At 37.3% G+C, this 57,671-nt stretch carries 51 protein-coding genes and 1 other annotated feature (1 of these 52 running past the window's edge); of the genes, 39 read left to right on the top strand and 12 right to left on the bottom strand.

The genetic code is table 11. The annotated features are described in order from the left end of the window. From ftsX to FG383_RS04650, 6 genes are all read left to right on the top strand, one after another. Positions 1–653: the 3' portion of a permease-like cell division protein FtsX gene (gene ftsX / locus FG383_RS04675; protein ID WP_142605694.1), read on the top strand. The gene continues 235 nt to the left of window position 1, outside the view; the window shows 653 of its 888 coding nt (coding positions 236–888); the start codon falls outside the window, past its left edge; the stop codon is at positions 651–653. A gap of 39 nt (positions 654–692) precedes the next feature. After that, the gene (locus tag FG383_RS04670; RefSeq protein ID WP_142605693.1) at positions 693–2,000 is read left to right on the top strand and encodes a murein hydrolase activator EnvC family protein; all 1,308 of its coding nucleotides are present in this window, start codon (positions 693–695) and stop codon (positions 1,998–2,000) included. Positions 2,001–2,139: 139 nt separating this feature from the next. After that, complete coding sequence (locus FG383_RS04665; protein WP_142605692.1) at positions 2,140–2,715, top strand: redoxin domain-containing protein; 576 nt, start codon at positions 2,140–2,142, stop codon at positions 2,713–2,715. Between the two features lie 71 nt (positions 2,716–2,786). Continuing rightward, positions 2,787–4,205 carry a S41 family peptidase gene (locus tag FG383_RS04660; RefSeq protein ID WP_142605691.1) on the top strand — a complete coding sequence of 473 codons (1,419 nt, stop codon included), beginning with the start codon at positions 2,787–2,789 and terminating at the stop codon, positions 4,203–4,205. Positions 4,206–4,287: 82 nt separating this feature from the next. After that, positions 4,288–5,457, top strand: a complete 1,170-nt coding sequence (locus FG383_RS04655; protein ID WP_142605690.1) for a PDZ domain-containing protein — start codon at positions 4,288–4,290, stop codon at positions 5,455–5,457. An 8-nt stretch (positions 5,458–5,465) separates the two neighbouring features. Next, positions 5,466–5,717, top strand: coding sequence for a CsbA family protein (locus tag FG383_RS04650; protein WP_142605689.1), 252 nt, complete (start codon positions 5,466–5,468; stop codon positions 5,715–5,717). A 419-nt stretch (positions 5,718–6,136) separates the two neighbouring features. On the opposite strand, the gene FG383_RS04645 is transcribed toward FG383_RS04650, so the two are convergent. Continuing rightward, complete coding sequence (locus tag FG383_RS04645) at positions 6,137–6,445, bottom strand: AzlD domain-containing protein (protein WP_142605688.1); 309 nt, start codon at positions 6,443–6,445, stop codon at positions 6,137–6,139. Between the two features lie 4 nt (positions 6,446–6,449). Further along, on the bottom strand, positions 6,450–7,172 hold the full coding sequence (locus FG383_RS04640) for an AzlC family ABC transporter permease (protein WP_142605746.1): 723 nt from the start codon (positions 7,170–7,172) through the stop codon (positions 6,450–6,452). A gap of 112 nt (positions 7,173–7,284) precedes the next feature. Between FG383_RS04640 and FG383_RS04635 the strand changes: the two genes are divergently transcribed. The 9 genes from FG383_RS04635 (at position 7,285) to FG383_RS04600 (ending at position 20,062) form a co-directional block, all read left to right on the top strand. Beyond that, positions 7,285–7,920, top strand: a complete 636-nt coding sequence (locus FG383_RS04635) for a TVP38/TMEM64 family protein (RefSeq protein WP_142605687.1) — start codon at positions 7,285–7,287, stop codon at positions 7,918–7,920. Between the two features lie 2 nt (positions 7,921–7,922). Continuing rightward, positions 7,923–8,474: a signal peptidase I gene (lepB, locus tag FG383_RS04630; protein ID WP_142605686.1), complete on the top strand. Its 552-nt coding sequence runs from the start codon at positions 7,923–7,925 to the stop codon at positions 8,472–8,474. Between the two features lie 78 nt (positions 8,475–8,552). Next, positions 8,553–12,047: a helicase-exonuclease AddAB subunit AddB gene (gene addB / locus FG383_RS04625; RefSeq protein WP_142605685.1), complete on the top strand. Its 3,495-nt coding sequence runs from the start codon at positions 8,553–8,555 to the stop codon at positions 12,045–12,047. Continuing rightward, positions 12,034–15,741 carry a helicase-exonuclease AddAB subunit AddA gene (addA, locus tag FG383_RS04620; RefSeq protein ID WP_142605684.1) on the top strand — a complete coding sequence of 1,236 codons (3,708 nt, stop codon included), beginning with the start codon at positions 12,034–12,036 and terminating at the stop codon, positions 15,739–15,741. Before addB ends, addA begins: the two co-directional genes overlap by 14 nt. A 12-nt stretch (positions 15,742–15,753) precedes the next feature. Continuing rightward, positions 15,754–16,950, top strand: coding sequence for a DUF418 domain-containing protein (locus FG383_RS04615; RefSeq protein WP_142605683.1), 1,197 nt, complete (start codon positions 15,754–15,756; stop codon positions 16,948–16,950). A gap of 46 nt (positions 16,951–16,996) precedes the next feature. After that, a complete protein-coding gene (locus FG383_RS04610; protein WP_142605682.1) occupies positions 16,997–17,893 on the top strand; it encodes a fumarylacetoacetate hydrolase family protein in 897 nt (298 codons plus the stop codon). Between the two features lie 55 nt (positions 17,894–17,948). Further along, on the top strand, positions 17,949–18,311 hold the full coding sequence (locus FG383_RS04605) for a YisL family protein (protein ID WP_142605681.1): 363 nt from the start codon (positions 17,949–17,951) through the stop codon (positions 18,309–18,311). A gap of 7 nt (positions 18,312–18,318) precedes the next feature. Then, on the top strand, positions 18,319–18,465 hold the full coding sequence (locus tag FG383_RS20825; protein WP_185907846.1) for a hypothetical protein: 147 nt from the start codon (positions 18,319–18,321) through the stop codon (positions 18,463–18,465). 163 nt (positions 18,466–18,628) lie between these two features. Beyond that, positions 18,629–20,062 (top strand): alpha-amylase family glycosyl hydrolase, encoded by a 1,434-nt coding sequence (locus tag FG383_RS04600; protein WP_142605680.1) that lies wholly within the window; start codon positions 18,629–18,631, stop codon positions 20,060–20,062. Positions 20,063–20,128: 66 nt separating this feature from the next. Here the strand turns inward: FG383_RS04600 and FG383_RS04595 are convergent, their stop codons facing one another. Then, positions 20,129–20,980: a DegV family protein gene (locus tag FG383_RS04595; RefSeq protein WP_142605679.1), complete on the bottom strand. Its 852-nt coding sequence runs from the start codon at positions 20,978–20,980 to the stop codon at positions 20,129–20,131. Between the two features lie 2 nt (positions 20,981–20,982). Further along, entirely contained in the window at positions 20,983–21,813 is an 831-nt protein-coding gene (locus FG383_RS04590; RefSeq protein ID WP_142605678.1) for a Cof-type HAD-IIB family hydrolase, read from the bottom strand. 137 nt (positions 21,814–21,950) lie between these two features. Here FG383_RS04590 and FG383_RS04585 point away from each other — a divergent pair, with 137 nt between their 5' ends. Both FG383_RS04585 and FG383_RS04580 read left to right on the top strand, forming a co-directional pair. Continuing rightward, positions 21,951–22,709 (top strand): prolyl oligopeptidase family serine peptidase, encoded by a 759-nt coding sequence (locus FG383_RS04585; protein ID WP_142605677.1) that lies wholly within the window; start codon positions 21,951–21,953, stop codon positions 22,707–22,709. Between the two features lie 49 nt (positions 22,710–22,758). After that, the gene (locus FG383_RS04580) at positions 22,759–23,067 is read left to right on the top strand and encodes a metal-sulfur cluster assembly factor (RefSeq protein ID WP_142605676.1); all 309 of its coding nucleotides are present in this window, start codon (positions 22,759–22,761) and stop codon (positions 23,065–23,067) included. Positions 23,068–23,953: 886 nt separating this feature from the next. Here FG383_RS04580 and FG383_RS04575 read toward each other — a convergent pair. Then, on the bottom strand, positions 23,954–24,649 hold the full coding sequence (locus FG383_RS04575) for a Crp/Fnr family transcriptional regulator (protein WP_142605675.1): 696 nt from the start codon (positions 24,647–24,649) through the stop codon (positions 23,954–23,956). Positions 24,650–24,803: 154 nt separating this feature from the next. On the opposite strand from FG383_RS04575, the gene FG383_RS04570 reads away from it, so the two are divergent. Next, positions 24,804–26,930: an ATP-dependent Clp protease ATP-binding subunit gene (locus FG383_RS04570; RefSeq protein WP_142605674.1), complete on the top strand. Its 2,127-nt coding sequence runs from the start codon at positions 24,804–24,806 to the stop codon at positions 26,928–26,930. Between the two features lie 118 nt (positions 26,931–27,048). Here the strand turns inward: FG383_RS04570 and FG383_RS04565 are convergent, their stop codons facing one another. Continuing rightward, positions 27,049–27,237: a YjzD family protein gene (locus FG383_RS04565; protein ID WP_142605673.1), complete on the bottom strand. Its 189-nt coding sequence runs from the start codon at positions 27,235–27,237 to the stop codon at positions 27,049–27,051. Positions 27,238–27,403: 166 nt separating this feature from the next. On the opposite strand from FG383_RS04565, the gene FG383_RS04560 reads away from it, so the two are divergent. The 7 genes from FG383_RS04560 (at position 27,404) to FG383_RS04530 (ending at position 36,300) form a co-directional block, all read left to right on the top strand. Further along, a complete protein-coding gene (locus tag FG383_RS04560; protein WP_142605672.1) occupies positions 27,404–28,339 on the top strand; it encodes a beta-ketoacyl-ACP synthase III in 936 nt (311 codons plus the stop codon). A gap of 28 nt (positions 28,340–28,367) precedes the next feature. Further along, entirely contained in the window at positions 28,368–29,603 is a 1,236-nt protein-coding gene (gene fabF / locus FG383_RS04555) for a beta-ketoacyl-ACP synthase II (RefSeq protein ID WP_142605671.1), read from the top strand. A gap of 897 nt (positions 29,604–30,500) precedes the next feature. Continuing rightward, on the top strand, positions 30,501–31,514 hold the full coding sequence (locus FG383_RS04550; RefSeq protein WP_142605670.1) for an ABC transporter ATP-binding protein: 1,014 nt from the start codon (positions 30,501–30,503) through the stop codon (positions 31,512–31,514). After that, positions 31,511–32,458: an ABC transporter ATP-binding protein gene (locus FG383_RS04545; RefSeq protein ID WP_142605669.1), complete on the top strand. Its 948-nt coding sequence runs from the start codon at positions 31,511–31,513 to the stop codon at positions 32,456–32,458. The genes FG383_RS04550 and FG383_RS04545 overlap by 4 nt, the downstream gene beginning before the upstream one ends. 1 nt (position 32,459) lies before the next feature. Continuing rightward, complete coding sequence (opp4B, locus tag FG383_RS04540) at positions 32,460–33,422, top strand: oligopeptide ABC transporter permease (RefSeq protein ID WP_142605668.1); 963 nt, start codon at positions 32,460–32,462, stop codon at positions 33,420–33,422. A 32-nt stretch (positions 33,423–33,454) separates the two neighbouring features. Then, on the top strand, positions 33,455–34,360 hold the full coding sequence (locus FG383_RS04535) for an ABC transporter permease (RefSeq protein ID WP_142605667.1): 906 nt from the start codon (positions 33,455–33,457) through the stop codon (positions 34,358–34,360). Between the two features lie 68 nt (positions 34,361–34,428). Further along, positions 34,429–36,300, top strand: a complete 1,872-nt coding sequence (locus FG383_RS04530; RefSeq protein WP_142605666.1) for an oligopeptide ABC transporter substrate-binding protein — start codon at positions 34,429–34,431, stop codon at positions 36,298–36,300. A gap of 245 nt (positions 36,301–36,545) precedes the next feature. Here FG383_RS04530 and trpS read toward each other — a convergent pair whose 3' ends face one another. Then, the gene (gene trpS, locus FG383_RS04525; protein WP_142605665.1) at positions 36,546–37,532 is read right to left on the bottom strand and encodes a tryptophan--tRNA ligase; all 987 of its coding nucleotides are present in this window, start codon (positions 37,530–37,532) and stop codon (positions 36,546–36,548) included. Between the two features lie 55 nt (positions 37,533–37,587). Next, positions 37,588–37,802, bottom strand: a binding site (T-box leader). 40 nt (positions 37,803–37,842) lie between these two features. Then, positions 37,843–38,187 (bottom strand): DUF3899 domain-containing protein, encoded by a 345-nt coding sequence (locus FG383_RS04520; protein ID WP_142605664.1) that lies wholly within the window; start codon positions 38,185–38,187, stop codon positions 37,843–37,845. A 236-nt stretch (positions 38,188–38,423) separates the two neighbouring features. Between FG383_RS04520 and FG383_RS04515 the strand changes: the two genes are divergently transcribed. The 10 genes from FG383_RS04515 (at position 38,424) to pepF (ending at position 51,358) form a co-directional block, all read left to right on the top strand. Further along, on the top strand, positions 38,424–40,130 hold the full coding sequence (locus FG383_RS04515) for a peptide ABC transporter substrate-binding protein (protein ID WP_142605663.1): 1,707 nt from the start codon (positions 38,424–38,426) through the stop codon (positions 40,128–40,130). Between the two features lie 198 nt (positions 40,131–40,328). Beyond that, positions 40,329–41,261 (top strand): oligopeptide ABC transporter permease, encoded by a 933-nt coding sequence (opp3b, locus tag FG383_RS04510; RefSeq protein WP_142605662.1) that lies wholly within the window; start codon positions 40,329–40,331, stop codon positions 41,259–41,261. Continuing rightward, positions 41,261–42,280: an oligopeptide ABC transporter permease gene (gene opp3C, locus FG383_RS04505; RefSeq protein ID WP_142605661.1), complete on the top strand. Its 1,020-nt coding sequence runs from the start codon at positions 41,261–41,263 to the stop codon at positions 42,278–42,280. The genes opp3b and opp3C overlap by 1 nt, the downstream gene beginning before the upstream one ends. A gap of 14 nt (positions 42,281–42,294) precedes the next feature. Continuing rightward, positions 42,295–43,359, top strand: a complete 1,065-nt coding sequence (locus FG383_RS04500) for an ABC transporter ATP-binding protein (RefSeq protein WP_142605660.1) — start codon at positions 42,295–42,297, stop codon at positions 43,357–43,359. After that, positions 43,359–44,297 carry an ABC transporter ATP-binding protein gene (locus FG383_RS04495; RefSeq protein WP_142605659.1) on the top strand — a complete coding sequence of 313 codons (939 nt, stop codon included), beginning with the start codon at positions 43,359–43,361 and terminating at the stop codon, positions 44,295–44,297. The genes FG383_RS04500 and FG383_RS04495 overlap by 1 nt, the downstream gene beginning before the upstream one ends. Positions 44,298–44,637: 340 nt before the next feature. Then, a complete protein-coding gene (locus tag FG383_RS04490; RefSeq protein WP_246096859.1) occupies positions 44,638–45,846 on the top strand; it encodes a putative glycoside hydrolase in 1,209 nt (402 codons plus the stop codon). Between the two features lie 386 nt (positions 45,847–46,232). After that, positions 46,233–46,628 carry a transcriptional regulator SpxA gene (gene spxA, locus FG383_RS04485; RefSeq protein WP_185907849.1) on the top strand — a complete coding sequence of 132 codons (396 nt, stop codon included), beginning with the start codon at positions 46,233–46,235 and terminating at the stop codon, positions 46,626–46,628. Positions 46,629–46,842: 214 nt separating this feature from the next. Beyond that, complete coding sequence (gene mecA / locus FG383_RS04480; RefSeq protein ID WP_142605657.1) at positions 46,843–47,508, top strand: adaptor protein MecA; 666 nt, start codon at positions 46,843–46,845, stop codon at positions 47,506–47,508. Between the two features lie 815 nt (positions 47,509–48,323). Further along, positions 48,324–49,475: a competence protein CoiA gene (locus FG383_RS04475; RefSeq protein WP_142605656.1), complete on the top strand. Its 1,152-nt coding sequence runs from the start codon at positions 48,324–48,326 to the stop codon at positions 49,473–49,475. Positions 49,476–49,537: 62 nt separating this feature from the next. Next, on the top strand, positions 49,538–51,358 hold the full coding sequence (gene pepF, locus FG383_RS04470) for an oligoendopeptidase F (protein WP_142605655.1): 1,821 nt from the start codon (positions 49,538–49,540) through the stop codon (positions 51,356–51,358). 416 nt (positions 51,359–51,774) lie between these two features. On the opposite strand, the gene FG383_RS04465 is transcribed toward pepF, so the two are convergent. From FG383_RS04465 to FG383_RS04450, 4 genes are all read right to left on the bottom strand, one after another. After that, positions 51,775–52,596 (bottom strand): ClpXP adapter SpxH family protein, encoded by an 822-nt coding sequence (locus FG383_RS04465; RefSeq protein WP_246096857.1) that lies wholly within the window; start codon positions 52,594–52,596, stop codon positions 51,775–51,777. Beyond that, entirely contained in the window at positions 52,593–52,991 is a 399-nt protein-coding gene (locus tag FG383_RS04460; protein WP_142605654.1) for a globin domain-containing protein, read from the bottom strand. The genes FG383_RS04465 and FG383_RS04460 overlap by 4 nt, the downstream gene beginning before the upstream one ends. 111 nt (positions 52,992–53,102) lie before the next feature. Next, complete coding sequence (locus FG383_RS04455) at positions 53,103–53,753, bottom strand: lytic transglycosylase domain-containing protein (protein WP_142605653.1); 651 nt, start codon at positions 53,751–53,753, stop codon at positions 53,103–53,105. 6 nt (positions 53,754–53,759) lie between these two features. Beyond that, positions 53,760–54,335 carry a CYTH domain-containing protein gene (locus FG383_RS04450; protein WP_185907845.1) on the bottom strand — a complete coding sequence of 192 codons (576 nt, stop codon included), beginning with the start codon at positions 54,333–54,335 and terminating at the stop codon, positions 53,760–53,762. Positions 54,336–54,434: 99 nt separating this feature from the next. Here FG383_RS04450 and FG383_RS04445 point away from each other — a divergent pair, with 99 nt between their 5' ends. The 4 genes from FG383_RS04445 to FG383_RS04430 are packed head-to-tail and all read left to right on the top strand — an operon-like array spanning position 54,435 to position 57,244. Continuing rightward, positions 54,435–54,818, top strand: a complete 384-nt coding sequence (locus FG383_RS04445) for a UPF0738 family protein (RefSeq protein WP_142605651.1) — start codon at positions 54,435–54,437, stop codon at positions 54,816–54,818. 31 nt (positions 54,819–54,849) lie between these two features. Next, positions 54,850–55,530 (top strand): GTP diphosphokinase, encoded by a 681-nt coding sequence (gene yjbM / locus FG383_RS04440; RefSeq protein WP_142605650.1) that lies wholly within the window; start codon positions 54,850–54,852, stop codon positions 55,528–55,530. After that, a complete protein-coding gene (locus tag FG383_RS04435; RefSeq protein ID WP_142605649.1) occupies positions 55,527–56,333 on the top strand; it encodes an NAD kinase in 807 nt (268 codons plus the stop codon). Before yjbM ends, FG383_RS04435 begins: the two co-directional genes overlap by 4 nt. Further along, a complete protein-coding gene (locus FG383_RS04430; RefSeq protein ID WP_142605648.1) occupies positions 56,330–57,244 on the top strand; it encodes an RluA family pseudouridine synthase in 915 nt (304 codons plus the stop codon). Before FG383_RS04435 ends, FG383_RS04430 begins: the two co-directional genes overlap by 4 nt. Positions 57,245–57,671 lie beyond the last annotated feature (427 nt).

The raw sequence follows: 57,671 nt of genomic DNA, 5'->3' as shown, positions 1-57,671 counted from the left end.
AAGAAATTAAAAATACACCAGGTGTAGCAGAAGTACAGTATTCGCCAAAAGAAGATGAATTAAATAAATTAGTAATGGATTTCGGGGAAGATTTGCGTTTATTTGAGCAACAAAACCCTTTACATAATGTATTTTATGCAAAAGCAGCAAATCCGCAAGAAACAGAACAGGTAGCTAAGAAAATCGATCGTTTAGATAACACATTCGAAGTGAAATATGGAGAAGGAAAAATTGAAAGACTATTTTCTTTCTTGAACACTAGTAGAAATGTAGGGTTAGTACTCATACTAGCGCTATTATTTACAGCGATGTTCTTAATATCTAATACGATTCGCATTACGATTGTTGCAAGACGAAGAGATATTGAAATTATGAAACTTGTTGGAGCGACAAATTGGTTTATACGTATTCCTTTCATACTAGAAGGAATGTGGCTAGGAATTCTAGGTGCAATTATTCCAATCACGCTCGTAACAACACTCTACTACAATATTCATAAAGTAGTAGCACCGAAACTTGCACAAGGAAACTTATTTGAACTGCTCGACTTTTCACCATTCATCTATCAAGTGAATGCGTTGATTTTATTGATGGGCGTACTGATAGGTGTCTGGGGAAGTTTCATGTCAGTAAGAAAGTTTTTGCGTGTATAAAAAAGAATGATGAAGGTAATTTGAAAGGAGCAAGAAGTTTTGAGAAAACAGTCTAAATGGGTGCTACGCGTCTTTGCGTTAGCTACTACTTGCGCGCTTTTATTCACAGGACCAAGTGCCCTTGCTAATTCATTGAACGATTTAAAAGATCAACAAAAAGAACTCGAACAAAAGAAAAATTCGATAAACTCAAGCATCAAAGAAACAGAAGGTAAGATAAACGAAAACGTCTCTAAAATCGAACAGATAATGGCTCAAATTCAAGCGCTAGACACGGAAATCATTACGACAGAAGATAAAATCTCCAAAGTGTTAAAAGAAATAGAGTTAACAACGACAGAAATTGAAAATTTACATGCCTCTATTGCAGAGTTAGAACGCAAAATTGAAGAACGTGATGAGCTATTAAAAGAACGAATCCGTGCAGTACAAGTTAGCGGAGGTTCCGTCAGTTATTTAGACGTTTTACTAGGGGCAAATAGTTTCATCGATTTTATCGATCGCTTCTCCGCTGTAAATACATTAATGGAAGCCGATCGTACGATTTTGAAAGAACAAGCAGATGATAAAAAGCAACTAGAAGAACAAAAGGCAAGCTTAGAGGAAAAATTACAACAACAAGAAGCAAGTAAAACTGAGCTATTAAATTTAAAAGCTTCTTTAGACAATCAAAAAGCATCTAAAGGAAATTTAGTTGATCAATTAGAAGCAGAGCAACAAAAATTACAAGCTGATAAAGAAGTAATGGAAACAGAGTATGATGAAGTATTAAATTTAAGTGAAGAAGTGACAAGTAAAATTGTTGCAGAACAAAAACGCCAAGCAGAAATTGCACGAAAACTAGCAGAAGAGAAAAAACGTAAACAAGCGGAAGAAAGAAAACGTCAACAATCTGCAAGTGGATCTTCTACAGCAATTCCAGCAGTATCTTCTGGAGATTGGACAAGACCTACAGGAGGCAGACTTACTTCCGGTTATGGATATCGAATGCACCCTATTTATGGAAAAGGGAAAATGCATTACGGAATCGACTTTGGAGCTCCGACTGGAACTCCAGTAGTTTCAGCGGCTGATGGTGTCGTTTCTTATGCTTCTCCACTTAGTACATATGGAAATGTGATTATGGTAACCCATTCAATCGATGGCCAAACGTTCACTTCTTTATATGCACATTTAAGTAGTATTAAAGTAAGTGTAGGACAAGCAGTATCAAAAGGCGATACAATTGGTGCTGTTGGGAATACAGGGAATTCTACTGGACCACATTTACACTTTGAGATTCATATTGGAACATGGAGTGGTATGTCGAATAACTCGGTAAATCCATTACGATATATTTCTTTATAATTTCATACTAAGACGCCTATCCAATCTTTGGAGGGCGTCTTTCTTTTGTCGCAATCAATAAATTAGTATACAACTGTGCATTCAGTTTATAATAAGAGCGATGACGTATTGAAAAATGTGTTGATGGAGGCACGCTGTGATGAAAAAAATAATAGGCTTATTAATTGTAGGTTGCTTAGTCGCAATTGCTACAATTTCCTTTGTAAGAAACAATATAGACGAAACAGAAGCATTTGCAGGAGAACAAATGGGAACCGATATGGCAGCAAACCCTGCAAACGAAGGAATTGGTCACGGGGATCGTGCTCCAAACTTTACGCTTACAACGCTTGATGGAGAAGAAGTGACACTTTCCGACTATCAAGGAAAAAAAGTGGTGCTAAACTTTTGGGCAACTTGGTGTCCTCCTTGTAAAGCCGAAATGCCTCATATGCAAAACTATTATGAAGATATGGCAGAACAAGAAAATGTGGAAATTTTAGCTGTTAACTTAACGAGCTCAGATGTTGGCATCGAGAAAGTAGAACTCTTTAAAGAAGATTATGGACTTAGTTTTCCTATTCCTTTAGATGAAGAAGGAGATGTTGGAAAAACGTATCAAGCAATTACGATTCCAACAACTTACATGATTGATACTACCGGGACGATTCAAAATAAAATAGTTGGACCTATGGATGAACAGATGCTTACAGACTATGTAAGCAATTTAAAATAAGTACCGATTTTTGGGCAAGTATTAAACTTCGCTTTTCACACATATATTAGTGGAAAAGTAGGAGGTTGAACTTGCGCAAAAGTCGGATTTTTTTATATGTGTTGTTATTTATTATTTTACTCGGATTCGTGTATTTTTGGTTTGGAAAATCTTCTAGCTCCGTTTCAACAGGGGTTAGTAATAGTCAAGTGATTGACGAAGCATTTCAATTAATCAAAAAAGAGGCGGTGTTTTCAAAAAATGAGAAGCTTTTAGTCGAGGGTGCTATTCGGGGAATGACCGAAGCGTTAGAAGATCCGCATAGTACGTATTTGACAAAGGAAGAAGCGGAGAACCAAGAAGCATCACTAGCAGAAGAACGTGTTGGGATTGGTGTAGAAATTATGCAATCAGCAGGGAAATTTATCGTCGTTGCACCGATAAAAGATTCCCCAGCTTATAAGGCAGGATTGAAGTCACAAGATGAAATTGTTAGGGTGAATGAGGAAAGAGTAGACGGAAAAACGATGGCTGAGCTTGTTCAATTATTAAGTGGAGACAAGGGAACGACGTTGAAAATGACGATTTATCGCGCAAGTGAAAATCGCCATGTAGAGTTACATATGAAAAGGGATATAATTGCAATGCACACGGTTTCAAGTGAAATATATGAAGTGGATGATCATTCCATCGGGATTGTTACTATTTCATTATTTGGCGAAAAAACCGGGGAAGAGTGGGGAAAGCAAACAAAATCCTTAGTAGAGCGTGGTATTGACGGACTAGTCATTGACGTCAGGGGAAATCCTGGTGGCTACTTATTTAGTGTTTCTTCTGTCATTGGTACGTTAATGAAAAATGGAACGACTTTTGCATATATGCAAAATGCCAAAGGTGTCTTAGAAATGTTAAACACAGAAAGTAATGAGGCCCCTTATTTAAATAAAGTACCTACTGTTCTATTGCAAAATGGTGGAAGTGCATCGGCGAGTGAAGTATTAGCAGGAGCACTTAAAGATAATAATCGAGCGCTAATCGTAGGAGAAACTAGTTTCGGTAAAGGGACGGTACAAGAGACACATCCATTATCAAATGGTGGCAAGCTGAAAATATCCACCCATAAATGGCTAACACCAAAACAAGAATGGATTCATCATAAAGGGATTGAAGCAGATTTAAAAGTAGAACAAGAAGAATTATTTGCAATGGACCAAAAATACTTAAGCGGAGAATTCCGAATGGGCGATTACGGGGAAGAGATTAAATATGTCCAACAAGTGTTAAGTGCGCTCGGCTATAATATCGGCAGAGAAGATGGCTATTTTGACGAAGGCACAGAAGATGCGATCGAAAATTATCGACAAGAAAGAAGTTTAGGTGAGGGGAGCGAAATAAACGGCGCTTTATTTCAATCTTTAACGGAAACAGTTTCGGAATATAAAGCTAAAAAAGAAAATGATAAGCAATTACAAGTGGGTATCGGCTATTTAATACATGATATAAAAAAATAAGACTATACGAAAATCCTATACGCAAAAGGCTCCTCGTTTGTTACAATAATAGGAAGGATATGTGCAAGCGAGGAGGATGCGTATGGTAGAGGAATTATTAATCGAAGTGGTTAAAGGAATCGGACGGTTTTTCCTTCATCCAGCAATATATATTACGGTCCTTTTCTCTATTTTAATCGGTTACTATCGTGTAAAACGAGAAAGAAGACAGTTGCGAACACGAATTTTATGGGGATGGACAGAAGCAAAGCGACTTGTGATTGATGGATACATATGGGCAATCATTTTATCAGTCATTAGTGTCGGAATTGGACTTGTAATGCCAACTCCATGGTTATACATATTTAGTGCGTGGATGGTTTTGATTGTTTTGTTGTTTATGTATCAAGTTGGTTCTGCCATTTTCGCAATTGCTTTAAGTGTAGCTACGTTGTATATAATTGATGTATATAACTGGTCGTTCAATATATTTTCATGGAAATTAACTGGACTTAATATAATGGATGAAGCAATTGTCCCAATCGCGATTTTAGCAGGATTGTTACTAATTGCAGAAGGGGCGCTCATTCAAAAGCACGGTGCAAGCCATGCTTCTCCGCGGTTAGCAGATACCGCTCGTGGCATTGAAGCGATGGAATATATAACGAAACGATTATGGTTATTACCGGTTTTACTCGTTATTCCAGGTGATGTGATTAGTTCGTATATTCCATATTGGCCTCAATTTACGTTAGGAGAATCTACTTTTTCCCTTGTGTTATTTCCATTCGTAATAGGATTCCAACAGAAAAGTAGACATACTCTACCGGCTCACTTTTTTCCTAGATATGGGAAAAAGGTTTGGCAGCTTGGAATTATCGTGACAATCATTGGGGCGGTTGGCTATGTAATGCCCCTCATTAGTGCAATTGCTATCGCACTCGCTGTATTAGCTAGACTACTCATTACTTATATTGAATATAAGAAAGAGACGTCTGGATCGTTTGCGGTGTCTCCACAGTCAAATGGTGTTATGATAGCAGCAGTACTTTCTGATTCCCCAGCAGAAAAAATGGGGCTTCTCATCGGAGAACGTATTGTGAAAGTGAATGGACAAAAAGTGACGAACGAGCAAGAATTATATGAAGCAGTACAAATAAATGCAGCGCATTGTCGCTTAGAAATATTGGATTTCAGCGGTGAGCTTCGTTTACGTCAACATATTTTGTTTAGACATGATCATTATCGACTAGGGCTGATCCTAGTAAGGTAGGAGAATTTATGGAAACATTATCTTTATCAACACAAATAATACTAGCCATTTTTGCACCTGCACTACTTGTTATTCTTTTTACACGCATCACGTTTAATCATTATGTGGCGCTAGTATTGACAGTCGCATTATTCGCAGCTTCCGTACAAGCTGGATATACGCACAGATGGTGGATTTATCTATTAGATGCAGCATCACTAACTGTAGGATTCTGGTATTCTACTAAAAGTAAGAAACCAAAGAAAAAATCCGTCTCTTGAGGCGGATTTTTTCTGTATGTGTGGAAATAGTGAGTGCAGCTAATCAAATCGCAAGATAAGGAGGCAGAATCGCAAGATAGACTTGGCAAATCGCAAAATAAGCCCTCCGAATCGCAAGATCCAGGTGAATCGCAAGATAGAGTCCCAGAATCGCAAAATAAGCCCTCCGAATCGCAAGATAGACCCGGCAAATCGCAAGATGCACCCTCGAAATCACAAGATCCAGGTGAATCGCAAGATAGAGTCCCAGAATCGCAAAATAAGCCCTCCGAATCGCAAGATAGACTCGGCAAATCGCAAGATGCACCCTCGAAATCACAAGATCCAGGTGAATCGCAAGATATAGACCTAGAATCGCAAAATAGACCTTGCAAATCGCAAGATCCACCCTCCAAATCACAAAATGATGTAATCAACAATCAAAATATCAAACTATATACGGCTAATACCCCAATTGTCCCTAAAACAACAACCATCACATTAGAAAAAAGAATAGCTAAAGTAAAGGCGACGACCGTTCCGATGAATCCGAACAAAAGATTCCCTTCTTGGACATATAAAATAGCAGGGAATATTAATGCTCCTAAAACTGCGAATGGGATATTGCGTAACACACCAGAAACAACTGGTGGTAATTCTTTTCCTTCTAAAAAAGTAAGCGGGATCGCCCGAGGAATATATGTAACTAGTGCCATGCCCAGTAATGTCCACCAATACCATGCTCCCATTTATTTAAGCTCCTTTCAGCTGCCCAGCAATACGCTTACGCTTTTCATGCTTAGCATAAATAATTTCTACAAAAATAGAGGATGCTAATGTTGCAACTAAAATGGACCATCCTGTTGATAAAACCCCGGTCCAAAAGAAAAATCCATTAATAGCAGCGGCAATCAGTGCAAGCATGACTACTTTTCGATTTCCGCGCATGGACGGTACGAGCAAACCTACAAACATCGCGTATAATGCAATGGACATCGCAGCTTGTAAAAATTGCGGTAGATTTGCGCCAATCACATGTCCAACAGCAGTGAATACAACCCAACTGCTATAAGCAATAAAGGCGACACCAAATGCAAAGGCTGTTCCAATCTTTGCCTCTTTTCTCGTCGCGAGTACAGAAAAAGATTCATCTGTAATGCCGAAAGCGTAAATTCCTTTAATCCATCTTTTTTCGCTCTGCATCTTTTCATTGAGTGCAGCCGTCATTAAGAAGTGACGTATATTAAGGACAAATGTATTTAAAACGATTAAAATAGGGTCAACCCCTTTTGAAATTAGCGTTAAAGACATGTATTGTGATGCTCCCGCATAAACGAAAATACTCATCGCAGTAGCTTCCCAAATGGACAGACCTGATGTTTTGGCAAGTAAGCCGAATGTTAATGCGACTGGGAAATATCCGATTGCAATACTTAACCCTGCTTTTAAACCTAAAACAAATGAATTATTATTCAACAATAGTCACCACCTAAAAAATCATAATAGACAAATTATACTATAACTGAATAGTTTTATGAATAAGAAATATGGGAATAGTATAAACATACATATGTTGGAGGAGAGTAACATGTTTGATTGGTTTTCAATGGATACGTTTACAAATTTAACGCAGGATTATCGTGCGCTAGGACCGATAATCGGTATCCTTTTACCCTTTTTAGAAGCTTTTTTGCCGTTTTTACCGTTAATTGTGTTTATCGTAGCCAATGTAACGGCCTATGGGTTACTCTTTGGATTTTTACTTTCTTGGGCGGGTTCCGTTCTAGGTGCATATACAGTCTTTTTAGTTATTCGAAAATATGGACGAGCACGTGTACTTGGCTTTGTAACAAGACATGAAAAGATTCAAAAATTAATATTATGGGTAGAGAGGAATGGATTTGGTCCACTTTTTTTACTTATATGTTTTCCATTTACTCCCTCTGCACTTGTGAATATTGTTGCTGGTCTTTCCAATATGAAGAAGAAGACGTATTTGTGGACGGTTACTTTGGGTAAGCTAATCATGATTTTCATCGTTAGTTTTATCGGTTCGGATATTAAAGCACTTATTACCCAGCCGATTCGAACAACGATTGTGGTCCTCATTATTATCATTCTATGGTTTGTCGGAAAAAGAGTAGAGAAGCGAATTGAAAAAAAGGTTGAGGCAGATTTACATAACTTTCCGAATGACAGAAAGATAATGAAAGAAAGGAGATAAATTTGAGTAAAACGAAAAAAGAAATAATAGAATGGCTTATAGCTTTAGCCATTGGATTTGTAGTCGTTTTGTTCGTTCGATCGTTTTTAGCAACAAATTATGAAGTTGTTGGAGAGTCAATGATGCCAACACTTCATGATCATAATCATGTTATCATTAGTAAAATAACAACGATTAAGCGAATGGATATTGTTATTTTTCATAGTGATGAAAAAGAGGATTATGTGAAACGTGTCATTGGATTGCCTGGCGATATCATTACTTATGAAAATGATGAATTATTCATAAACAATCAAAAAGTGGAAGAGCCATTTTTGAGGTCATATGAACCTTATATGAATACCGAAACAAATTTCACGGAGGATTTTGAGTTGCTAGAGCTAACTGGTAGTAAAACCGTCCCACCGGGCAAGTTATTTGTTTTAGGAGATAATCGAATTTCCAGTTTAGATAGTCGCTATTTTCATTTTGTTGATAAAAAAGAAGTCATTGGTGAAGTAAAACTAATTTACTGGCCAATTTCTGATTTTAAGGTGAATTTTCGTTCCGAATAATTTCCTTCCCTATTGGATGTTTTGTACAATAGAGTAAAGGGGTTATTCGGATTTTTTCTTGAAAGGAGTTTAGTTCATATGTCATTACGAATCATCAGTGGACGATCGGGAACAGGGAAGACCACATTGATGCAACAAGAAATTGTACATAAGTTAGAAAAAAGCCCGATTGGGGATCCGTTATTTTATATTGTGCCCGACCAAATGTCCTTCTCCAGTGAATACGATCTCGCGGCTGGAGCAGGTTTAAAAGGGTTAATACGTGCACAAGTGACGACATTTAAACGGTTAGCTTGGCGTGTACTACAAGAAACGGGTGGCATAGCAAAAGAAGAAATAAGTGGGTTCGGGTATCGCATGCTTATCCGAAGTTTACTAGAAGACCATAAAGAATCGTTTACATTATTTAATAGAACAGCAACAAAACGAGGCTTTACCGATCAAATAGAAGGACTCATGAAAGAATTTAGTCGCTACTGTTTAGACCATGCAACAATGGCAAATGCATTACATCAATTAGAAGCAGTCCAAGCACCTAAAACACTTCTCGATAAATCAGCTGACCTTATGCTAATGCTCGATTTGATGGAGCAAAAACTAGGGACAAGCTATATCGACGGGGAAGGGTATTTAACGCTGCTTGCCTTGAAAATAAAAGACTCCAGTTTGCTTGAAAAAACAGAACTTTACATCGATGGATTTACAACATTTACATCGAGAGAATTAGAAATTATCCAAGCATTAATGAAACAAGTAAAGCGTATTACAATCGCGCTTCCAATGGAGACACTTATTGATGCGCAAGACGAGCAATCGTTATTTTATCAGCCTGCAAATACTTGCGCCAGATTACTAGAAATGGCCCAAGCGGAACAGGTGGAAATAGAAGAAATTGTACATCAATTAGAACAAAAAAGATTTGTATCGAAAGAGCTTGCCCATATCGAGGCAAATTTTGATCAGTTACCACCGGCAGAGATGAAAATTGAAGGTAAGTTGCGAATAACGGAAGCGGCAAATAAACGAGCAGAAATTCATGCGATTGCAAGACAAATAAGGGAAATGATGCAACAAAAAGAAGTGCGTTATAACGAAATGGCCATTTTGCATCGAGATGCCGGAAGCTATGAAGGACTAATCGAAACAATTTTCCCGCAATATGATATTCCTGTGTTTATTAGTCAAAAAAAATCAATGTTGCATCATCCATTAATCGAGCTGAGTAGAACGGTTTTAGAAGTCATTCGAACTGGTTGGAAATATGAACCGATGTTCCGAGCGATTAAAACCGATTTATTTTTCCCATTAAACGCTTCTAAAAGTAAGTGGAGAGAACGGACTGATCGACTCGAAAATTTCGTTCTGTCATTCGGTATATACGGGGATAGATGGTTTGATACCAGACGATGGGTATATAAAAAATATCGTGGTTTAGAATTTTACTCGAAAGTGCAAACCGACGAGGAATTGAGCATGCAAGCAGATTTGCATGCAGCCCGTGATATAGTCGTCGGGCCTTTAAAAAACTTTGAGGACACCCTTGCACAAAGTAAAACAGGCTTGGAAATTGCAACCGCAATATTTACATTGATGGAGTCGCTCCAAGTATATGAGAAACTGCAAGTATTAAAGCAGGCAGAAGAAGAAAGCGGTCAATTACTACTTGCCACAGAACATGAACAAGCTTGGAATGAATGGGTGAATGTACTCGATCAATTCGTCTTAATGTTTGGTGAAAAAGAGATGACTGTAGAAGAAGCGGCGAAAATTTTAGACGAGGGTTACGATCAACTAGCATTTTCACGTATCCCACCAACAATTGATCAAGTAACCGTTGCAAATGTCGATATTGCACGTTTAACGAATATAAAAGCCATGTTTGTTATTGGGATGAACGATGGTGTATTCCCGAAACGAATGGATCATGAAGGTTTATTGTCCGATACAGAACGTGAATGGTTTTCGCAAGTAGGATTTGAGTTAGCGCCAACATCGAAAATGCGATTACTCGATGAAAATTATTTAGTATATAAAGCATTTGTCACAGCTTCCGATTATTTAGCGGTTTCGTATTCAATTGCAGATAGCGAAGGAAAAGCACTGCTCCCATCGATGTATATTAAAAAACTCCAACAAATGGTCACGGATGTAGAGATAGAGCTAGCTGTAATGGATCCAACTGATCACACGGATGTAGCATTCGATCTCCAATCGATTAGTCATCCAAGGACGACATTACCATATGTTGTCACGCAACTTCGAAAAGCACTAGAAACGGGGCAATTACCAGCAGTTTGGCAGTCGGTTTATCACTATTATTTGGACGATCCATATTGGTCTACCATTTTAAAGCGCGTTGTGAAACCTTTAATTCATGGCAATGAAACAGAAAGACTCCCGCAAGAAATTACATCCGCTTTATATGGAGAAACGATGATCTCCAGTGTTTCTCGTGTAGAACGATATTATAGCTGTCCATTTGCCCATTATGCGGCATATGGATTAAAGCTAGAAGAACGAGCGGAATATCGTCTAGAAGCCCCGGCGATAGGGGATCTATTCCATGCTGCCCTAAAATGGATTGCTGATGAAACATCAAGACTTGGTTTAACGTGGGCAGATCTTTCAAGAGAACAATGTAGCAAGCTTTCTAAACAAGCGGTCGATCAGATTGTGCCAGTATTCGTGCATCAATTGTTATTAAGTACAAATCGTTATCGATATATTCAGCGAAAACTAGAGCAAATAGTGGCATCCACCCTTTACGCACTGAGCAAACATTCCAAAGTATCGACTTTCGTACCAATCGCAATTGAAGCTGGTTTTGGTCCAGGAGAAGATTTACCTGCACTTGAAATACCTTTAAAGCGCGGACGAAAAATGCAATTACGTGGGCGAATTGACAGAGTAGATGCATCCAATGTAAATGGTAATCTGTTCGTTCGGATTGTCGATTATAAATCTTCTCGTAAAGGGATTGATTTGAACGAAGTGTATTACGGACTATCGCTTCAAATGCTCACTTACTTAGATGTAGCGATTGAAAATGCGGATATTTGGTTGCATGAAAAGGCAGAGCCAGCAGGGGTTTTATATGTGCATATGCATAATCCTTTTATTAAGACGCAAAAGGAAATGAATGACGCAGAGTTACAAGAAGAGATTTATAAATCCTATAAGATGAACGGATTACTGCTTGATGATCCAGATATAATTATGGAAATGGATGAACAAATCGAAGGATTTTCCAAAATCATTCCGGTACGTATGAACAAAGATGGAAACTTGTCTAAATCATCCTCAAAAGTAGTGGAGCCGGAGCAGATGAAACTTCTTCAATCGTTTGTCCGTAAAAGACATGAACAAGCTGGTAATGGGATGAATGCAGGAGATACACGTGTTTATCCGTATCGCTTGAAAGACAAAATGCCTTGTACGTACTGTGCGTATCGAAGTGTTTGCCAGTTTGACCCACAAGACCCGGCGCAACCTGTACGCAACTTAAAAATAGAACAACCAGATATGGTGACTGACAAAATTCGAAAGGAGATGGGTACAGATGAACATACCTGAAATGCCAGCCGAGTTAACATGGACACCTGCTCAGTGGAAAGCAATATGGGCAACCGGTTCAGACGTCCTAGTATCTGCAGCAGCGGGCTCGGGGAAAACGGCTGTCCTCATCGACCGACTCATCCAAAAAGTCATTGCGAAAGAAAATCCGATTAACGTCGATGAGTTATTAGTCGTAACATTTACTAATGCATCTGCTGCGGAAATGCGCCATCGAATGGGAGAAGCACTTGAAAAAGCAATTGCACTCGACCCAACGTCTACCCATTTACGCAAGCAGCTAAGTCTATTAAGTAAGGCACAAATATCCACACTGCACTCATTTTGCTTAAATATAGTAAAGCAATATTCGTATATGCTCACGATCGATCCCGGATTTCGTATTGCAAATGAAGCAGAGGCAGCACTTATACGGGACGATATATTAGCCGAAGTGTTAGAAGAAGCATATGAAGTAGAAAACCCAGAAGCGATGTACAAACTGTCAGACAGTTTCACATCGGATAGAGATGATCAGTCCATTGAGACGATGATTGAAAAGTTATATACATATGCACGAGTACATCCGGAACCCAAAAAATGGTTACTTGCGATACCTGAAGCATATACATTACGGGAAGATATAACGATAGATGAACTTTCTTTTATCGGACCTTTGAAACTCGCAATCATTTATCATTTGGAAGAAGCAATTGCCGTATTGGAAGAAATTCGAATGTTAGCGAATATGCCGAATGGTCCCGCTCCACTTGCGGATACTGCTGTAAAAGATCAGGAGATGATTGGAGAAGCCATCCGCCTCATGAAAATGAGTTCTTGGCAAGATGTATTCCATTATTTTGGGAGTATGTCATGGGTGAAAGCAGCATCTATCAAAAAAGATTCATGTGACGAAGCATTGAAAAAACAAGCAACAGCTAAACGAACGAAAGTGAAGAAAATAATAAATGATTTAAAAGACAATTATTTCACGAGAACACCCGTCCGTTTACTTGAAGAAATGAGACTGATGGCACCGCAATTACAAACTTTAGTCGATCTTGCCATTACATATGGGGAAAGATATACCGCTGCCAAAAATGATAAAGGATTAGTCGATTTTTCCGACTTGGAGCATTATGCGCTAGACATATTAACCGAACACGATGAAAATGGGCAACTCGTACCGTCAGAAATCGCAAAGGAATATCAGGTACGATTCAAAGAAGTACTGACAGATGAGTACCAAGATGTCAATTTACTACAAGAAACAATTTTACAATTAGTGAAAAGTGGCGATGAACGTACAGGTAATATGTTCATGGTTGGGGACGTAAAACAATCCATCTACCGATTCCGCTTAGCAGAGCCGATGCTATTTCTAGGAAAATACCTTGCATTTAGCGACATGCCGAAAGGTTCTGGCGTGAAAATCGATTTGAATGCAAACTTCCGAAGCCGCAAAGAAGTACTACACGCGACGAACTATATTTTCCAGCAAATTATGGGGGAAAAAGTAGGGGAAATAAATTACGACGATGATGCTTCTTTAAAGCCGCAAGCACCGTACAATGAAGCGATCGCTCCAGTCGAGTTAGCACTTTTATATGAAGTAGAAGATGGAAGCATAGAATCGTTAGAAGAAGACGACATGTTAAATGCCGAGGAAGAGTTAAAGAAATCACAAGCGGAAGCTCGTTATATTATTTCCAAAATTAAAGAAATGATGGAATCTGGAGCAACTGTATATGATCCTTGGAAAAAAATAAGTCGCCCTGTCGCGTATAGCGATATCGTCATATTAATGCGCTCGATGACTTGGTCACAAGAAGTGACGGACCAATTTAAAGAAGCGGGTATTCCGTTATATGCGGAGCTTTCAAAAGGGTATTTTGAAGCGATTGAAGTGCTTATTATGCTCCATACACTCCGAACAATTGATAATCCGTACCAAGATATATCACTCGCATCGGTTCTTCGTGCACCTTTTGTCGGACTGACTGAATCGGAACTTGCAACGATTCGTCTTGCTGCACCGAAAGAGCCTTTTTATGAAGCTTTGAAAGTATTTGTAGCGACTGGTGGTGCCGGGATTTCAACGGAAACTGGAGAAAAGTTACAACGATTTTTACTGCAATTTGAGGATTGGCGGAATATGAGTAGACGAGGTTCTCTTGCGGATTTGATTTGGCGAATTTATTTGGATACGCATTATTACGAAATGGTTGGGTCCATGCCAAATGGAATGCAAAAGCAGGCGAATTTACGCATTTTACACGACCGTGCAGTGGAATATGAAAAAACGTCTTTCCGTGGGTTATTCCGCTTTTTGCGCTTTATTGAGCGTATGCGAAGACGGGGGGATGATTTAGGAGCTGCACGTGCGATGAGTGAGAAAGAAAATGTCGTACGACTCATGACGATTCACGCTTCAAAAGGATTAGAATTTCCGGTTGTATTTTTAGCTGGAATGGGAAGACCATTTAACCAAATGGACTTTAATGAACCATACTTATTTGACCAATCATTTGGACTTGCGGTAAAAGCCATTGATCCAGAAAAGCGAATATCGTTTACCTCATTGCCGTTTTTATCCATGAAAGAGAAGAAGCAAATGGAATTAAAAGCGGAAGAAATGCGCGTTTTATACGTAGCGATGACGAGAGCAAAAGAGTATTTATACCTTACAGCGTCTATTAAAGATTTGGCTAAGACGCTCGCTAAATGGGAAGACGCCCAAGCACTTTTACCAAACGAAATGCTTCCGGAATACGTTCGTGCTAAAGCAAAAAGCTATTTAGATTGGATAGGACCTGCAATTGCAAGACACGCAAATTATGAGCAGTTAGCAGACGTAATCGAAGCAAATATGGTCGAAAGTGATTCGAAATGGCGAATTGTTGCAAAGTGTGTCGATGAGCTGAAATTGTCGACAGAAACAGAAGTGAAAGAAAAGCATTCCATCGACCAACTGATTGACGAGAAAAAAGCGACTGTTTTGGCACAAGTGAAAACACGCTTTGACACAATGTATCCTTTTGCACTCTCCACACAGAAACGATCGAAACAAAGCGTTAGTGAAATGAAAAAAATACAGCAACTGATGGCAAGAGAAGAAGATGCCTATTTTGAGCAGACAATAACTGCAAAAGGCCTATCAAGAGTTGCGAAGCGTCCGTTCTTTTTACAACAAGAAGCGAAACTAACAGGAGCGGAAGTCGGAACAGCCGTCCATGCATTTATGCAAAACGTCGATTTGATGGAAGTAAAAACAACCGAACAAGTACTGGCATTCGCAAGTGAGCTTTACGAGCGTGAAATTTTAACAAAAGCAGAGCAAGCAGCGATTAATCCCGAGAAAATGGTAGCATTCTTCCATTCGAACATCGCCGAAAGACTACGTGTCGCAAAAGAAGTGATGAGAGAATTCCCGTTTACTTATGCAATGGAAGATGAAGAGGGAGATAAGCAAATTATTCAAGGGGTTGTCGATTGTTTAATTTTAGAAGAAGACGGACGCTGGGTTTTACTAGATTATAAAACGGATCGTGTACAACATTTAGTAAACGATGAAACATTGTTACAGCAAGAAATGAATAATCGGTATGCTATCCAATTATCTATTTATGCGCAAGCAATTGAATCCATTATGCAAGTGGAGATTAAAGAAAAGATACTTTATTTATTTGATGTAAACAAAACGGTATCGATATAGGAGGAAATTAGGTTGTTAATTCGTCCAGTAGGGGAGAAAGAAAGAGTCATTTCAATTGACGTAATGAGAGGGTTTGCGTTACTCGGCATTTTTGTCGTTAATATGCTGTTTTTTCATAGTCCTTATATTTATATAAATCCATATACTTGGTTTCAAGTTCCAGGTGATTATGAAACGCATAAGTGGATTGATATTTTCGTGCAAGGTAGCGTATATCCGCTATTTTCCATGCTTTTTGGTTACGGACTTGCGATGCAGTTTATGAAGTCACAAGAAAAAGGGACATCTTTTAATAAGTTAGCCGTTCGTCGATTGTCCATATTACTAGTAATCGGGTGCATTCATGCGTTTCTCATATGGTCAGGGGATATTTTAATCACGTATGCAATTGCGGGATTTGTTTTGATATTAATGATTCGTTTGAAGCCAGTTTGGTTAGTATTAATAAGTGCGCTATTATTTTTAGTGCCTAACGGGCTATTAAATGGATTATTGTATTTCCTTGGAAAATTGGAGCCAGAAAGTTTGATTATTTATACTGCTATTCAAAAGATAGAGGAATCCATTGTTGCGTATTCACTTGGTTCTTGGGGGGATATTTTCTCGCAACGATTAGATGACTGGATCTATATGAGTGGCTATGGACTAATAGTTCTTATGATTTTATTCACGATTGTTCCGTTTTTAATGCTTGGAGCAGCAGCAGCAAAGCTAAAGCTAATCGAACGAGCACGAAGTTTGAAGGTATTTTGGATAATCGCCATTATAGTGGGGCTTGGAGCGGGAACGGCTATTAAGTGGTTGCCTTATCTCACAGAGCCAAACACGCTTACGATGACAGTACAAGATACATTCGGGGGACCACTTCAAGCCATCGCATACGCAGGTATACTGGCACTTGTATGTACAATCCCGTTCATGCAAAAACTGCTTTCTCCAGTGGCAAAAGCTGGACGTATGTCGATGACTATTTATTTAATGCAGTCGATTATTGCGACGACCATTTTTTATGCTTATGGATTTGGCTTGTATGGAAAAGTCGATATCACTACTGGAACATGGATGGCAGTAGGTATTTATGTGCTTCAGTTAGTATTTGCGGAAATTTGGTTTATGAAATTTAAACAAGGACCTGTGGAAGCATTGTGGAGAAAACTGACTTATCGAAATAATTTGTCAGAAAAAGATGAAAATGAAGTCAACTTGTAATAGACTAGGGATAAGCTATTAAACTACTTGAAGGGGCGGAGAAACGATGAAACTATTATCATATCGTTTAAATGATAAAATTTACTTTGGACCAAAAGTGAAAAAAGAAGAGGCAGTATGGGATGTATTAAGCATTCAAGAGACGCTACAAGTGTTACCTGATTTTCCAACTACTATCGTAGAAGGTATTGGATTAGGAATGGATTTTGTCGAACAAATTCGTAAACTGGTGGAAGCTGCATTGAAAGATGAAAATGTAAATACATTCAAAAGACAATTCACAGAAATTGAATGGTTATCTCCAATACCTCGCACACCGAAAAATATCATGGCAGTTGGAAAAAACTATGCGGATCACGCAAAAGAAATGGGTGGCGTAGCACAAGATTTTGTTGTTTTCACAAAATCACCAACTTCTATAGCAGCAGATGAACAAACACTTTCGATCCATGCGGATAAAACAGATGCCTATGATTATGAAGGGGAGCTAGCAATTGTCATTGGTAAAAAAGGAAAAGACATTCCTTCTAAACTTGCGTTTGATTACGTGTTCGGATATACGATTGCAAATGATTTAACTGCACGTGATTTGCAAACAAAACATCAACAATATTTCTTAGGAAAAAGTTTAGAAGGCTCTTGTCCTATGGGTCCTTATATTGTGACAAAAGATGAACTCCCACATCCGCAAGAACTTACAGTCGTAACAAAAGTAAACGATGAAATTCGCCAAAATGGTCAAACTTCTGACATGGTTTTTTCCGTCGAACAAATTATTGCAGAAATTTCTAAGTCCGTTATTTTAGAACCTGGAGATGTTATCCTAACTGGAACTCCAGCAGGTGTTGGAAAAGGATTCAATCCGCCGAAATTTATAAAATCAGGCGATATTGTGAAAGTTTCCATCGAAGGAATCGGTACTTTGGTGAACAAATTCGAGTAATATATTTCATTTAATGGTAGAATATAAATGATAATATACTCTCGAGGTGAAACAAATGAACTTTTTAGCATCGCCACATTTACACATTACAACTTGGGTAATTGCAATCATCTTGTTTTTAGTAGCATTAGCAATTACTAATCCAAAAGTAGTGCATATGATTTTACGCTTATTTTACATTTTAATCATTATTACTGGAATCGCGTTATTTATGAAAGGTATGGACTACGGTCAAGGAATGCTGTACGGATTGAAATTTTTAGCAGGTATTTTAGTCATTGGGATGATGGAAATGTCTTTAGTGAAAAAGAAAAAAGGAAAACCTTTTACAACTTTTGTCGTATTATTTTTCGTTTTCTTCTTCATCACACTTTTCCTAGGCTTCAAATTACCAATGGGCATCAACTTCTTAGCGTAAGCAAACGATGGGAATATCATTATTAATTTTTGTCGTTGTATTGATGATTATTTTTGTTGTTACTTCTTTGATGATCTCGCGTACACAAGCGGAATCATCAGACGAAGATGCGTTACATCATCATATTCTTCATCACACAAAACCACCAAAATAATTGGTGGTTTTTGTTATGTCACAGTTTGGACGAATTATCGGCTATTTTTAGGGCTTTCGTGCCGAAACGATGGCGATTACGAAAGAGCTTTGATAAAATAACTATGATATGTTTTGATTAATTATCTAGCATATGCTCTTTCCAAGATAGAGGAGGATTTACCTTGAAATTTAACAAGTGGCTAATGACCGGGTTACTCGTCAGTGGACTATGGATCACATCGACACAACCAATTAATGCCGAAGCAGACGCTTCTATACATAATGAAAGTATTTACGATTTATATGTGGATCGTTATTTCAATAAAGTAATTACGAATGACTACGATGTAAATGCAAAAGATCCAAATGCGTTTGCTGGCGGTGACTTTTTAGGGATTATCGAAAAAATGGACCATATTAAAGAGATGGGATTCACAACGATCTCCATCGGACCTGTATTCGCAACAGAAACCTATGATGGTAAGCGAATTTTAGATTTTAATACACTAGAAAAACGCTTTGGTACACCGGAAGAATTTCAACAGCTTATAAACGAAGCGCATAAACAACATTTAAAAATTATGATCGAATTTCCGCTAAACAATTACAGTGTAAATCATGTATGGAATGCGGAAACAGACTGGATACAAAGCACCGAAAATAATGTATTAACAGTCGATTTAACAAACGTAGAAGTCCAACAAGCACTTACCAATACATTGGTCGAATTTGCAAATACATATGAGATCGATGGTGTAAAATTATCTGCATTAAACGGAGCTCCGACATCATTTATCAACGATATGATTGCAAGTGTAAAAGAAGTGCGGGATCCAATGTATGTCATTGCACTAGAAGAATCGGATGCAAATTTTGACGTTCAGTTTTCCGATGAATTACTTGTACATTTTAGAGATGCTTTCAAAAATACGGATTTATCAACAGAAGGTATTGTTTCAACCGATTACAATGATTTACTACTAGTTGATCATCTATATACGGAAAGATTTACTTACTATAGTGCACTAGAGAATATGTTCCCGCCTACCCGTATTAAAACGGCACTCGGCGCAATGTTTACAATGCCTGGCGTGCCATACATGACATATGGTACAGAAATTGCGATGAATGGACAAAATGCCGGGGAAAGTCACCAAGTAATGAATTTTCGGGTAGATGAAGAGCTAATCGACTATATTAAAGACATTAATTCCGTTCGCAATAAATCGGAAACAATGCGATCTGGTAAAACAGAAATACTAGAAAATGAAAATGGTTATATTGTTTTCAAACGCTATTCAGAAGAGGAACAATTTATCGTCGTTATTAATAACACAAGCCACACAAAGCGAATTGATTTATCGAGTGATGTAGTTGGTGAAAATAAAGAGCTACGAGGATTATTCGAATCGGATATTGTTCGAGCAGACGATAACGGGGAGTATAGATTAGTACTTGATCGGGAAATTGTAGAAGTTTATCAAATAGCGGACCGTAAAGGGTTAAATAAATCGTATATTTTTGCTATGGGATTATCGTATGTATTGTTCCTTTCTTTTTTAGTAATCGTGTGGAAAAAAGGAAAGCAACGAAGAAACGAACAAAATAGCAAATAAAATTGAAAACTGCTGCCTAAGTCCATTGCTCTGGACATTGGCAGCAGTTTTTTTATTATTTATCTCTTAATCTAATTTATTTAAAAAGAATAATGCCAAAGTTCCGGGTCCTGTATGCGCTGCAATCGTAGACCCAATCATATAAATTTCAATACCTTTTGGTTGAAACTTTTCTTCAATCATTTGTTTTAAGGTAAGCGCTGTTTCTTCATCATCTCCATGACTAATCGCAACTATTTGCTCGTCAAAACGTTCGCCGCGTTCTTCCATCACTTCAATCATGCGTTTGATCACTTTTTTACGCCCGCGGATTTTTTCAATAGGTACTAGTTTACCATCCTCCACATGAAGAAGAGGCTTTATATTAAGCAAACCTCCGATAAAAGCACTTGCTTTAGAAACTCTTCCGCCTTGTGCTAAATAATCTAAATCTTCTACTGTGAAGAGGTGCTCCATATGCTCGGCTTGAAATCTAATTTTTTCTTCGATCGTTTGTAAATCCAAAGCTTGTTCTTTTAAACGAACTGCCTCTTTTACTAGCAGCCCATAACCTAGAGATGCGCATTTAGAATCAATGATCGTTAATTTTAAATCGGGATATGTTTCCATTACCTGTTCTCGCATCATAACTGCCGTACTATAAGTTCCGGAAAGTGCGGAAGAAAAGGCAATATACAAACCTTCTTCTTCCGATTTTGCTAATTCCTCAAACACACGTAAAAAGTTTTCTGGAGAAGCTTGTGAAGTTTTTGGGTGGGCTCCATTCCTAATTTCTTCATACACCTGTTTCGAATCAATTCCAATAATGTCTTCGTATTCTTGCTCGCCGATATGCACTCGAAGTGGGAATAACTCTACTTGATGTGATTCATAAAAAGATTTAGGTAAATCACTAGCACTATCTGCAAATAATTTCATTTTTATCCCCCTAAAACGCTACTTTGTTTTAACTTTAATCTCTCTATTAAGAAGTCAGCGATACCATCTTCATTATTTGTTTTCGTTATTTCATTTGCAATGTTTTGCAATGGTTTGATTGCATTTCCCATCGCAACTCCAACTCCTGCGTACTCAATCATTTCTAAATCATTGTCTTCATCACCGAAAGCAATAATTCGTTCTTGCGGGATGTCCAAATAAGAGGAAACATGAGCTAGGCCGACTGCTTTGTTTAAACCGTGGCGAACAATTTCAATGACGTCCCACGGCGCACCCCATCTACGGTGATCGATCACTTCAGCATGGACATCTCGTAAATGTTTGCGCACTAAATCGACCGAATCATCTTCTGCATGAATAAGTAAACTCGTAGGGTCTTTTTTTAAGAAAGTACGTAAATCACCTGTTGTTATGTTAGGATTGCCGAGTGCAAATGCGGACATCATTTGTTCATCATGATAATGTAAAAAGACGTCATCTAGCACTTCTGCAAGCATGTTTTTAATCGAGTATTCTTCCACAGCTTCCACTACTTCTTTAACGACTTTCAATTCGATTGGTTTGTGTACAGTTTGCCACGATGTATTCATAGGGTGATGTACAAACGCTCCGTTAAAATTGACAATCGGTGTAGTTAAACCAAGCTCTTTGTAATACATTTCACTCGATCTATACGGTCTTCCAGTAGCAATCATTACTTCATGGCCCTGTTCTTTTGCTTGAAGAAGTGTATTTTTCGTTTTTTTCGATATAACTTTTTCATCTGTTAATAAAGTTCCATCTAAATCTAATACTATTAAATGACGTTGCAATTGAAAAACTCCCTTCTATTCTTATATAAAGTGTATCGTGTTCACATAAGAAGGTCAAAATGTATAGTTTAAGCTTTTTGTAAATATTGAATTGCTTTGTTAATATAATAATATATACAGGAAGGTGGGGAAAGTAAATGATTGTCCAACAAGAATCATGGCGGAATATTCCTTTATTACATATTTATCATGAAGAAACGCAAAATAATGCACCAATCGTTCTTTTTCTACACGGTTTTGAAAGCGCAAAAGAACATAATCTCCATTATGCCTATCAACTAGTACACGAGGGGTGTCGTGTTATTTTACCTGACGCACATTTACACGGGGAACGAGATGAACAATTAGACCAAGTAGAAATAAGCCTGCGTTTTTGGGAAACGGTATTAACTTCAATCGAAGAAGTAGGCATTTTAAAAGAAGAACTTGTAAAACGTGGTTACTTAACCAATCAGAAAATCGGGATTGCTGGAACGTCAATGGGTGGTATTACAACGCTTGGTTGCTTAACTGCTTATCCTTGGATAGATGCTGCGGTCATTTTAATGGGAACTCCAGGCTATGTGGAGCTTGCGAAAGCACAGATGGAACAAGTGGAGCAGAAGGGCTTTCAAATACCATTAAATGCGGAAGAAAGAGAAAATATGCTCGAAACGTTAGCTACGTTCGACGCAACAAACCAAATGGAAAAATTAAAGGACAAGCCGCTGTTTTTCTGGCACGGGGAAAAGGATCCAGTTGTCCCTTTTTCACCTACCGCTCACTTTATTAAAACATTTGAAGAAGTATATGGAGATCAGACGATTGAATTCATGAAAGAAAAATCAGCAGGACATGCCGTATCGCGCAAAGGAATGTTAGCAGCAACGAAATGGTTTGCAAACAGTTTGGCATAAGTACTACTTGTTTGTTATGATGAATGAAAGCGATAAAGGAGGATTTTAAATGGATCAAGATATGAAAGACAGCATGATGGCTGCACTTGAAAATGTTATTGACCCTGAGTTAGGCGTTGATATTGTCAATTTAGGTTTAGTATATGATGTAGATTTGACAGAAGAAGGTACGGCAAACGTTACAATGACGCTAACTTCAATCGGATGCCCGATGGGACCAATGATTGTAGATCAAGTTAAAACGGCACTCGGTGAATTACCGGAAGTGAGTGAAACAGAAGTAAACATCGTCTTCAACCCACCATGGTCAAGAGATAATATGTCAAGATACGCAAAAATTGCTCTTGGTATTAGATAATGAAACAAAGCGCAAGGCATCTCGTGTAGATGGCCTTGCGCTTTTTTATGTCAAATATCAAGCTGGCTGTGGAATTAAATGGTGAAGGGAAACCGAATTGTGTTGAAAGCAACCAAATCAACCGCCGAAAGCAACCAGTTCGGAAGTGGAAGCCACCAATTAACCGGTGAGAGCAACCAACTTTAAAATAACAAGCATTGTTCCTATGAGATAGCGTGCGAAGTGTATATTGAGAGGAAAAAAGTGTCAAAGGGCAACCAGCTAACGTTGAAAGCCACCAATCAACCTCCGAAAGCAACCAGTTCAGAAGTGAAAGCCACCAATTAACCGGCGAGAGCAACCAACTCCAAAATAACAAGCATTGTTCATATGAGATAGCGTGCGAAGCGCATATTAGAAGGGAAAAACTGTCAAAGGGCAACCAGATAACGTTGAAAGCCACCAATCAACCGTCGAAAGCAACCAGTTCGGAAGTGGAAGCCACCAATTAACCGGTGAGAGCAACCAACTCCAAAACAACAAGCATTGTACATATGAGATAGCGTGCGAAGTGCATATTAGAAGGAAAAAAGTGTAAAAGGGCAACCAGCTTGCATTGAAAGCAATCAATCATCCGCCGAAAGCAACCAATTCGGAAGTGGAAGCCACCAATTGATCGGTGAGAGCAACCAACTCCAAAATAACAAGCATTGTTCATATGAGATAGCGTGCGAAGCGCATATTAGAAGGGAAAAACTGTCAAAGGGCAACCAGATAACGTTGAAAGCCACCAATTGACCAGTGAGAGCAACCAATTCCTAAACGAAAGCAACCAAATCCTCCACAAGAGCAATCAACCCCAAAATAAAAAGCACCTCCCTATGCAAAAGCATGAAGAGTGCCTTCATTAATCGATGCGGCAAATATGTAATGGACAATTGTCGCATTCGACTTCGGTACGTAAAAATTGCAGATCATGAATCGTAATAATCCCTTTATCGAAAGAAATGATACAAAGCTTTTTTAAATCATTTAGCATACGATTGACGACTTCTCTGCTCGTTGCACAAAAGTTTGCTAATGCTTGATTTGTTAAAGTATAGTCAATGATTATGCTACCATCCATTTGTTCGACGCCATATGTGTTAGAAAGGCGGATTAATGTAGAATAAAGCGCGCCTTTTTTGCCATGTAACAATAAGTCTCTAAAACGAGTTTCATTTTTTAAGTTATGGGTTTGAATAACTTTCATCCATTCCATTATTAATAAGGAAGAGGCGGATAGAAGTTTTTCGAGCAGATTACGGGGTATTACTAGTACATGAGTAGGTTCATTTGTGTGTGCCGAAACGGAATGATAAATAACTTCGCAGAAAACTGAAGTTTCCCCGATAAACGAATTTGGACCAGCAATACGAATAGTTAACACTTGGCCACTTTCTGTATCCTTTGTTATTCGGACAGAACCTGACTGGATAAGATAGACATCTTCCGAACGTTCTCCTTCTTGGAAAACAGGACGGTTTTTTTCTATTTTATGAATGGAACCAAATTGCTCAAATAATGAATAAATACCTTGTGGCGATGAAGTATTATCGTTCATATAAAATCACAACCTTTCCATCGATAAGATAATAATAGCATATTCACTATACGTATAGAGTTAAATTCACTTTTCTTTACAAATTTCATAAGGGGAGATTATAATTATATTAGTCAAATAAGGTCAAACAATTTCAGGAAGGAGATGTTTGGTTATGCAAATGAAACAACAAGATAAAAAAAGCCCTTTAGAAACGTACGGACGTAACCTAGTTACTGCAGTGAAAGAAGGAAAAATGGATCCGGTTATTGGACGAGACCAAGAAATCAGAGATGTTATACGAATATTATCAAGAAAAACAAAAAATAATCCGGTGTTAATAGGGGAACCAGGTGTTGGGAAAACAGCGATTGTAGAAGGACTAGCACAACGTATTGTCCGAAAAGACGTACCAGAAGGATTAAAAGAAAAAGAAATTTTTGAACTAGATATGAGTTCGTTAATCGCGGGTGCGAAATATCGCGGAGAATTTGAAGAGCGTTTACAAGCTGTTTTGAAGCAAGTGAAAGATAGCGAAGGGCAAATTATATTATTTATCGATGAAATTCATACAATCGTCGGTGCTGGTAAAACGGACGGTGCGATGGATGCTGGTAATATGTTAAAACCGATGCTTGCTCGTGGGGAACTACATTGTATAGGGGCTACCACATTAGATGAATATCGCATGTATATTGAAAAAGATCCTGCACTCGAAAGACGATTCCAACAAGTATTAGTTCGTGAACCTTCCGTGGAAGATACTGTTTCTATTTTGCGAGGATTGAAAGAACGTTTTGAATTGCATCATGGTGTTCGCATTCACGACCGCGCAATTGTTGCAGCAGCGGAACTTTCGAATCGTTATATTACCGAACGCTTTCTACCAGACAAAGCAATCGACTTAGTTGATGAAGCATGTGCAATGATTCGAACAGAAATCGATTCGATGCCACAAGAGCTCGATGAAGTAACGAGAAAAATGATGCAATTGCAAATCGAAGAACAAGCTCTCATGAAAGAAAAAGATGCTGCAAGTCAAAAACGTCTAGAAATATTACGTGAAGATTTAAAAGAACTAGAGCATTCTTCCAGTGAAATGCGCAACAAATGGACAGAAGAAAAAGAGTCTATTCAAGTCATTCAACAAAAACGAGAAGTATTGGATCGTTATCGAAGAGAATTAGAGGAAGCGGAAAATAAATATGATTTAAACAAAGCAGCTGAACTGCGCCACGGTAAAATTCCGACATTAGAAAAAGAATTACATGCTTACGAAGAACAAGTGAATGAAGACTCGGGCACTAGATTGTTACGCGAAGAAGTAACAGCAGAAGAAATTGCATCCATCGTTTCCAGATGGACAGGAATTCCAGTGACGAAACTTGTGGAAGGGGAACGTGAAAAACTACTCCGATTAAATGAGACGCTTGGTGAAAGAGTGGTTGGTCAAGACAAAGCAGTGCAATTAGTAACAGAAGCTGTTTGGCGTGCAAGAGCAGGCATTAAAGACCCGCACAAACCGATTGGTTCCTTCTTATTTTTAGGTCCAACTGGTGTAGGGAAAACGGAGCTTGCGAAATCCCTTGCTGCTAATTTATTTGATTCCGAAGAGCATTTTATCCGCATCGATATGTCCGAGTATATGGAAAAGCATAGTGTTTCTCGACTTGTAGGAGCTCCTCCTGGATATATTGGCTATGAAGAAGGCGGTCAACTAACCGAAGCTGTACGTAGAAATCCATATTCAGTCGTACTATTAGATGAGATTGAAAAAGCGCATCCAGATGTGGCGAATATTTTATTGCAAATAATGGATGATGGTAGAATTACAGATAGCCAAGGTCGAATCGTAAACTTTACAAATACCATTGTTATTTTAACTTCCAACATTGGCTCACAATATTTAGCAAATACTACAGGTGTTGTTGGTGAAGAAGAAGAGGCATTAGTAATGGCCGCTTTACGTGAACACTTCAAACCCGAATTATTAAATCGTTTGGACGATATTATTATGTTCCATTCACTTACTATGCATCATTTTGAAAAAATAGCGGAGAAGTATGTGAAGCAGCTCCAAAATCGATTAAAGGAGCAAGAAATCACATTGCAAGTGGAAGATTCCGTTTTTAAGTGGATTGTAGAAGAAGGTACAGACGCTGCATTTGGTGCAAGACCATTGAAACGATTCATTCAACGTCATGTAGAAACAGCGGTAGCAAAACTGTTAATCGGCGGTACCGTACTTCCGGGTGGAACAGTAGTTGCTTCCATTGAAGATGGGGAACTAATCATTAAATAATCGCAAGATAGGGACTGCAAATCGCAAAATCCCTGTTCACCAGCGGTTCTTTATAAAAAATTTCCTTTTTTATTCCAAAAGCAAAAATAAAACAGCTCCCAATATCGGGAGCTGTTTTTTAGTGTTGTTCTTTTGGAAGTGGATCGTTTGGAATAATTGCAACAATGATAAAAATCATAATTGCAACTGGTATCGACATAATTAGTCCGTTTTTAAATATAAAAGGTACAGCTTGTACAGAACTTACTACGTAATTTAACATGGAAACTAAAATAACCGACCATACTAATGTCATAATATATTTCATATAATTTCACCTCAGGAACTAATTTTTACTATTTGTATCATACCATAACAAAAGACTTTACAAAAGAATAATTAAAGAAGGAAACTCTGTTGTTGAAAAATGTTCATAAATTCGTTATTATTATTACCAGGTACTAATAATAGATTATAAGAAAAGAGGAACTTTCATGAATGCAGGAATTATTGGGTTAGGCACATACTCACCTGAAAAAGTATTAACAAATGAAGACCTTGAAAAAATGGTAGATACATCTGATGAATGGATTCGTACAAGAACTGGTATAGAAGAAAGAAGAATTGCAGGAGATGACCAAAATACATCACATTTAGCGTTTGAAGCGGCTAAAGAAGCGATTAAAGATGCAGGGATTACTGCTGACCAAATCGGACTTATTTTAGTAGCTACTGTCACACCGGATTATACGTTTCCAAGCGTTTCCACTATGCTGCAAGATCAGCTTGGCGCGACAAACGCAGCTGCAATGGATGTTTCAGCAGCTTGTGCTGGATTTATGTATGGATTAGTGACTGCAAAACAATTTGTAGAGTCTGACACTTATTCTCATGTACTTGTAGTAGGTGTAGAAAAGCTTTCTAAAATTACAAATTGGGAAGATCGTAATACTGCAGTATTATTCGGCGACGGTGCGGGAGCTGCTGTTGTAAGTAAAGTTTCAGAAGGCCGCGGCATATTATCATTTGAGCTAGGTGCTGCTGGAAGCGGCGGTAAACACTTATTACAAAACGGACCATATTTAGAGATGAATGGCCGTGAAGTATTCAAATTTGCTGTGAGACAAATGGGTGAATCAGCAGTGAATGTAATAGAAAAAGCGGGACTTTCAAAAGAAGATATCGATATGTTAATCCCACACCAAGCCAATATTCGTATAATGGATGCATCACGAGAAAGATTAGGATTACCAGAAGAAAAAATGTCTAAAACGATACACAAATATGGGAATACATCATCTGCATCTATCCCACTTTCCTTAAAAGAAGAAGTAGTAAATGGAAAAGTAAAAGATGATGACATCCTTGTGATGGTAGGTTTTGGTGGCGGCTTAACTTGGGGTGCCATTACGTTAAAATGGGGAAGATAATTAATGAACTTAGAAAGGATGAATATGCATGACGAAACGTAGAGTTGTAGTAACAGGATTAGGAGCCATTACACCACTTGGCAACGATATAGAGACAACTTGGTCTGGTATAAAAGAAGGTAAGTCGGGCGTAGGTATGCTGACAAGACTTGATGCAAGTCAGTTTTCAGCAAAAGTTGCAGCAGAAGTAAAAGACTTTGATATAGAAAAGTATGTGGAAAGAAAAGAAGCACGTAAAATGGATCGTTTCACTCAATATGCACTTGCTGCTTCTATCATGGCTGTGGAAGACGCTAATTTAACAATAACGGAGGAATTGGGTCTTCGAACAGGTGTCTGGATTGGTTCCGGTATTGGCGGAATGGAAACATATGAAAATCAGTTCCGCGTATTTTTGGAAAAAGGGGCTCGTCGTGTAAGTCCGTTTTTTGTACCAATGATGATTCCAGATATGGCCGCTGGTCAAGTATCTATTCATTTTGGTGCGAAAGCGATCAATTCATGTACGGTTACTGCTTGTGCTTCAGGAACAAATTCAATTGGCGATGCGTTTAAAGTCATCGAACGCGGAGATGCGGATGTTATGATTACAGGTGGAGCGGAATCACCTATTACGCATATGTCAGTTGCAGGATTTTGTTCGAATACGGCACTTTCATTGAATACAGATCCACAAACAGCATCTAAGCCATTTGATGCGAACCGTGATGGATTTGTTATTGGAGAAGGAGCAGGAATTATTATTTTAGAAGAATACGAGCATGCGATCGCTCGTGGTGCTAAAATTTATGGGGAAATTATTGGATACGGCTCTACTGGGGATGCTCATCATATTACAGCTCCAGCACCAGGTGGAGAAGGTGCTGCTCGTGCGATGCAACAAGCAATTGACGATGCAGGAATAAGCCCAGAGCAAGTCGATTATATTAATGCCCACGGAACAAGTACTCCATACAATGACCAGTTTGAAACGATGGCAGTAAAATCTGTTTTTGCAGAACATGCATATAATCTTGCGATGAGTTCTACTAAATCGATGACAGGTCACTTATTAGGAGCGGCTGGTGGAATTGAAGCGATCTTCACAGTGCTAGCATTAAAAGAAGGCATATTACCACCAACAATCAATTTAGAAACGCCGGATCCAGAATGTGATTTAGATTATGTACCAAATGTTGCGAGAACAGCAAATCTTGAGTATGCCATGAGTAACTCACTAGGATTTGGCGGTCATAATGCTAGTATATTATTTAAAAAAATATAGAAAACCAATGATAGATGTTTAAACACGTCTTCGGAGTACTTTGGACTTGAATGTCTAGTAACACCTTTATCGAGACTTAAAATAGAGGGGGGATGCGGCAAAGCTGCATTCCCCCTCTATTTTTTTCGATAATCTTGTTACTGTCATTCGTCCGTCGTACTCCTACCACGTAATTAAACAAAATTCAAAAGCTTTAGGTTAATGAGAGAATAGCCACTTTCCTTTTCATTAAAAGGCAGCCAAAGATACAATTTTGGCTGCGCAGCACCTCTCTATTGCTTTTTCACCTTCCTATTTTTAAAAATGTCACTTTTTTAGTTAGTATCACTAATCCAAGGTTTTCTTAGCAAAATAATAAGCAAGGAACTCCCTTTAAGATAGAAAATGTGCAAGCGAAATTGCATCTTCGCGAGCTCTCTTAATATTAGGAGATAATGGTGTAGCAATCATTTCGTCCAAAGAGAACCGAAAAATACAAGTAAAAGCTATATTCTTTAAAAACACATTAAAAGCATTTCCAAGTTAAAATTTGGGAATGTTTTTTTATATACATTACGTTTTATTGAGTTGAAGTGCTAGTTTGATAGAGCTGTAGCGTGTTGGTGAAAATTTTATTAAAATAATATGTCGAAAAATGATGTTTCATTCATTTTTCATAAAAAATATAAAATAATTTACAACAGCCTAAAACTGTTGAAAACACTGTGTTTTCACCTTATTATTAATTTTCTAAAAAGAGTAAATAAAGGGAATTTACAAAAAATAATATTGCGATTGTAAAGAGATTGTAATAGACTTTGTAATTAAGGTAACAAAACTGAAAAATGTAATAATTTAATTAATTCGTAGTTTCTAATTTGTGGTAAAAAAGATCGATATCATGAAAGGAGAAATACTTTGAACAGCACAGAGCAACTTTTATCGATTAATAATTTACATACTGGTTTTCGGATAAAGGATACATATTTTGATGCAGTCGATGGCGTTTCAATTTCTCTCAAGAGAAACGAAATACTAGCCGTTGTTGGTGAGTCTGGGTGTGGAAAATCAACACTGGCCACATCTATCATTGGACTTCATGATCATAACAAGACGAGAGTAGAAGGAGAAATTATTTATAAAGGTATTAATCTTGCAAAGCTAGATGAAGAAAAGTTTAACAAAATCCGTGGAGAAGAAATCGGAATGATTTTCCAAGATCCATTATCCGCATTAAATCCATTAATGCGAATTGGTGATCAGATTGAAGAAGGATTAGCTTTTCATACTAAGATGTCTAAGGAACAAAGAGAAAAGCGTGTTTTTGAGCTATTAGATCAAGTTGGAATTTCCAATCCTAAACGAATTGCAAAACAATTTCCACACCAATTATCAGGTGGGATGCGACAACGTGTGATTATCGCAATTGCCATTTCATGTAAGCCAAATATAATCATTGCAGATGAACCGACAACGGCTCTTGATGTAACAATACAAGCACAGATTTTAGATTTATTAAAAGATTTGCAAGCTGAAACCGGAGCAGGAATTGTTTTAATAACGCATGACTTAGGAGTTGTAGCAGAAGTAGCAGACCGAGTTGCTGTTATGTATGCTGGTCAAATTATTGAAGAAGCATCGGTAGAAGAATTATTCGCAAATCCATTGCATCCATATACACGTTCTCTATTCAATTCTATTCCACAAATGAATAGTGAAAATGAAAAGTTACAAGTAATTCAAGGGATCGTTCCATCTTTAACAAATTTACCAAGAACAGGTTGCAGATTTTCCGCGCGTATTCCATGGATTTCAGAAGGAATGCATGAAGAAAATCCAACGATGCACGAAGTTTCTCCGGGTCATCTAGTTCGATGTACTTGTTGGCAGCACTTTCATTTCGAAAGTGAAGAAGGAGGAATTACACGATGAGCTTTATGCAAATAAATGACTTAAAAGTATATTATCCAATTCGTGGGGGCTTTTTCAATACAGTAGTAGACCAAGTGACAGCGGTAGATGGTATCTCGCTAGAATTTGAAAAAGGAAAAGCATATGGCTTAGTTGGTGAGTCCGGTTGTGGAAAATCGACGACTGGTAAATCAATTATTGGGTTAGAAAAAATCACTTCTGGAAGTATTGTATACGAAGGGCAAAATGTTACACATAATCGCAGAGGACGTGGGTCTTCTTACAATCGAGATATACAAATGATTTTCCAAGATGCCCATTCTAGTTTAAATCCTCGTAAAAGAGTACAAGACATTATTGCCGAGCCGATTCGAAACTTTTTGAATCTTTCACCGGATGAAGAAAAACGAAGAATAAATGAATTACTCGCAATTGTTGGGATGAATGAAGATGCAAAATTGAAATATCCGCATGAATTCTCTGGTGGGCAGAAGCAACGTATTGGAATTGCACGAGCAATCGCTTGTAATCCAAAGCTCATTATTGCAGATGAACCGGTTTCTGCACTTGACCTTTCTGTACAAGCACAAGTACTAAATTTCATGAAAGATATTCAGCAAGAATTTGGTCTTAGTTATTTATTTATCTCGCATGATTTAGGAGTAGTGAAGCATATGTGTGATCATATTTCGATCATGTACAAAGGACGCTTCGTTGAATCGGGCAATCGTCAAGATATTTATACGAATCCACAACATATTTACACGAAAAGATTATTATCAGCAATTCCCGATGTGAATCCAGTAGGGCGAGAAGAGCGGAAAAAGGAACGAATCGAAGTAGAAGCAAACTATACGGCAAATCATAAAAATTACTATGATGAAAACGGAAAAGTATTTGATCTAAAAAAATTATCCACTACACATTTTGTGGCAATGAGTGCTCACGAGAAAGGGGGCATTTAATATGTGGAAAATAATAGTTAGACGAGTATTAATTATGATTCCGCAATTATTTGTTCTAAGTCTATTAATCTTTATCCTGGCTAAACAGTTACCTGGAGATCCGTTTACAGGATTGCTTACGCCTGATACAGATCCTAACCGTATAGAAGAACTTCGGGAACTTGCAGGTTTAAATGATCCTTGGTATGTACAATACGTAAACTGGATTGGAAATGCGGCGCAAGGGGATTTTGGGAAAAGTTACACCTATAAGATAAAAGTGTCTACACTTATCGGAGAGAAGGCTTTAAATACATTTTGGTTATCTCTTGTAAGTGCTATTATATTATACCTAATTGCTATTCCGCTCGGGGTTTTGGCTGGACGCTACCAAGATACAATTTTTGATAAGATCATCGTCTTTTATAGCTTCGTCACTTATGCCATTCCGACGTTTGTTTTAGCACTAATTTTCTTATTTATATTTGGTTATCAGCTTCACTGGTTCCCGACAGTAGGTAGTGTAGATGTTAAATATGACCCAGGAACTGCTGGTTACTTCTGGAGTAAGCTATATCACATGCTGCTACCAGCTATTACTACCGCAATTTTAGGTACAACTTCTGTTATCCAATATTTACGATCCGAGATTATTGACGCAAAATCACTTGACTATGTACGAACTGCTCGAAGTAAAGGGATTCCAGTAAACAAAGTGTATTCAAGACATATTTTTAGAAATTCCTTACTTCCAATTGCTGCCTTCTTAGGATTTACGATTACTGGATTACTTGTAGGATCGATTTTCATCGAAACGATTTTTGGTTATCCAGGAATGGGACAGTTATTTATTTCCTCGCTATTATCACGTGACTATAGTGTAATTACTGCACTTGTTATGTTATTTGGCTTATTAGCATTACTAGGTAGTCTACTGTCCGATATCATCATGAGTATTGTTGACCCGAGAATTAGGATAGAATAGTACAACTAAATGTTAAGGAGAGGAAAAATAACATGGTTAAAGAAGCGACAGTTGATAGTAATAAAGTAGAAATAAACTCTCCTCCTACAGGTATGCAAGTTGTTTTTAGAGAGTTTAGAAAAGATAGATTAGCAATGTTTTCACTGATTTCATTAGTATTAGTAATTGTAGGAGTCTTTATATGGGCATGGTTAATTGACCAAGAGGCTTTAATGCGTGTTAGTTTACGTGACAAATATGCAGAACCTGGAGAAAAGTTTTTTTTAGGAGCCGACCTAGGTGGAAAAGATATTTTAGGTCAATTAGTAATTGGAGCACGAAATTCCATCGCTATTGCAATAGCGATCACTATAATAACAGTCACTTTCGGAATAATCGTAGGTTTAGTTTGTGGTTACTTTGGAGGATGGATTGATAATATGTTCATGCGAATTATCGACTTCTTTATTACCATCCCTTCTTTAATGGTAATTATCGTTTTTGTAACGATTATTCCTAAATATACGGTTAAGGAATTTATTTTGATCATGAGTTTATTCCTTTGGACTAGTACTGCGCGTCTTGTCCGGAGTAAAGCATTGTCAGAGAGCAGACGAGATTATGTTAATGCATCTAAAACGATGGGGACACCTGGTATTTTAATTATATTTAAAGAAATTATGCCCAATTTAAGTTCGATATTAATCGTCGAGCTGACACTAAGCTTTGCAGGGAATGTTGGAATCGAAACAGGATTATCGTATCTTGGATTCGGTTTACCACCACAGACACCGAGTTTAGGAACACTCGTAAGTTATGCTAATAACCCACTAGTTTTACAGGAAAAATGGTGGGTTTGGATACCTGCAGCAATTTTCATCTTGTTAATGATGTTAGGAATAAACTACGTAGGGCAAGCATTACGCCGTTCGGCAGATGCGAAACAACGGTTAGGTTAACTATTTTTGGTATTAAACGCATAGTCGTTTGATATATATGAGTAGAGAGTAAAAAGGAGGAAAAGGAAATGAATAAAAAGCTTTGGGGATTACTAGCATTATTACTAGCATTTATGCTTGTGCTTGCTGCTTGTAGTAGTGATGGTGAAGAAACTACAGGTACAGATGATGGAACAAAAACAGAAGAGGCTACTCCTGAAGAGGGTACTGAAGAAGGTACAGAAGGGGAAGCAGAAGAACCAGTAGCAGAAGATTCGGATGCGTTATTCCCATTAGCTATTGAAAATGATGGGGAAGCTATTTCTGGTGGTACTTTAAAAGTTGCCCTGTCAAAAGATGAACCATTCCAAGGGATATTCTCGTATGTATTGTATGAAGATGCTTATGATGATGAAATTATGAAATACGCATCTAATTCACTTTTCGAAACAGATGGAGATTTCTTGTTAACAGATGAAGGTATTGCAAGTATTGAAGTAGATCAAGATAACAATAAAGTATTAGTAAAAATTCGCGAAGGTGTAAAATGGTCTGACGGTGAACCACTAAAAATCGAAGACTTAATCCAACCTTATTTAATTATTGGACACAAAGATTACACAGGTGTTCGTTATGATGTAGATTTCCAAAACATTATCGGTGCTGTTGAATACCATGATGGTAAAGCAGACACAATCTCAGGACTAAAGAAAATTGACGAAACAACTTTAGAGATGTCATTTAATAAATTATCTCCGGCAATCTTTAGCGGTGGAGATGGACTCTGGACTTACGCAGAACCAAGTCATATGATTAAGGATATTCCGATTGCGGAGTTAGTAGAATCTGATGCAGTTCGTAAAAATCCAGTAACATTAGGTGCATTCAAAATTGATAAAATCGTACCAGGTGAATCTGTTCAATTAGTAGCAAATGAACACTTCTGGAAAGGCAAACCGAAACTAGACGGCGTTTTAGTGAAAGTTGTACCAACAAGCTCTATTTCAGTTGCATTGAAACAAGGCGAGTACGATGTAGCTATCTCATTTAATGCTTCTAAAATGGAAGAAATTAAAGATGCAGATAATATGGATGTATTAGGTCGTCAAGAACTTTATTATTCTTACCTTGGCTTCAAATTAGGGAAATATGATTATGAAAATAATGTAGTTGTGACAGATATAGAAGGTTCGAAAACAGGAGATGTGAAGTTACGTCAAGCAATGGGATATGCACTTGATGTAGAGCAAGTTGCAGAAGTTTTCTATAATAACTTACGTGAACGTGCGAATTCACTAATCCCGCCAGTATTTGCATCTTTCTATGATGCTTCATTAGAAGGATATACGTATGATCCAGATAAAGCAGCTGCATTATTAGATGAAGCTGGTTTCAAAGATGTGGATGGCGATGGAATCCGTGAAGATAAAGCAGGTAAACCTCTAGAGATCAAATTTGCAACAATGGCAGGCGATGATATCGCAGAAGATATCACACAATTCTATTTACAAAACTGGAAAGATGTTGGCTTAAATGTAACGTTAACAACTGGACGCACAATCGAGTTCAACAGCTTCTATGATAAAGTACAAGCGGATGATCCGGAAATCGATATTTTCATGGCTGCATGGGGTACTGGAACAAACCCATCTCCAGCAGGTTTATATTCGAAAACAGCAGAATATAATTTCAGCCGTTACTCTTCTGATTTCTTAGAAGAGACACTAACAAATATTGACTCACCAAAAGCATTTGACGCTGATTACCGTGCGAAAGAATTCCGTGCATGGCAAGAATATATGGTTGAGCAAGCGCCAATCATTCCAACTATGTATCGTTATGAGTTAGTACCAGTAAACAAACGTGTGAAAAACTGGAGTATTGACTATACGAATGAATCACACTCTAATCTACAAGACGTAGAATTAGTTTCAGACACTGGAGTTAAATCTTCAAAATAATAATAAAAAAAACCGTTCCTAGACGAAAGTTTAGGAACGGTTTTTCATATGGTTTAAGAAGGATGTGATACATATGAGAATTCTATTATTTTTAATCAGTTATGGAATAGCAGTTATTAGCTGCTCCCAATTAGTATTGTTCTTAAATTTTTTGTCTTTAGGTTATTCGTTGAATTCTGTCCTCGTGTACATGCTTCAGTCAAAGGAATTTATTATGTTATGTGCATCGTTTTTAGCTTTAACGCTTATCGTCTTCTTCCGAGGCCCATTGCGGCTTCCATCTTAGCTAAGGTTGAATTTGCTAATGCATTTGCTTTTTCTGCTCCATGATCTAATATGTCGTCAAGCTCCGATGAATTTAATAATTCTTCATATCTTGCTTGAATTGGAGCTAGATGATCTATAATAACTTGAGCTACAGATGCTTTAAAATCTCCATAGCCTTTTCCTTCGTATTTTTGTACAAGTGCTTCTATTGATACGTCAGTTAAAGCTGCTTCTATTGTAAGGAGATTCGAAACGCCAGGTTTATTTTCAAGATCATATGCAACAATTCCTTCCGAATCCGTTACAGAACTTTTTATTTTCTTTTCAATTTCTTTTGGTGTATCAAGTAGGCGGATCGTCGCTTTTTTATTTGGGTCGGATTTACTCATTTTCTTCAATGGGTCTTGCAACGATTTAATGCGAGCTCCGTTTTTCGGAAGTTGGATATCAGGAATCGTCAGTACCTCTCCGTATTTTTTGTTAAATCTTTCCCCTAAATCACGTGTTAACTCGACATGTTGTTTTTGATCGTCTCCAACAGGTACGATATCTGATTGGTATAAAAGGATATCCGCAGCCATTAATGGTGGATACGTTAATAATGCGGCTGAAACAGCATCTTTACCTGTTGATTTGTCCTTAAATTGGGTCATTCTTTCTAACTCGCCGATATAGGAAATACATTGCATAATCCATCCAGCTTGCGCATGAGCTGGAACTTCCGATTGGATGAATAGTGTAGACTTATTTGGGTCAATTCCTACTGCAATATACAAAGCTGCAAGGGAGCGAATATGCCCGCGTAGTTCTTCCGGATCTTGTGGAACGGTAATGGCATGTTGGTCTACGATGCAGAACACACACTCATAATCGTTCTGTAGAGCGGTAAACTGTCTAAATGCACCGATGTAATTGCCGAGCGTAATAATTCCTGTTGGCTGTACGCCTGAAAAAATTTTCTTCATGTTTTTTTCCTCCTTAATAAAATCGAAAAAATAAAAAAACATCATGCATCCCTAAAAAAGGGACGAATGATGTAAAATCCGTGGTACCACCCAGCTTGCTAAAATAATTAGCCACTCTTCTTCTTAACGTGAAGGACACGGTCTATGCTACTACAAGTTCACATACACTGCTCAGAAGCCCATTCCATTTATCATATGTTCTGTTTGCACCAACCACAGACTCTCTAGACATACCGAGTTAAATGTACTTTTCTTCATCAAAGCTCAATTATTTAGTTTTGATAATTATATTATAGAAGAAACTCAAAAATCAAGCATAATAAACAACTAGAGCGATGGCCATACTAACTAAACAAGATAAGCCTAATATGACAATTGGCTTAACCGGAAACGAGAAAACCTCGGATGGTAACCGCATTTCATTCGCTGTTTTTTTCATATGCTTAGGTGTGAACACTCTGCGTGTACTTGTTACAAAAATATCAAAAAACCCACCGGAAACTACATATGTCATTAGCCCAATAAATGTAATAGAACCTCCAACGTAAAAGGAAATATTTATATAAGAAGTAAGCGTTAGAGATCCATATGTAATAAACATAATGATAAAAATAAATAGCTGTATGACTAAAAAACTAACAATTTTTTTCTTCATAATTCACCTCGACGAAATAAATTATAGAAGATTTACTTAAAATAATCAAAAATTAGACAATTCGAAATGTCAGAAATGAACAAAATAATTACCAATATTTCTCAAGTGTTAGGACATTGTAATGATTTTGTTACTTATTTGTAAAAAAATAATCGAAAAACCTGTACAAGTTTCTCTGGGAATGTATAATGATTATTGTAATGAATTTTTCTGAATATTTAAAGGGGGTTATTCTTTTGAAGAATAGCAAGTTTGCTTGGCTTTTAAGCCTATTGTTAGTTGTTGCTCTTTTCTTGGCTGCATGTGGCGGCGATAAAGAAGAAGGCACTGAAACAACTAAAGACACAGAAGATACAGACGCAACAACAGAAGAAGTAGCAACTGACGAGGAACAAGTTCTAAACTTAATCATGAATGCTGAAATTCCAACTATGGACTCTGCTCTTGTAACAGACGCGGTTGGTTTTGACCTTCTAAATAACGTAAACGAAGGTTTATATCGCTTAAATCAAGATAACGTTGCTGAACCTGCGATCTCTGAAGGTGAACCAACAGTTTCTGAAGATGGTTTAGTTTACACATTCACATTACGCGATGCTAACTGGTCTGATGGATCTCCAGTAACTGCAAATGACTTTGAATTTGCATGGAAACGTGCGATGAACCCAGATACTGCATCTGAATATGGTCCATATATGATGGATGGCGTTATTAAAAACGCTACTGCAATTATGGAAGGTTCTATGGAGTACACTGAACTAGGCGTTAAAGCGCTTGATGAAAAAACTTTAGAAGTAACTCTTGAAAAACCAACACCTTACTTCTTATCACTTATGTCATTCGGAACATTCTTACCACAAAAAGAAGAATTCGTTACAGCGCAAGGTGAAAACTATGCGAAAAATTCTGAAGCAGTATTATATAACGGACCATTTACACTTGCTAACTGGGACGGAACAGGATTATCTTGGCAACTACTTAAAAACGAAGAGTACTGGGATAAAGATACTGTAAAATTAACTGAAATTAACTATGATGTTGTTAAAGAACCAGGTACAGGTGTTAACTTGTATTCGGAAGGTCAAAAAGACAAAGCACCACTTACTGGTGAATTCGCAATGCAATATGCTGCTGACCCAGAATTAATTCATGAATCTGAAACATCTGTATTTTATTTCAAATATAACCAAGAACGTCTTGGAGAAAAAACACCACTTGCTAACGTAAATATTCGTGAAGCAATTTCAAAAGCTTTCAATAAACAAGATTTAGTTGATGTAGTTTTAGCTAATGGTTCTGTACCAGCTAACTACTTAATTCCAAAAGATTTTACTTTCGACGCTGATGCAAATGACTTCCGTGATGTAAACGGGGACATGGCTGAATTCAATGCTGACGAAGCAAAAGCTGCATTCGAAACAGGTTTATCTGAACTAGGAGTTTCTGAATTAACTATTGAACTTCTAAATGGAGATACTGAATCAGCTAAGAAAACGGGCGAATACCTAAAAAATCAATTAGAAACAAATTTACCAGGTTTAACAGTTAAACTAAAAGAAGTTCCATTTAACGTTCGTTTAGATCTTGATACAAACCAAGATTATGAAATGCAAATTGCTGGATGGGGACCTGACTATCAAGATCCTTACACATTCATGAACTTATGGTTAACTGGTGGCGGAAATAACCAAATGTCTTACTCTAACCCAGAATATGACAAGTTAGTATCTTCATCTGTTAATGAATTAGCTCTTGACCCAGAAGCTCGTTGGCAAGCACTTGCTGATGCTGAAAAAATTCTTATTGATGAAGATTTCGGAATCGGACCAATTTACCAACGTGGATTGATGCACCTTCAAAAACCATATGTTAAAGGTATCGTTGCTCACCCATTCGGTGGAGACTATAGCTACAAATGGGCTTATATTGAAGGTAAAAACTAATTTAGTGAATTTTTAAAATCACATAGTTTGAGAGTATATGGTATCCGTTCGGGACCATATACTCTCTTTTTAAATGAATCAGAATTCACCAAATATTTATTTTTTATAATTACTTTTGACAATTATAGAGTTTATCTGTTTATATATACTAGTATAGTTTTTAAAATTATAGAAATATATTATTTAGGAGGTGCAAAGATGACAAAATATATTATTCGACGTATCGTTTATATGTTTATTACCCTTTTCCTGATTGCGTCAGCAACATTTTTCTTAATGAAGGCGCTTCCAGGATCCCCGATTAGCTCTGCATCCAAACTACCCCCCTCACAACTCGCGGTGGTAGAAGCGAAATATGGATTAGATCAACCAGTTCCCGTGCAGTATGCAAAATATATGCTCAACTTAGCGAAAGGTGATTTAGGTAACTCATTCCAATTTAAAAATGCCAGTGTAACAGATTTAATCATGAATCGATTAGGACCATCTGTTTTAATTGGTTCACAAGGATTAATACTTGGTGTAGCTATTGGTATTTTGTTAGGTATGATTGCAGCGCTGAGGCAGAATACTATATGGGATTATGGTAGTACGTTAATCGCTATCATCGGTATTTCTATCCCATCTTTCGTTTTTGCAACATTGCTTCAATATTGGTTAGGTGTAAAATGGGGACTACTCCCAGTTGCTTTATGGAAAGACGGATGGATGTCGAGTATATTACCTTCTATTGCTTTAGCGATGGGACCTCTTGCAACGGCATCTCGATTTATCCGCACAGAAATGATTGAAGTGATAAGTTCGGATTATATTACTCTAGCAAAATCTAAAGGGGCGAGCGGATTTGAAATTGCATTCAAGCATGCTTTCCGTAATGCGTTAATCCCTCTTATTACAGTTTTAGGACCACTTGCAGCTGGTCTACTTACTGGTTCGCTTGTAATTGAACAAATCTTTGCAATACCGGGTATAGGCGAGCAATTTGTTAAAGCGATTGTTTCGAATGACTTCTCAATTATTATGGGAACTACAATATTCTACTCTGTATTCCTAATTGTTATAATATTCGTAGTTGACGTACTTTATGGAATAGTTGATCCTCGGATTCGTTTATCAGGAGGTAGTAAATAATGAGTTTAGATATAAAAAAAATACCTGCTGAATCTTTTGAAAGAGTTCATATTGATAGTAGTCAAGCGGAAAGAATTACGAAGCCGTCTTTAAGTTTTTGGCAAGATGCTTGGCTACGAATTCGTAAAAATAAGGGTGCTATTGCTAGTATTTTTATATTAGTATTTATCATAATCATGGCATTTGTTGGACCGATGGTTAGTCCACATGATGCGGAAACCCAAACGATTACACATGCCAACCTACCTCCTAAAGTTCAAGGACTTGAAAAGTTAGGAATATTCGATGGTGTTGGAACACTTGCGGGTAAAGAAGTAGATTTATATGAAATGAAAAAAGTCGATACGTATTATTGGTTTGGTACGGATGGTTTAGGGCGTGACATGTTCTCAAGAGTTTGGGAAGGTACCCAAATATCCTTATTAATCGCTTTTGTCGCAGCAATAATTGATATGGTTATTGGTGTTGCATACGGTGGTATTTCTGGTTACTACGGTGGTCGTGTCGATGATATTATGCAACGTGTTGTGGAAATTCTGTATGGTATTCCTACATTAGTTATCGTTATTCTGATGCTATTAGTAATGGAACCAGGTGTAACTGCAATAATTATTGCGATTACGCTTACGGGTTGGATTGGTATGTCTCGTATTGTTCGTGGGCAGGTTTTGAAATTTAAGAACCAAGAATTTGTACTTGCCTCTCGAACTTTAGGCGCAAGTAATGGGCGTATTATATCCAAGCATATTTTACCTAATATTTTAGGTGTTATCATTATTAATACAATGTTTACAATACCAACGGCGATTTTCTTTGAAGCCTTTCTAAGCTTTATCGGATTAGGACTACAGGCGCCTGATGCGTCTTTAGGTACACTTATTAACGATGGTTATAAACTAATTCGATTCCAACCGCATATTTTATTGTACCCATCGATTGTTTTAAGTTTATTAATGATTGCATTTAACTTACTTGGTGACGGGTTACGTGATGCATTTGATCCGAAGATGAAAGACTAAGGAGGAAAGCGAAAATGGAAAAAATATTAGAAGTAAAAGACCTGGAGCTTTCCTTCCACACTTTTGCAGGGGAAGTTAAAGCAATTCGCGGTGTTAACTTTGATTTAATAAAAGGAGAAACGCTTGCAATAGTTGGAGAGTCTGGTTCTGGTAAATCAGTAACGACTAAGTCCATTATGCGTTTATTGCCTGAACATAGCTCTGAGTTTAAAAATGGTCATATTTTGTTTAACGGAAAAGATTTAACGAAACTAACAGATAAAGAGATGCAAAAAATTCGAGGGAAAGACATTTCAATGATTTTCCAAGATCCAATGACATCTTTGAATCCTACGATGACGATCGGAAAACAAATTATGGAGCCAATTTTAAAGCACCGTAATGTAAGTAAATCAGTAGCTCATAAAGAAGCAGTAGATTTACTTCGTCTAGTAGGGATGCCTAAACCAGAAGCTCGTATGAAGCAATATCCACATCAGTTTTCTGGCGGACAACGTCAACGTATTGTAATTGCGATTGCACTAGCATGTAATCCACAAATTCTGATTGCGGATGAACCGACTACTGCACTTGACGTAACGATTCAAGCGCAAATTTTAGAACTAATGAAAGATTTGCAGAAAAAGATTAATACATCAATCATCTTTATTACACATGACCTTGGAGTTGTAGCGAATGTGGCAGATAGAGTTGCTGTTATGTATGGTGGGAAAATTGTAGAAATCGGAACAGTAGATGAAATTTTCTATAATCCACAACACCCGTATACTTGGGGATTACTAAGTTCCATGCCGTCCCTTGATACAGCGGATGAGAAACTTTATGCAATTCCAGGAACACCGCCAGATTTATTGTCACCTCCTAAAGGTGATGCTTTTGCTCTTCGTAGTGATTATGCTTTGAAAATCGACCTAGAGGAAACACCTCCATTTTTTAAAGTAAGTGATACTCACTATGCTGCAACTTGGTTATTACACCCTGATGCTCCGCAAGTAGATCCACCTTTAGCAATTATGGAGCGTATGAAAAAATATCCGGGTAGTCGTTATTATGAAGGAACGGAAGGAGGTACTTACTAATGGCTGAAAAATTACTAGAAATCAAAAATTTAAAGCAATATTTCAATCAAGGTAAACCAAATGAAGTTCGCGCTGTCGATGATATCAGTTTTGATATTTATAAAGGCGAAACACTAGGACTAGTTGGGGAGTCTGGTTGTGGGAAATCGACAACTGGGCGTACAATTATCCGCCTGTATGATGCGACGGATGGTCAAGTAATTTACGATGGTGTAAACGTACATGACAAAAAATCGAAAAAAGATTTAAAAGAATTCAACCGTAAAATGCAAATGATTTTCCAAGATCCTTATGCATCTCTAAATCCACGTATGAAAGTATTGGATATTATTGCAGAAGGATTAGATATTCATGGGCTTGTGAAAAATCCAAAAGAACGTAAAGAGCGCGTAGTAGAACTTTTAGAAACAGTTGGTTTGAATCGTGAACATGCGGATCGGTATGCACATGAGTTTTCAGGTGGTCAGCGTCAACGTCTCGGTATTGCAAGAGCGCTAGCTGTTAATCCAGAATTCATCATTGCGGATGAGCCAATCTCTGCATTAGACGTTTCTATTCAGGCACAGGTTGTAAACTTATTAAAAGAGCTACAAGAAGAAAAGGGATTAACTTATTTATTCATTGCGCATGACCTATCAATGGTAAAATACATTTCTGACCGTATTGGTGTTATGTATTTTGGTAAGCTAGTGGAGCTTGCAACTGCAGAAGAATTATATGCGAATCCAATGCATCCTTATACACAGTCTCTTTTATCGGCTATTCCACTTCCAGATCCAAATTATGAGCGCACACGTGTACGTAAATCGTACGATCCAGCAAATCATAATTATCAAGATGGGGAAGAAGTTGCGATGCGAGAAGTAACGCCTGGACATTTTGTTTATTGTTCTGAAAAAGAAATGAAATCATTAAAGGCTATTTCAAGCTCGAAATAATAAAATCATCGGTCATTCCTATGCGAATGACCGATTTTTTTATGGGGAAAGTGTTTATTTGGTGATACTTGGTTGATAGGTATGTCACTTTTTAGGGATAATGCGTCGTAGTGAGATGAATGAAGTGTTCGCCGGGATTTTCGCTGCAGTCGTACGCTTACCCCACGGAAAGCGTCCACCCTGCAGCGAAAATCCTAGCGGTCATTCCTTACCGCTCAGGATCCCTATTAAGCCCAACATAGGAAGGCGCACTTACAACATTTTAGGCCTCATATCTCTTTCATTCATTGTTTAGTATTGTTAGAATAAAGAAACATCAAAAGAAAGGAAGGGGTATTTTATGAAGAAACCTATGAAAATGCTAGCCCAATTAAGTGTGGCAGCGGCAGTACTTTTACCTAGTACAGTATTCGCTGCATCTGATTTATTTGCAGAAGACTTTACAACAAAAGAATATAATTTAAAAGCCATTGACGAAACAATCGTTTCTACATCCAAACTATTCGTATACGACTCTGGGCTAACATTTGAGTATCCAGACGCTGTGAGGGGAGTATATGTAACAGGACATTCGGCAGGAGGAGCTAGATTTGCTAATTTAGTAGATTTACTAGAATCAACAGAGCTAAATGCAATGGTAATAGATATAAAAGACGATTTTGGTAACTTAACATATATCCCAAACGAAGAATCACTGCTAACGAAATACGATATTGGTAAACCATACATAAAAAATCCACTTGCAATGCTAGAAACGATGGAAGAAAAAGAAATATACCCAATTGCACGTGTTGTTGTTTTTAAAGATACAGAACTAGCAGAAAGAAAACCAGAATGGTCATTTGTAGAAGGATCATCTGTATGGAAAAACGGAAGAGGGGAAGCTTTTGTTAATCCCTTTCTCCAAGAAGTATGGGATTATAATGTGGAGATTGCTATAGAAGCGGCCAAAATGGGTTTCAAGGAAATTCAATTTGACTATGTTCGTTTTCCTGAAGGATTTGAAAATAGAGAAGATATATTGAAATATTCGATGGGCAAATACGAAGCATCAGAAGAAGATACCGTTCAACGAAGAGTGACAGCAGTTACTGATTTCGTCGCATACGCAAAAGAAAAATTGAAACCATATGGGGCACAAGTGTCTGTAGATATTTTTGGATACTCTGCCACATTACCTGAAGCACCTGGCATTGGACAAAACTTCTCTAAAATATCCGAAAATGTGGATGTTATTTCTTCCATGATTTACCCAAGTCATTGGACTCCTTATTTTGGTATTGCAAAGCCAGATTTAGAGCCTTACCGCTTAGTGCAAGAATATGCAAAAGTAGAAAATGCAAAATTAGCAGAATTAGAAAACCCGCCTGTATCAAGACCATGGCTTCAAGACTTCACTGCTTCATACCTAGGTGCTGGCAATTATCAAACGTATGCTAAAGAGGAAGTAGAAGCTCAAATTAAAGCATTAAATGAAGCAGGGATAATGGAATATTTACTTTGGAATGCCGGAAATAAATATTCACCTGGCGTAGACTATACACCTTAAGTAAGAAAAGATAGGATTTATAAAAAATCCTATCTTTTTTGATATTTTATGAAACTTTATTTCATCGAATACGTATATATTAGTATAACAGTTATTTTCAATAGCATTCTTCTAAATGAGAATAACAAAGAATTTCATTTTTATGTTTAGAATGAAAAAAAGATGGGTATAATTTAAATGTATTTAATATTTATTTTAAAAATGTAAGTAGAGCTTATATTTTCAACGAAATTGTGACAGGTTCTTTTAGAGGGAAAAATTTTCTTGTAAACGTATTTTAAATGACTAAAATTTGGTGTATACTAAAAAAGTAAAGAATTACATTAAATTAATTATAAACTACTTCATATAACACAATTACCAATTGAAAGGAAGTGTTTTAAATGATGGTTACATTATTCACATCACCAAGTTGTACTTCATGTAGAAAAGCAAAAGCATGGTTAGAAGAACATGATATTCCATATACTGAACGAAATATTTTTTCTGAACCACTGTCGATAGGTGAAATAAAAGAAATTTTAAGAATGACAGAAGACGGGACGGATGAAATTATATCCACTAGATCTAAAATATTCCAAAAGCTAAATGTAGATGTGGAAAGTCTTCCTTTACAACGTTTATATGAGCTAATTCAAGAATATCCTGGACTTCTTCGCAGACCAATTATTTTAGATGAAAAACGTCTACAAGTTGGTTATAACGAAGATGAAATACGTAGGTTCCTACCAAGAAAAGTTCGTGCATATCAGTTACTCGAAGCACAAAGGCTTGTGAACTAAAAGTTAATCGGCTGGCTGTTTTCAAAGAACCTTTGAAAACAGCCAGTTTTTCTTTTGGAATGCTTGCATTCAAGAGAAAATTTTCACACAATTCACTTGTAATTAATAATTTGAAAAGAAAAGTTGGAATCCTTTTCTTTTTTTCACAAACAACATACAATAGTAATAGACACTACATTAATGAGGCGGTAGGAAGCGAAAGGAGATGTGTTAAATGGATATCGAGCGTATCAATGATAACACTTTCAAAGTATACATTTCATACATCGACATTGAAGAAAGAGGCTTCAGCCGAGATGAAATATGGTTTAACAAAGATAAGAGCGAGCAGCTTTTTTGGGAGATGATGGATGAAGTTCACGATGATGACCATTTTGAAGAATTAGATGGTCCATTATGGATACAAGTTCATGCGATGGAAAAAGGTTTGGAAGTGATTGTCACTCGAACGGAAATAGGGAAACATGAAGAACGATCAGATGATTTTGAAATGGATGACCTTTCTAACAAGATTTTTAAAAATGGTGTCTCCAGTTCTATAGGACCTCACGAATTTGATGATTTTTCGCATTACATGGATGATGGAGAGGAAATACCTTCTGAATACACATTCATGTTTGAGAATTTTGATGATTTACTTGTTCTAGCAAAGAAATGGGATAAAGTAAATTTCCAAACATCATTGTATCATTATGAGGAAAAATATTATTTACATGTAATTTTTAATTCGGATTTAACGGAATTTGAAGATGTATTAAATACACTCAGTGTTATTTCAGAATTTGCAAATAGTACAAAAACTACCATTCATATGATTCAAGAATATGGAAAAGAAATTATTGTAAATGATGTATTCCTAGAACTAAACAAACACTTTTAACCTTCTGTAAAAAGAAGGTTTTTTTTTGCTTGTTGATTCACCAATTCCCACCATTAATATTTCACAAGAAATGCGTAAGGATCCCATTTTGCACTTGTACGTTTTCGGATCGTTTTGGACGAAATGATCACTACATCATTACCGAGGGCTAAGTGTAGCAGGAAGTGACTGCGTCACTTCCTGCTACACTATTTTCGATAATCTTGTTGTGGATATTTGTCCGCCACGTACCTACAACATTCAAAAGAAAAAGGCAATTGCTTTGGAAAATGAAAGAATAGCTAGCTTACTATTCATAGTGGAAGTGCCAGAAGATGCAATTTCGGGCACTTTATCGCTTTCTATCATGTGTTTCTTGCTTATTTTTTGCAAAGTTCATGCTGGTAATATAGTGATGCTAAGTAGAAATGGGACACTTCCTTCCAATCGAAAAGGTGGATATACTATAGAGAAGGACTGAGCAGCCAAAATTGCATCTTTGGCTGCTTTTATTTAAGTAGGAAAGTGGCTATTCTGTCGTTCCCAAAAGCTTTGGCACTTTGATTACCCTTGTTTTTGTAGAGCGACGGACGAACGACTCTCATACGATTAGCGAAAAAATGCGTAGGGATGCGACTTTGTCGCATCTCTACGCATCAAGAAGTCTCGGTAATGGTGTAGATCTCGTTCCGTTCAAAGCACTCCAAAAGCACCTATACATAGAGTGCTTATCAAAATCTTAATAATCAATTTACTGGATACTTTTGGTTAATCAACACGTGTTTTTTTTTGCTTGATTTTTTCACTGAAAATTCGTACATTTATGAGTAGAGGTGATGATCATATTAACAGCAATAACAAAGCAAGGAGAAATTATCGTATCTGCCAACTATTCACGAGAATTTTTAAACAATTTAAAGCAAAAAAGTACGTTTCAGTGCCTTCAGTGCAACGAAGAAGTAATATTGAGAAGCGGACCAATTAAAATTCCACATTTTGCTCATAGGCAAAAATCTGCATGCATTCATTCTTTTTCGGAAGGTGAAAGTGAAGATCACCTAAATGGCAAACTCCAATTGCACGCATTTTTCCTACAACATAATAGCATACCTCAACTAGAGCCATTCATCGGGACGATAAAACAAAGACCGGATATTTTAGTTAACAACAAATATTCCCAAGTAGCTATCGAATATCAATGCAGCCAAATTTTACCTACTACTATAGAAAGTCGTAACATAGGTTATAAACAGCAACAAATAGACCCACTTTGGATATTAAGGACACCATCTATTTCAGAGTTCCCACCACAAGAAATAGGAACCATGCAATTATCCGCATTTCGTCAGCAATTTTTCCTGGAAACCCCCACAAACGGGAAAATGATCATCACCTACTGTCCACAAACAAAGCTCTTTCACTATATTTCCAACCCAGTTCACATACAATCGAATAAATACATCGTCAAAATAAAGAAGCTCCCGATGGAAAAGCAATCATGGCCATTTGCAGTCGTCAAACGAATATCCCAAAAAGAGTACGAAATGTATTTACGAATATATAGGAAGCAGCGTTTTAAGCATATAAGCAACTTATATTTCTATAATAGAAAAGGAGTCCAGAATCAGTTTTTACAAGTTTGCTATAGATGGAGTCTGTCCCCAAAAGAAATTCCTTTTTTTATAGGAATTCCTACTCCCAATGCAGAATCTTTTCATGTACATGCCGTTGAATGGCAAATACAATGGATCGACTATTTAAATCGGATAAAAATCCCTCTTGAGGAAGCCGATTGTTCGCATTGTAAATCATTCCTACTTAATCGTCCAATTGGTTCTACACAGACCCTATTCAAATTAGAAGCTGTCCAATCCTACTTGTCTATACTTCAGCAATGTCTCATAAAGTCAGATACATCGATTTATAGAAGCAAGTTTAATAATTCCAAAATGGTTGAGTTGCTATATAGTGATTTTCTTGCAAAGTGACCTGAAAATTGAGAAAATAAATAGTGATACGAATTTCGAAACAACTGGAAGGGGAGTTCATCTTGACAAAAGAAACAAATAACAAAGTATTAACGCGTGAGGAAGTAGAAGAGCATCTAACTTGGAGATTAGAAGACATTTTTCCTTCTAATGACGCTTGGGAAAAAGAATTTCAAGATGTAGCAAAATTAGCTGAAAAAGCATCCACATTTCAAGGGACGATTGCAAATGGTTCAAATGCTTTGTTAGAAGTACTAACTTATCGAGATGAACTTACGGGACGTTTACGTAAGTTGTATACGTTTGCACATATGCGTTCGGACCAAGATACTGCCAATAGTACTTATCAAGCGATGGATAGCCGCATAAAATCGCTGTATGTAAAAGTTTCTACGGAACTATCATTTTTAGTGCCGGAAATTTTATCATTGGATGAGTCAACTCTTTCTACCTACTTATCTGAAAATAATGATTTGCAATTGTACCGTCAACTATTAGAGGAAGTTAATCTAGAGCGCCCCCATGTACTGCCAAAAGAACAAGAAGCATTACTTGCACAGTTTTCAGAAGTTGCAGGATCACCGTCGGATACTTTTGGTAAGTTAAATAACGCGGATTTAGAATTTCCGTCGATCAAAGATGAAGATGGCAACGAAGTACAACTAACACATGGACGATATTCCCGCTTCCTAGAAAGCGAAGATGGTCGTGTGCGAGAAGACGCATTTAAAGCGATGTATGACACGTATGGCCAGTTCCGCAATACATTTGCATCTACATTAGCTGGGAATGTAAAAGGAGATAATGTAAACGCTAAAATTAGAAAATACGCTTCCGCTCGAGAGGCGGCAATGTCGGGAAATCATATTCCGGAAAGCGTGTACGACAATTTAGTTGGAACGATTAATAAAAACGTTCATCTGCTCCATAAATATGTAAGCTTACGAAAAAAAGTACTTGGATTAGATGAGTTGCATATGTGGGATTTATACACACCACTCGTAAAAGAATTGAAAATGGAATATACGTATGAAGAAGCATGTGATACAATGCTAAAAAGTTTTGCTCCACTTGGAGAGGAATATGTATCGATCGTAAAGCAAGGATTAGAAAGTCGTTGGGTAGATGTTGTAGAAACAAAAGGAAAGCGCTCAGGTGCATACTCTTCTGGTACGTACGGTACGAACCCATACATTTTGATGAACTGGCAAAATAACGTTAATAATTTATTCACATTAGCACATGAATTTGGTCATAGTATTCATAGTTATTACACACGCGCAAATCAGCCGTATGTATATGGGGATTATTCTATTTTTGTTGCAGAAGTAGCTTCTACTTGTAATGAGGCATTATTGAATGATTATTTATTGAAAACGATCGATGATCCTAAAAAACGCATTTACTTACTGAATCACTGGTTAGAAGGATTCCGTGGAACAGTATTCCGTCAAACTATGTTCGCAGAGTTTGAGCATATTATCCATCAGCTAGACCAAGATGGAGAAGCATTAACGGCGGATAAATTAACAGAAGAATATTATAAACTAAATCAAAAGTACTTTGGTGATGATATCGTCATCGATGAGCAAATTGGACTTGAGTGGGCTAGAATTCCTCATTTCTACTACAACTACTATGTATATCAATATGCAACAGGTTTAAGTGCCGCTACCGCATTAAGCAATCAAATTTTGACGGAAGGTAAACCAGCCGTTGACCGTTATATTAATGAATTCTTAAAAGCAGGTTGCTCAGATTATCCGATTGAAGTATTAAAGAAAGCTGGCGTAGATATGAACACAGCAGCTCCAATCGAAGAAGCATGTCGTGTATTTGAAGAAAAACTAAATGAATTAGAACAATTACTATTAGCGGAATAAAATAATAAGAAGAAGGCTAAACTGGAGATTGCACAGTTTGGCCTTTTTTGTATGATAAAGACATAGAGAGCTCTTAAAACAGTGATATCCGCACCTATGTGCACAAAATATTTAATTGTGCCAAGAATTACAGATGTATGACGTCTAATGTATGACGAATTTGTGAAAGTGAGTGCTAATATATTGTATTTTTTTAGATGACATGATAAAGTAAGAGTGTGAAATAAATCACAAGATAACATACACCCCTTTGTTTGAACGTGAACATTTCTCCCATCCCCTTTGTAAAACGAAAACACCCTTTCCTAACTGAGGAAAGGGTGTTTTCAATTTGGATTGTAAAAAAGCATAGACATATTTATCCTTATATAGAGCAAAATAAAGCTCCTCATCGATTGTTGATGAGGAGCTTTATGTTAGTTATTTTTCAATCGCCATATGACAACGTCAGGTAATACCAATCGTTCTACCTTTTGAAGTAAAAGGAGTTTTTTTAGTTCTCGTTCAGCTTGTTGTTCGGAAATATAATAATAGCTAGCAATTTCATTGGTTGTTAGGGAATGGAATCGATCAAAAAGCTTCTCGAGAGCAGGTGGTTCTTGTACTTCTGGTTTTTCATATAGCATTTCTTGTAATATTTGTACATAAATTTCATATGGATAAACACCCGATACTTTAATACCTTCATCTTCAATATTTTCATTAAAAAATACGATACTTGGAAATGTAGTAACATCCATTTCTGAAGTGATGGATAAATCGCTTTGGAAAGAACGTGCACACTCTTTTGACTTGAAGTCTTGTGTGAATTCATCCACATCAATGTTGACTTTACTTGCTATTTCTTGCAATACAGAAAAGGAAGTAACATTTTTCGTTTTAATGAAAAGATACTCTTGTATTTTATTGAAAAAACGAAGGGCGGCTCTTCTTCCCTGAAACTCTGCAGCTTTTACTGCAATGGAAGGGAATACGGTATGCTCTATATCCGGAAACTCACATTGAATCTTTGTTTTTTCTTCAATTGACGTTTTACAAACAGTATTTAAATTACTCAGCTGTGTACTCAATACTGTTCGAATCGTAAAATACTGTCCATATTGAACTTGCAATTTCCGAACAATCGGTTGCATTTCCCAACAAGCGGAGCAAAGTGGGTCTAGAAATACGTACATTTCAAGAGGCTTGTTTAGTAAAGGAGATGTAATCGGTTCAGTCGGAATTAGTATTCTTGTCACTCTCGTTCCTCCTCATGACTCATTTGATTGACCATGTGGTTGGCAGTAAGCTCAAGTCTTCGATAGAAAGTTTCACGCATTTTACCTTCTAGACCAACAGAATCCATTGCAGCTCTCATGCAAGAAAGCCAAGCTGCTGCTCTTTCAGGTGTAATTGGAAACGGATTATGACGCATTTTCATCATCGGATGTCCATGCTCTTCTGTATATAAATTGGGACCGCCAAGATATTGTGTTAAAAATTGTTTTTGTTTTCTTGCGGTTTCTGTTAAATCATTTGGAAAAATTGGCTTCAGCATTGGATGTTTTGCAACATTACTGTAAAACGTATCGACAAGCTGGGATAATTTCTCTGCTCCAATCTCATCGTAAGGAAGTATTGGTTTTTGTGTCATTATTCGTTACTCCTTTGTTTTAGCTCTAATATCATTCTATCAATCCTAAAGAATTATCTCAAATATTTAGACTGTCACTAAAAAACGACCTTACAAAAGGCCGTTTCGGGATTATGCTTGGTAATAGTTTAATACTTTTTGAACATAATTTTGTGTTTCTTTATATGGAGGGATTCCACCATATTTTTTTACTGCTCCAGGTCCTGCATTATAAGCAGCGAGTGCTGTTTCCATGTCTCCATTAAATTGATCGAGCATTTGGCGTAAGTATTTTGCGCCGCCCATCACATTTTGTTCGGGGTCTAAAATATCCGAAACGCCTAAATATTTGGCGGTTCCAGGCATCAATTGCATTAATCCAGAGGCACCTGCAGAACTTAGCGCGGAGGGATTAAAATTAGATTCTTGTTTAATGACAGATGAAATTAGTTTTTCGGGTACATGATATTTGTTCGCTGCACGTTTAATAATGTCATCCAAGTCAGATGTTCCCAACGAATTTGACGGTGTATAAGTGGCAATAGCATCCACCAAATTTTCATTTTGATATGCAAAGTTTGATGGCATAAAAACAGGGGAATCTCCATTATAATACAAAGAACTTCTATTATCTGAAGCAGTATTATTTTCGCCTGTTTGTAATACTTGTCCTAACATTTCAGAGAAAAAAGAAGCGGAGGAGCTATTTTGAGAGCTTTGCACACTTCCTAATGATTGCATTGCATTTATTTCCATTAGTGTTTTAAGGGATTGAATATCCATTAGGTATCAACCTTCCAACGAGTTGTTATATTTTAAAAGACGAGCAATTTTTTTATCCGTAGGTCGGATAGGAATATGATGTTCTTGTAATAATTGAAGGAAAACTTTTTGCCCATTTTCGACATCTCCACATTCATATTCTACCTCAAAATCTTCTTTACGACTATAAAGGGAGTGATCAAAAAAAAGTACGCCCTTGTTATACGCAATTTGTGCTCGATTTGTTTGCATACTGCCAATACATATTAATGGGTCTTTATCTTTTATTTGCTCCAAAAATGAGACGGTGGGGAAGCGATTTTCGTGAATGATAGCATCTCGTTCATCATTTGATAATATTACCGTTTTTTCTTCCATCACATGTTGTTGGACTGGTGTTTTTAAAGTTAATTCATTGCGGTTTGGTAAAACGCGTAATCTAAAACCCATTTTCTTTTCTTTAAAATAGTTATCTGGTGTATCGAAATAGTAATTTGTTTGTGTTTGGAAGTCAGCAGATGTTAAGCGAAAAACAGTAACTAATGTGTCAAATTCTTCTTGTGTCAGTAGGTTTTTAAACTCAATTTCTCGTTCAGATTGCACAATTTCACGACCTTTCCTATTATTTCTATTATAGACGGTTTGCAATGAGTTTCAATATGATAAAATAGTGGAAGAATGGACAGAAAGGAAAGAATTATTTTGCCTATTACTTATAACGTGCACAGTGGTGTGCAACTAGAAAATGATATTCGTTTTACATTAGAGGAAATGCCGAACCATCCAAATATTAAAGCAGGGGAACGAATGATTACCGATTCTGATTCTTTGTCTTTTGTCTACCTATTGGAAGATGAAACAGGGTATCACTATGTAAAGTTCGGACAAGATGTATGGCCATTATTAGTACATACTTTAAAAGCGGAAAATGATCCTACATTACAATTTGGGGATATGGAGCTAACTTTACATAAGTTTAAAGAAGAATTGGAAATGCTTATTTTTAATATTGAAGGAAATGATAACTACGGTGTTACGTTTTCAAAAGCAGTAGAGGAAGCATTTGATGCAATATTAAAAGCATAAGCAAAGTGTAAGTGAAATGGAGGTGAAGCTTATGGGGCAATGGGAACGTTTTTTAGAGCCTTACAAGCAAGCAGTTTCCGAGTTAAAAGTGAAGTTAAAAGGAATGCGTACACAATATGAAATTGAAAACACAAACTCGCCCATTGAATTTGTGACGGGACGTGTCAAGCCACTTGCAAGTATCTATGACAAGTCTCTGATAAAGGGGATAGTATTTGAACCTTCCGAGACGTTAGCAAAGGAAATACCCGATATTGCAGGACTTCGAATGATGTGTCAATTTGTAGATGATATCGAACATGTTGTGGAATTATTGCGTGCAAGAAAAGATATAAAAATCGTGGAAGAACGGGATTATATTTCCCATAAAAAGCAAAGCGGCTATAGATCGTATCATGTAATTATTGAGTATCCGGTTCAAACAATACACGGGGAAATCAATATTTTAGCGGAAATACAAATTCGGACGCTTGCAATGAACTTTTGGGCGTCCATTGAACATTCGCTGAATTATAAATATAAAGGGATTTTCCCAGAAGAGATAAAAAAGCGCCTGCAGTATGCAGCGGAAGCAGCTTTTCGTTTAGACGAGGAGATGTCTTTGATACGAGGAGAAATCCAAGAAGCCCAAAAATATTTTAGTGAAAATAAAGAACTATCTACGCCAAGAATTCATGAAGGCCATAAAGAAGAAAGGGGGCGCGCGCGATGAAATTTTATATTCAATCACGAAATGATGATTTATCCAATCGTTTAAGGGAAACTGCTAAAACGTATTTAGTTGATTTTGGACTAATATTTGATGAAGAAAACCCTGATATTGTGTTGTCAATCGGGGGAGATGGAACGTTATTACATGCTTTCCATAAGTACAAGCATTTAACAAGTTCTGTTGCTTTCGTTGGTATTCACACCGGGCATCTAGGTTTTTATGCAGATTGGAAACCGATAGAAATCGAAAAGCTTGTCATTAGCATTGCACAAAAAGAGTTCGAGGTCATTGAATATCCGCTGCTAGAAGTGACGATTAACTATCAGCATGAAGAGGATAGTTCTGTGTATCTTGCTGTTAATGAATCAACTGTAAAGTCTCCGGATGTGACATTAGTAATGGACGTGGAGCTAAATGGCAAACATTTTGAACGATTTAGAGGAGACGGGCTTTGTATGTCGACACCTTCAGGAAGTACGGCGTACAATAAAGCACTTGGTGGAGCAATCGTGCATCCGTCTTTAGAAGCTATGCAACTCGCAGAAATAGCTTCTATTAATAATCGGGTTTTCCGTACAGTAGGCTCCTCACTTGTATTACCCAAACATCATTCATGTTTACTGAAACCAGTAAAAGGTCCAGATTTTATGGTGACGATCGATCATTTACAATTATTGCATAAAGATGTGCAATCGATTAAGTACCGAGTAGCCGATGAAAAAATCCGTTTTGCACGGTTTAGATCATTCCCTTTTTGGCAACGAGTACATGATTCGTTCATTGATAGTGATCTGGAAAAATGAACAAGCATTCCATCACGTTATCTTTTGACATAAATGAACCGCACTTGTTACTTAGAGATGCTATTAAACAATACGGCATCTCTAAGAAAGCATTAACTAGTATTAAATATGAAGGTGGCACCATACTTGTCAATGGGGAAGAAAAAACGGTTAGGCATATATTGACAGTTGGCGACAAAGTGACGATTATTTTTCCACAGGAGAAGAAGAGTGAAGGATTAATCGCCGAAACAGGTGAATTCACCATTCTTTTCGAAGATGAACATGTATTAATATTTACGAAAGAAGCGGGATTAAGTACGATACCTTCACGTGAGCATCCAAGTGGAACTATTGCAAATTTCGTTGCTGGCTATTTAGAAGAAAGTGGACTTTCTGCGACCGTTCATATTGTAACAAGGCTAGATAAAGACACATCTGGTGTAATTTGTGTAGCGAAACATCGACATGCCCATCACTTATTAAGCGAAATGCAAAAAGCAGGTACGATTTCAAGGAACTATGAAGCAATTGTACATGGATTTGTAAAAGAAGATACGTTTGTAATCGATGCCCCTATCGGTCGTAAAGATGGCAGTATTATTGAACGGTTTATATCTCCCGAAGGAAAATATGCTAAAACTTCTGTACAAGTTTTAAATAGGTTTCACTTGCAAGGAGAAGAACTTACACATGTCCGGCTAAAGCTGCATACCGGACGAACGCATCAAATCCGCGTACATATGATGTCAATCGGTCATCCTTTAATCGGTGACGATTTATACGGTGGTAGTTTAAAGTTTATAGCTAGACAAGCATTACATGCAAGGGAGTTAAAATTCAAACACCCATTTTCAGGGGAAACATTAAAAATAACATCTCCTTTTCCAACAGATATGGAGGATATTATTCCATCAGAAGCCACTAAATAAGCCTCTATAATAGGCAGTTTAGTGGTTTTTCTTTTCGGGAGTGGGATATTGAATTATTTCCCTGCAAAATATTAATAAATAAAAAAATGCGTAACGTTCCATTCGTTACTCGCAACGTTTAGAGATACTGCGTGGTAATGCGTCGACTAGTGACCGCTATGATTTTCGCTTCAGTCGGACGCTTTCCGCCGGGTGAGCGATGAGCCACCCCCGCCGCTTAGGCGTCGTAGGGATGGCTCATTTGCTCACTCATCCGGCAGGAGTCGCCGACTGCAGCGAAAATCTATGGTAAAGACTAACTTATCAGAATCTAACATTACATTAAAAATAAATGGTTGAACGAGACAATATTCCCTTTGAACGCGACAAACCGGTCTAACAAATACTAGACTGGCGAGTTAAGCGAGCTTTAAGACACATTATTACT

The organism is Psychrobacillus soli (genome assembly GCF_006861775.1).
Taxonomy (GTDB): Bacteria; Bacillota; Bacilli; order Bacillales_A; family Planococcaceae; genus Psychrobacillus; species Psychrobacillus soli.
Note: the sequence above shows the minus strand (reverse complement) of the source record. Positions and strands in the feature narration are given on the sequence as shown.

Coding starts and splice junctions, on each gene's coding strand:
- FG383_RS04665 (WP_142605692.1), top strand. CDS start 2,140: ATGAAAAAAATAATAGGCTTATTAATTGTAGGTTGCTTAGTCGCAATT.
- FG383_RS04655 (WP_142605690.1), top strand. CDS start 4,288: ATGGTAGAGGAATTATTAATCGAAGTGGTTAAAGGAATCGGACGGTTT.
- FG383_RS04650 (WP_142605689.1), top strand. CDS start 5,466: ATGGAAACATTATCTTTATCAACACAAATAATACTAGCCATTTTTGCA.
- FG383_RS04645 (WP_142605688.1), bottom strand. CDS start 6,445: ATGGGAGCATGGTATTGGTGGACATTACTGGGCATGGCACTAGTTACA.
- FG383_RS04635 (WP_142605687.1), top strand. CDS start 7,285: ATGTTTGATTGGTTTTCAATGGATACGTTTACAAATTTAACGCAGGAT.
- addB (WP_142605685.1), top strand. CDS start 8,553: ATGTCATTACGAATCATCAGTGGACGATCGGGAACAGGGAAGACCACA.
- addA (WP_142605684.1), top strand. CDS start 12,034: ATGAACATACCTGAAATGCCAGCCGAGTTAACATGGACACCTGCTCAG.
- FG383_RS04610 (WP_142605682.1), top strand. CDS start 16,997: ATGAAACTATTATCATATCGTTTAAATGATAAAATTTACTTTGGACCA.
- FG383_RS04605 (WP_142605681.1), top strand. CDS start 17,949: ATGAACTTTTTAGCATCGCCACATTTACACATTACAACTTGGGTAATT.
- FG383_RS20825 (WP_185907846.1), top strand. CDS start 18,319: ATGGGAATATCATTATTAATTTTTGTCGTTGTATTGATGATTATTTTT.
- FG383_RS04595 (WP_142605679.1), bottom strand. CDS start 20,980: ATGAAATTATTTGCAGATAGTGCTAGTGATTTACCTAAATCTTTTTAT.
- FG383_RS04585 (WP_142605677.1), top strand. CDS start 21,951: ATGATTGTCCAACAAGAATCATGGCGGAATATTCCTTTATTACATATT.
- FG383_RS04580 (WP_142605676.1), top strand. CDS start 22,759: ATGGATCAAGATATGAAAGACAGCATGATGGCTGCACTTGAAAATGTT.
- FG383_RS04575 (WP_142605675.1), bottom strand. CDS start 24,649: ATGAACGATAATACTTCATCGCCACAAGGTATTTATTCATTATTTGAG.
- FG383_RS04570 (WP_142605674.1), top strand. CDS start 24,804: ATGCAAATGAAACAACAAGATAAAAAAAGCCCTTTAGAAACGTACGGA.
- FG383_RS04565 (WP_142605673.1), bottom strand. CDS start 27,237: ATGAAATATATTATGACATTAGTATGGTCGGTTATTTTAGTTTCCATG.
- FG383_RS04560 (WP_142605672.1), top strand. CDS start 27,404: ATGAATGCAGGAATTATTGGGTTAGGCACATACTCACCTGAAAAAGTA.
- fabF (WP_142605671.1), top strand. CDS start 28,368: ATGACGAAACGTAGAGTTGTAGTAACAGGATTAGGAGCCATTACACCA.
- FG383_RS04545 (WP_142605669.1), top strand. CDS start 31,511: ATGAGCTTTATGCAAATAAATGACTTAAAAGTATATTATCCAATTCGT.
- opp4B (WP_142605668.1), top strand. CDS start 32,460: ATGTGGAAAATAATAGTTAGACGAGTATTAATTATGATTCCGCAATTA.
- FG383_RS04535 (WP_142605667.1), top strand. CDS start 33,455: ATGGTTAAAGAAGCGACAGTTGATAGTAATAAAGTAGAAATAAACTCT.
- FG383_RS04530 (WP_142605666.1), top strand. CDS start 34,429: ATGAATAAAAAGCTTTGGGGATTACTAGCATTATTACTAGCATTTATG.
- trpS (WP_142605665.1), bottom strand. CDS start 37,532: ATGAAGAAAATTTTTTCAGGCGTACAGCCAACAGGAATTATTACGCTC.
- FG383_RS04520 (WP_142605664.1), bottom strand. CDS start 38,187: ATGAAGAAAAAAATTGTTAGTTTTTTAGTCATACAGCTATTTATTTTT.
- opp3b (WP_142605662.1), top strand. CDS start 40,329: ATGACAAAATATATTATTCGACGTATCGTTTATATGTTTATTACCCTT.
- opp3C (WP_142605661.1), top strand. CDS start 41,261: ATGAGTTTAGATATAAAAAAAATACCTGCTGAATCTTTTGAAAGAGTT.
- FG383_RS04500 (WP_142605660.1), top strand. CDS start 42,295: ATGGAAAAAATATTAGAAGTAAAAGACCTGGAGCTTTCCTTCCACACT.
- FG383_RS04495 (WP_142605659.1), top strand. CDS start 43,359: ATGGCTGAAAAATTACTAGAAATCAAAAATTTAAAGCAATATTTCAAT.
- FG383_RS04490 (WP_246096859.1), top strand. CDS start 44,638: ATGAAGAAACCTATGAAAATGCTAGCCCAATTAAGTGTGGCAGCGGCA.
- spxA (WP_185907849.1), top strand. CDS start 46,233: ATGGTTACATTATTCACATCACCAAGTTGTACTTCATGTAGAAAAGCA.
- mecA (WP_142605657.1), top strand. CDS start 46,843: ATGGATATCGAGCGTATCAATGATAACACTTTCAAAGTATACATTTCA.
- FG383_RS04475 (WP_142605656.1), top strand. CDS start 48,324: ATGATCATATTAACAGCAATAACAAAGCAAGGAGAAATTATCGTATCT.
- FG383_RS04460 (WP_142605654.1), bottom strand. CDS start 52,991: ATGACACAAAAACCAATACTTCCTTACGATGAGATTGGAGCAGAGAAA.
- FG383_RS04455 (WP_142605653.1), bottom strand. CDS start 53,753: ATGGATATTCAATCCCTTAAAACACTAATGGAAATAAATGCAATGCAA.
- yjbM (WP_142605650.1), top strand. CDS start 54,850: ATGGGGCAATGGGAACGTTTTTTAGAGCCTTACAAGCAAGCAGTTTCC.
- FG383_RS04435 (WP_142605649.1), top strand. CDS start 55,527: ATGAAATTTTATATTCAATCACGAAATGATGATTTATCCAATCGTTTA.
- FG383_RS04430 (WP_142605648.1), top strand. CDS start 56,330: ATGAACAAGCATTCCATCACGTTATCTTTTGACATAAATGAACCGCAC.